The following is a 57,671-nucleotide window of genomic DNA, read 5'->3' on the forward strand; positions in this document are numbered from 1 at the left end:
CACCTACCAACAGCAGCCAGTACCAGCCGCCTCGGGAACCTGTCGGGGGTGGGGCGGTGTTGGTTGGCAGGACCCTTTGGGCCCAAGATAGGGCCCAACCCACCCCCACCCAAGGGTTTAAGCCGGGGACGCCCCCCCCCCCCCGCCCCACTCACAGAAAACCAGAGCCGCTTTTGATCTTGCTTCTGCTTCGGCAGGTGCAGGGCGCAGCCCTGCAAAAACCCTACTTGACCCGCCGACCCTTGCGATCGATGCGGAACCAGTCGCCGCCTTCCATCGGCGTATGCCCATCGCCATCGGGCGTGCCACGACGGCAGCCATTGCAGACCTCGGCCTCCCCGTCCTGGAACGGCCAGCCGAAGTCGAAAGTGGCCGGGATGACCTGGCGGAACTGCAGGTCGAAGTAGCCGATCCGGTTGCCTACGCGGCCGCGCAGCAGGCCTTCCTGCGCGGTTTCAGGGCCGTTGTCCCAGGTGATCACCGGCAGGCTGCGGCCCTTGCGGTTGACGTAGTGGAAGCCGTCGCCGGCATACACCACGGCCAGGCCGCGATCGTCATAGGGAAGATCGGCCAGGGTCTCCCGGCTGATCTGCGGCCGGCCATTGGCAACCTCGCAGCCGGGCAGCAGCCACAGACCGTGTTCTTCGGTCAGCACCTTGCAGGCCGGGCCCTGTGCCAGTGCACCGGCACTGGCCAGCACGCCCAGCAACGGCAACCACCCCAGGCGATGGCCGATGCCGCGCGGACGTGCCGGCCACGCCATCACTTGCCCTCGGCCTTGCGCTCGAAGGTGGCCGGTGCCGGCAGTTCAACCGGTACGCCCTTGTCGTCGCAGGTGCCGGCCGCGCACAGGCGATCACGCAGGGCCGGGGTGGCCTGCACGATCATGTGGTAGATCGCGTTCTGTTCCAGCGTGCCGCGGATCGCCTTGCTGCCGGGACCGCGGGCCCAGATGCCGACGTCTTCGCCGCCGTGCGATTCGGACTTCATCGGTACCAGCGCTTCCTGCATGTAGTCCGGATGCTCGGTGTCGACCGCGTGCAGGTCGGGGCGGCCGTTGGCCGGCTCGAAGCTGCTGGGGTTGTGCGGATAACGCTTGGGCCCCGCCGGCTGCTGGTTGCTGCTGCCGGTATGGCCGGGACCATTGGCGTAGCTCAGGGTGGTGTAGGGCTGGCCGTTGCCGTCCAGCGCGTAATCGAGCTTGCCGGCGCCGTCTTCACCGCCCTTGTCCTTCACCTTGCCCAGGATCGGGTTGCCGCGCGCCGGATAGCCGACGAAGTTCAGGGTGTGCGAGTGATCGGCGGTGACGATGATCAGGGTGTCATCGGCCGAGGTCAGTTCATTGGCCACGCGCACCGCGTCGGACAGCGCCACGGTCTCGGTCAGCGCGCGGTAGGCGTTGCCGCTGTGGTTGGCATGGTCGATGCGCGCGCCTTCGATCATCAGCACATAGCCTTCCTGGTGCTTGGCCAGGTTCCTGATCGCCGCAGCGGTCAGCTCGGCCAGGCTCGGCTCGCCGGCCGGATCCTGCGGGCGCTCGTACTCGTAACGCATGTGGTCCGGCTCGAACAGGCCGAGGATGGCCGGCGCGTTGGCGGCGGCCTGCAGCTGCTTGCTGTTCCACACATAGGCGCCCTGCGGGTGCGCCTGCTGCCATTCCTGTACCAGGCTGCGGCCGTCCAGGCGCTGGCCGACCTTGTCGTCGTACTCGGGGTCGCGCTCTTCCACCGTGGTGAATTCACCGCGGCCGCCGCCGAGGGCGACCAGCGGGCCGCGGCCGTAGCGCGAGGTCGACAGCAGCTGCTGGGCGATGTCCTTGCAACCGGCGGCCTTGGCCGCCTCGGTCAGGTCGGTGTCGTTTTCCCAGTTGCGCTCGGGCGAGTGCGCGTAGGTGGCGGCCGGGGTGGCATGGGTCAGGCGCGCGGTGGACACCACGCCGGTGGCCAGGCCGGCACTGTCGGCCAGCTGCAGCCAGGTCAGCAGGCCCTTGGACAGGCTGTCGGCACAGTCGGTGCGGCTGCCGGCGCTGACGCCGATCGCGCCCATGTGGGTCTTCACGCCGGTGGTGATGGCGGTCATGGTGCCGGCCGAATCCGGGGTCTGCGAATCGGTGTTGTAGGTCTTGCTGAACGCGGTGGCCGGGAAACGCTCCCACGACAACAGGTTTTCTTCGCCGGAGCCGCCCTTCTGCTGGCCTTCGTAGATGCGCGAGGCCGCCACGGTGGTCAGGCTCATGCCGTCACCGAGGAACAGGATGACGTTTTTGGCCTTGCCGGACATCGCGCCATTGGCCGCCGCCTGGGCGGCGCCGCTGCGGTACCACCACTGCGGGGTTTCACCGGCCGGATGGGCGACGGGGGCAACGGCAACCTTCAGGCCGGCCGGAGCGGAAGCAGGGGCGGTGCTGGCGCAGGCGCCGAGCAGCAAGGTGGTGGCGCAGGCGGCCAACAGGGAGACGGAACGGCGCATGGACGCAGGAATCTCACAAAGTGAAACGGGGTGTTCATTATGCCCGGCCTCGCAAGGCACGCCGATGACACACTGATTTGCCCGCCCGGCGGTCGTTCTGCGCCGCGCCTTGGGCTATCGTGCCAGCATCCCTTCCTTCCCCCCTGGATTGCCTATGAAGCTGGTCTCTGCCTGGCTGCGGATTCCATTCTGGCAGCGCGTGGTCGGTGGCTTCGTGCTTGGCGCGTTGGCCGGCTGGGCGCTCGGCCCGGCTGCTGAAACCTGGTTCGGCCCGCTCGGTGAGCTGTACGTCACCCTGATCAAGATGATTGCCGTGCCGCTGGTGTTCTTCGCGGTCATCAATGCGATCTCCTCGCTGCACGGCCAGAAGTCGGTTGCTGCGCTCAGCGGCCGCACCTTCCTGTGGTTCGTGATCACCGCCGCGCTGGCCGTGTGCGTTGGCCTCGGCGTGGGCACCGTGCTGCAACCCGGTGCCGGCGGCCTGCAGTTGTCGATGGCCAGCAACTACGTGCCGCGCGAAGTGCCCAGCGTGGTGCAGGTGCTGCTGGACGTGGTGCCGTCCAACGTGTTCTACGCACTGTCGGGCATCGGCACCAAGGTCAATGCGGCCGGTGAGACCGTGCTTGCCGCCGGACGTGGTTCGATCCTGCCGGTGATCTTCTTCGCCGGCCTGGTGGGCTTTGCCATCGTCAAGCTGGGCGAGAAGGTCACCGAAGCGCGCAAGCTGGTCGGGCAGATGAGCGACATCATGATCCAGGTGACCCGCTTCGTGCTGGAAGTCACCCCGATCGGCACCTTCGGCCTGATCGCCGGCCTGGTCGGCAGCTATGGCTTCGAAAAGCTGCTGCCGCTGGGTCACTTCGTGCTGGCGCTGTATGTCGCCTGCGCGCTGCATATCGTTGTGGTGTACAGCGCGCTGCTGCTGGCCCATGGGCTGAACCCGCTGAAGTTCTTCCGTGGTGCGGCGCCGGGCATGCAGGTCGCCTTCGTCAGTTCGTCCAGCTTCGCGGCGATGCCGGTGGCGCTGCGTTCGATCACCCACAATCTGGGGGTCAACAAGGACTACGGTTCGTTCGCCGTGCCGCTGGGCGCGAGCATCAAGATGGACGGCTGCGGCGCGATCTATCCAGCGCTGTGCGCCGTTTTCATCGCGCAGTACAGCGGCGTGCCGCTGACGCCGGAACAGTATGTGGTGGTGCTGATTGCCTCGGTGCTGGGCAGCTTCGGCACCGCCGGTGTGCCGGGCACGGCAGTGATCATGGCCACGGTGGTGCTGAGTGCGGCCAACCTGCCGCTGGAGACCATCGGCTATCTGTATGCCATCGATCGCATCCTGGACATGATGCGCACCATGACCAATGTGACCGGGCAGATGCTGGTGCCGGTGCTGGTGGCCAAGGAAACCGGGCTGCTGGACCAGGCGGTGTATGACAACCCGTCCACCAATGTCGGCATCGACGATCCCGATCCGAGCCCACCGCGCGCCTGAAGCGGCACTGCAACGGGCTGTATCAGCACCTGTAACACCGCTGATACAGCCCTTGGGCGGCCTTGCGCAGTGATGTTTCCTGCGCGTTAAGGCAAACGAAATCCGCACGCGGTTGTAACACCGGGGCGCCAGCCAGCGCCTTCGCCCGGCACAAGAAGCCCGCTGTGGGCGCCTTTCGAAGTTGGCACGGAAACTGCTTTGTCCCTGCGCATACGCAACGGGAGAGCGGCATGGACAGCAGCACCACCCAACCTGGTTTGTCCGCACGGGCGCTGCTGTTGTTGCTGCTTGCCTGCCCGTTGCTTGCCAGCGCCTCAGGCGCCCGCCAGGGCGTGAAGCCGCAGCCCGGCGAGATCGTGCTGCTGCGTGATGTGGCCACGCGTCCGGCCTATCGCATGGCGCCGCCCGGCATGGCGCTCATCGCCGATCCGAAGCCGCAACGCGAGATCGCCGCTGCACTCGGCAGCAGCGGTGCATCCGGCGGCATGGATGAACTCAGCGATGACGACTATGCCGGGCTCGGGGCGGGGCGGTCGGGCAGCGTCGCTGCACCGGGCGGCACCACGGTGGAGCGGGTGACCCAGCAGGCACTGGGAGGCACGCTGGGCCGTTCCGGCGAAGGCATGATGAGCGGCAGCAGCCTCAGCGGTGCGATGAGCGGCCCGCTGGGAGCGGTGGGAAACACCACGCGCGGCATCGGCGATACCGTACGCGGCGCGCTGTCGCAGTTCCCGATGGGCGCGCCGGCGCAGGCGGGTGGCAAATGAAACGCGCCCTGCTGCTGGTTGCCTTGCTGGCATCGCCCAGCGTGGCTCTGGCCGACGACTACAGCGGCATGCTCGCCTATCTGGATGTCGCGCGCATCGAAGGCCGCGCGTTGGCAGGCGCCAGTGGCGCGATAGCGATCAACCAGGCCGCCGGTGATCTCAACATCCAGGCCAACCTGCGTGGCCTGTCCAGCGCTGAACAGGCCGAGGTCGCCATCGCGGCGCGGCAGCAGCGCAGTGGCGATGTGGTGCTGTCGGCACCGCTGGATGCCAGCGCACATATCAGCGGTGAGGCCCTGGCCGGCGCCAGTGGCATCGCATCGATCAACCAGGCCAGCGGCATCGCCAACACGACGCTCAACGTCGTCAGCGCGACGCTGGCCCGGCGAGGAATACGCGAGTCCGATGACACGGCGCTGGCCGCCTCGGACATCGCGTCAGCAGGGGGGCAGGGCGACACCGGTGACGGTGTTGCGGCGGGTATCCGCAGCGTCGGTGTTGCATCGACGGCGTTGCGGGGCTTCGACGGTGTCCTGCAACTCAATCAGATCGCGGGAGCGCGCAACGACACGGCCAATGTGCTGGGCCTGGTCGTGCAAGGCAACCCGTGAGCATCAACCACCCGAACGTATCACCTGATGAGAGAGAGGGCACCATGAAAGCGACCGTCAAGCAGACCGTACTCGCCATGGCAATTGCCACTGCCTCGACCGCAGCTGCGGCCAATGGCTGGGACAACCAGAATGCCAATGCGAACATCAACCACAACCATGTCGTGACCGAAACCCGCAACGACACCCACAACCACACCGACAACGAAGTCCGCAACTGGACCCGCACCAACACCACGGTACGCAACAACACCGACACCTCGAACGTCAGCCGCACCCGTACGGTGAACGTCAACGAGCAGGTGCAGAAGAACAGCAACATCCAGGCCGACGAGCGCAAGGAAAAGAACAATCACGGCGTCGACGTGAACCTGGAGAAGGATCTGCGCCTGAGCTCGGACATCAACTTCTCGGGTGATCCGACCATCACCGGCAGCATCGACCTGGATTCGGCCGCGATCGCCGTGATCGACAACCGCCAGTCGATCAGCAACAACATGACCGGCAACAGCCTTGTCACCAACAGTGCTTCGATCGCCGATGATGTCGGCGCCGGTGCCTCCGGCAACCTCGGCTTCAACGTGGTCGCCGGTGACAACAACGCACAGGACAACGCTGCATCGCTGTCCGCCGCTGACGCCTCCTTCAGCTTCGGCATGGCCGATGCCGAGGTGTTCGTCAACCAGGCCGGCTTCGGCAACACCACCATGAACTCCGGCGTCACCAACGCGGCCGGCCTCGGTGGCAATGCCTTTGGCGGCGCGTCGGGCAACATCGGCGTGAACATCGCGTCGGGCAACAACAACGAGCAGAAGAATGCGCTTGCCGCCTCGGTGGCGACCAGTGCGATGGCGCAGTCCAGCATCAGTTCCAACCAGGTGTCCAGCGGCAACACCGTGTCCAATGCCGGCTTCGTGCAGTCCTACACCGATACGGTGCAGGTCGGCCTGAGTGGCCGCGTCGCTGGCGGTACCCTGGCCGTGGGTGCCGGTACCTACCGCGGCACCGGCAATGCCTACCAGATGGCCAACTACTACCTCGATACGTGGAGTGGCGACCTGCCGCATCCGGGTGGCAACGCAACCGGGCACATCGATCTGGACAACGAGATCCAGAACGCAACGATGAACCCGAACCGGCCGGGAGTGGGTGGCCTGGGCTTCGATACGCGTGAAAGCGGCACCAGCCAGTTCGTCGAACTGGGCGTGGCCGACCTGTATGCCAGCTTGAGTGGCACGGTCAGCACCACCCGCTGGGTGAACGTCGATGCGACCAACACCTCGGCATTGTCCGGCAGCGCGTTCTCGGGTGCGTCCGGCAACATCGGCGTGAACGTGGCATCGGGTACCGGCAACCTGCAGGCCAACAGCCTGGCCCTGGCCGTGGCGCAGCCGAGCACCGGCGGTGGGACCGGCGGCGGCGAGTGATCCACGGTGTGACCGCTTTCGCAGCGAACCTGCGTTGAGCGCAACAAGCCCGGCCATCCGCCAATGGCCGGGTTCCCCCGGGGGCCCCTGTCCCTCCTCCCCCTTGGGGCAGGGGCTCCTTCCTTGCACTGGAGAACACCATGGCCGGTCGTCGCTGGTACCTGCGTCTGTTGCCCTGCCTGCTGCTGATTGCCAGCACCCACGGCTGGGCGGGCGAGGTGGTGTTCAGCGGCGTGCTGCCCAACGGCGCACTGCTGCAGCAGAAGGTGGAAAGCATGCAGGAGCGGCGTTACCGCAACCTGGTGCGGCAACACACCGACTACAGCTGCGGGGCGGCCGCACTGGCCACCATCCTGCGTTATGCCTACCACCTGGACACGACCGAGGCGACGGTGATCGAGGGAATGATGGGGGTTTCAGATCCACAACTGGTAAAGGAACGCGGCTTTTCGCTGCTGGATATCAAGCGCTATGTCGAATCACTGGGCATGCGTGGGCGTGGCTATCGCATCGACGAATCGCGCCTGCGCACCCTGCGGGTACCGGGCCTGGTGCTGATGGATGTGCGCGGCTTCCGCCATTTTGTCGTGCTGAAACAGGTGCGCGATGGCGTAGTGGAAGTGGCCGATCCGATTCTCGGCAACCGCAGCCTGTCACTGGCCGAGTTCAGCGCGGCATGGCCGTCGCGTGCGGTGTTCGTGGTGATCGGCAGCGACTTCGACCGCAATACCGCGTTGCTGCAACCCAGCGAACGGCCCAGTGCCCGCGCGTTGTATGCGCGGCAGGGACCGATCACCGATGCCGAACTGGTCGACTTCGGTTTCAGCCACGCCGACCTGTTCTGAAGGAGGCACGATCATGCAATGCCAACGTGTAGTGATGGCCCTGCTGCTGATGCTGCCGATGTCGCCGCTGCTGGCGGCGGACGGCGCACCGGGCCGTGGCCTGAAGGAGATACCCGATCCCGAACTGAACCTGATGCGTGGCCGCTACACCGTGGGCGGCAACAACGTGGCCTGGTTCGGAGTGACGATGATTTCGCAGTGGCAGGGCCCCAACGGCGCGAGCGTGCGTGGTGCGCTCACCCTGGGCATGGATTTCCGCAGTGGCGGTGCGCCCAAGCTGAGCTTCCAGCCCAGCGTGCACGTTACCGCGGCCGATGCGCCACTGCCGGCCAACGCCGGGCGCAGCATCGACAGTGCCGGCCTGGCCAATGCCAGTGGGCTGGTGCAGAGCGTGCAGGTGGCAGGTGACGGCAATACCGCACGCAACATGACCACGCTGACCGTGCGTGATGGCGCGGTACCCACGGCAGTGGGTGAAGAGGGCAGCCGCATCGTCCAGGTGCAGCAGGGTGGGGCCAGTGCCAGCGCCGTGCTGGATGGCAACCAGGCCCGGCTGATGCTGCAGGTCGATGGCCAGAGCCTGGTACAGCAGTGGATCCGCAATGGCAGCGTGGGGCAGGGCATCGCCCTGGCCGGCGACGGCCAGATCGCCAGCAACCGGCTGCAGCTGGAGCTGGTTCGCAACACCGTGGGCAACAACCTGCCGCTGAGCCAGAACGTGGCGCAGGCGATCGGGTTGAACCGCGGCATGGGCCCGGGCCAGTAACACGGCCCGGTCAGGGGGAATCGAAGCACAACGCAGGTCACCGACATGCACACTTTCTTCCGGCTTACCCCGTTGGCGCTGGCGGCGCTGACGGCCACCGCCTTCGCCCAGCAGCCTGCGGCCACTGATGGCGCCGACATGCAGGCCCTGATCGCGCAACTGGAACAACTGAAGGCCAACTACGCGCAGGAGGTGCGTCGCCTGCGTGAACTGGACATGCAGGTGCAGGCGATGCAGTCACGGCTGAGCGGGCGTGCCGGTGCAGGCGCAACGCCTGCCGCACCGCTGGCGTCGGCGGCCGCCTCGGCCGTTCCACCCAGCAGCGAGGGCTATGCCAGCAGCGCCGCCGAGGCGCAGCAGGCCAAGCAGGAAGCGCGGCGCAGCGTGGACGACGTCAAGCAGCAGCAGGCGGCATTGTTCTCGCGCCGGTTCACCATCGAGAACGGGCTTACCTACGCCCGCTACGACCGCAAGCAGCTGACCCTCAATGGCTTCCTCGCACTGGATGCGATCTTCCTTGGCAACATCGCGGTGGAGAACGTCGAGTCCGATTCGTTGACCTACAACCTGGCCGCGCGCTGGGGTGTCAGCCCGAACCTGACCCTGAACATGGACGTGCCCTATCTGGCCCGGCGCACCGTCTACCAGAAGGGCGGTGCCGGTGGTGCCGCCGCAGCGATCGCGCAGGAAGAAACCAACGGCAGCGGCATCGGTGACATCGGCGTGAGCGCCAACTACCGCGTGTTCGGTGAACGCGGCTGGCGCCCGGAAACGGTCCTCACCGCCGGTGTGACCGCACCGACGGGTCGCGCACCGTATGGCCTGGACTGGAAGGTGATCGAGCGCGACGACGATGATTACATCCGCTTTGCCGTGCCGCGCGAGCAGCCGACCGGCAACGGCGTGTGGCAGGCCAACCTGGGCGTGTCGATGGTGAAGACCGCCGATCCGGCCATCCTGTTTGCCAACGCCGGTTACGTGCATTCCTTCCCGCGCGGTTTCGATGACATCGACAGCAACCCCGACACGGTCAACCCGGGTGAGGTGAAACTGGGGGGCTCGGTGTACTTCGGTGCCGGCGTGGCATTCGCGTTCAACGAGCGCACCAGCCTCAGCATTTCCTTCAGCGACAAGATCAGCACACGGGCCTCGACCCGTTACCAGGGCGGGCAATGGGTGAAGGTGATCGGCAGTGATGCCAACGCCGCCTCGCTCAACCTGGGCGTGACCTACGCCCTGAACCAGCACACCACGTTGGTGACCTTGCTGGGCATTGGCCTGACCCCGGATGCGCCGGACTTCACACTGGCCTTCAAAGTGCCGTACATGTTGTAGCGGCGGGCCATGCCCGGCGGCTCGTCGGTGGCTGCCGGGCATCCACGCATGGCGTGGTTCTACCGTTGCGCCGGCAGCTCCAGCTGATGCTTGCGGCACAGCCGGTACACTGTCACCCGCGAGACCTGCATGTGCCGCGCGCACGCCGAGACGTTGTAACCATGTTGGCGCAGTGCCTGCAGCAGCACATCGCGTTCCACCTGGCCACGTGCATCCTGCAGCAGCGCGCGCCCTGCCGGCGCGTCGGCTGCGGCCAGGTCGAGGTCGGCCGCGCCGATCAGCTCGCCTTCTGCCACGATCGCTGCGCGTTGCACCCGGTTCAACAGTTCGCGCACGTTACCCGGCCAGTCGAACCCGCGCATCGCCTGGCGTGCGCCGGGGTCGAACCCGCGTGCCCGGCCCGGGTGGCGTTGGCGGAAGCTGCGCAGGAAGTGCTCGGCCAGCAGCAGGATGTCGCTGCCGCGCTCGCGCAGCGGAGGCATCGGCAGCCGCAGGACATTCAACCGGTAATAGAGGTCGCGCCGGAACCGGCCCTGTGCCACTGCCTGTTCCAGCTCGACGTGGGTGGCGGCCAGTACGCGCACATCCACCCGCAGCGGTTGATTGCTGCCCACCCGCTCCAGCGTGCCCTCCTGCAGCACCCGCAGCAGGCTGGTCTGTGCGTCTGCGGGCAAATCGCCCACTTCATCCAGGAACACGGTGCCGCCATGGGCGGCTTCGAACAGGCCTATGCGACGCTGTGCGGCGCCGGTGAATGCGCCGCGTTCGTGGCCGAACAGTTCGGATTGCACCAGGTTGGCCGGAATCGCACCGCAGTTGACCGCGAGGAAGGGCTGCCCGCCGCGCCCGGACAGGGCATGCAGGGCTTGAGCGGCCAGCTCCTTGCCGGTGCCGGTTTCGCCGGTTATCAGCACGGGCAGCTCGACCGGTGCGAACTTGTGCAGGGCGGTACGCACTGCCAGCAGGGCGCTGCTGTCGCCGATCAGGTCAGGCAGGCCGCCGCCATTTCTAACAGGGGCAGGCGCTGTGTCGTCGTCCGCACAGTGCCGCAGCATTGCCGTCAGCAGGCCCGGCAGGTCCAGCGGCAGTGAGAACTGCTGCTGGCAGGCTCGCAGGAGCGCGACCCATGCGGGGGGCGGGCTGCCCAGCCCCGGCGGCAGTACCGCAATCCAGGGCAGATGGTGGTGCTGTTCGATCCAGGGCAGCAGCAGCGCGATGGCCTGCGCATCAAGATGCCGCAGGTCCACCACCGCCACCAGATGGTCGCGACCGCGCAGGCCGACTGCCATGCTGGCGCAGGGGATGACGCTGCGCAGCTGCCAGCCAGCGGCGGCCAGCGCGGTGCGCTCGTTCGCCTGCGGCTGGCCGAACCAGATCACGCAGCGTGATGGAATCTCCAGGCTTGCCGCCATGCCTTCCCCCAGCATCCGGGCATCACGGGCGGCCGAGCCGTACAACCCGATGCGCCGCCCCGCGCCGGGATGCTGTGGCCGAACGCGGTCGGCCGGTCGCGGCCAGGACGACCGTGACAACAAGCACCAACGCAGCGGGCGGCGGCCAGCGGCCATTCTTGAATCGCCCAACAAGGCAATGCCCAACAAAAAAGCCGCTGCAGGGCAGCGGCTTGTCAGGCAATGCGAGGGCGGCCCCGGATCAGAGGTCGACCCGGCGCGCCTGCATGAACTTGTTGCCCCAGTAACCGGTGAGCAGGGTGTCCACGCGGACGTCCTTGCCGGTGCTCGGGGCGTGCAGGAAGCGGCCATCGCCGACATAGATGCCGACGTGGTCGACCCGGCCCTTGCGGCCGAAGAACACCAGGTCGCCGGCAGCCAGGGCGGCGCGATCATTGATCAGTTCTGCATTGGCGTCGTGCGCCATTTCGCGCGAGACGCGCGGCAGTTCGATGCCCAAGGCGGAGCGGAACACGTAGCCGACCAGACCGCTGCAGTCGAAGCCGCTGTCCGGGTTGCTGCCACCCCAGCGATACGGGGTGCCCAGCAGGGTCATGGCCCGGCGCAGCAGTGACTGCACCTTGCCGTTGTCGGCGGTGCTGGCCACCACGACGCCGCCGTTGGCGACGCTGCTGGTGTCGTAATTGGCAAGAAGGCGGCTGAGGTCGCCGGCCACCATGGCCGAACGGTCCATCAGGGGAATGGTGTCATTGGCAGCCAGATGCGGCAGCAGGGCGGCCAGGGTGGCGCTGGCGGCGGCGTCGGCGCGGCTGCGCTGCGGGGCAGCGGCGTCGGCCTTGGCGGCGACGCGGGAGGCGGTCTCGGCCGCGGGGGCCGGGCTCGCATCGGTACGGGTGGGAGCAGACTGCGACCAGGCGGGAAGGCTGGTCAGACACAATGCCAGGCCCAGCAGAAGCGGGCGGGCACTACGCGAAGAAGCGGCTGTGTGGCCTTGGCACGTCGGGTCGTTTGTCGTCACGCGTCGGTCACAGGAAAAAAACGATGGGGCATCATGCCCTGTAAAAGCGGCAATAAGTTAAAAATTCCGTTAATAAACCGTTAGTTGGCAGGTGATGTCCGTCACAGTTTTAAACATATCGCCTGTTCATTTTAGCGAAGAACACGTTTCGCCCCTGTGTAATGGTCTTTCCAATAGGGGCCGCTGAGCGAATCCAGGCGGACCGTGCCGCCGGTGCTCGGGGCATGCACGAAGCGCCCTTCACCGACATAGATGCCGACGTGGCTGACATTGCCGCGGCTGCCGAAAAACACCAGATCGCCGGTCGCAAGGCGCTTGGGATCGATCTTCGGGCCCTGCACGGCCGCAAGGTCGCGTGAGGTGCGCGGCAGCTTCAGGTCCAGCATCTCGCGGTAGACATACGCGACCAGGCCGCTGCAGTCGAAACCGGATTCAGGGGTGTTGCCGCCATAGCGATAGGGCGTGCCGACCAGGCTGATGGCGCGCATCAGCACCGAATTGGCCGCTTCCGGGTTGTCCGGTACGGTGCTGGGCCAGCTTGCGGCGGGCGGTGGCGCGGCGGGGCGGACGGCCTTGCCGCCGCCACAGGCGCTCAACAACAAGGGCAGGGCCAGCAGCAGGGCGGGGGCGAGGAGCCGGCGCGGGCCGGACGAAACTGGCGTGATGAGCATGATCTCCGGATAATGCGCCACCTTGGATAGGCCGTCATGATGGCGGCGTCCCCGCCGGGCGACAACCCGCCCCAACCCGCCTGCCTCCGGCAGATCCAGACAGAGTTGCGCATGAAGATCGAAAAAGACCGCGTTGTCCGCTTCCACTACACCGTCGCCGAGGCCGGCCAGGCGCCGATCGAATCGTCCAAGGACCGCGGCGAGCCGCTGGCGATCCTGATCGGTCACGGCAACATCATCCCCGGCCTGGAAAACGCCATGATGGACAAGGAAGCCGGCGCGACCTTCAACGTCGACGTCAAGGCGGCCGACGCTTACGGCGAACGCCGTGACGGCCTGTCCCAGCGCGTGCCGAAGAAGCACTTCGGTACCGCCAAGCTGGTCCCGGGCCAGCAGGTCGTGCTGCAGACCAACTTCGGTCCGCGCGCTGTGACCGTCCAGAAGGTCGGCATGAGCGTGGTCGACGTCGACCTGAACCATCCGATGGCCGGCAAGGACCTGCACTTCGACGTTGAAATCGTTGAAGTGCGCGAAGCAGGCAAGGAAGAGATCGAACACGGCCACGTCCACGGTGACGGCGGTCACCAGCACTGATCGCGCTGCGATCGTGATGGCAGCAACGGCCCGCTTCGGCGGGCCGTTGCGTATCTGGAACAAGGCAGCGCCATCCATGGCCTGCGGCCCGACGGCATAATGGCGGACCTGCCCGCCGGATGCCCCGTGAACGCCGCTTCCCACTCCCTGCAGCCGGTGGCTTCCGGCGAACGCATCGCGCTGCTGGATGTACTGCGTGGCTTTGCCCTGCTGGGCATCCTGCTGATGAACATCGAGGCGCTCAGCGGACCGCTGGACCTGGCCTTCACCGGCATCGATGCGCACTGGCAGGGGCTGGACTACTGGGCCGATGCGTTCGTCTATGTGTTCGTGCAGGGGAAATTCTTCACCCTGTTCTCGTTGCTGTTCGGTGCCGGTTTTGCGGTGATGGCGCAGCGCGCCGAAGCGGCCGGTCGTGACTTCTCCCCCTTCTACCTGCGACGCAGCGCCGGCCTGCTGCTGATCGGCCTGTGCCACGCGCTGCTGGTGTGGTCCGGCGACATCCTGGTGCTGTATGCCCTGGCGTCGCTGCCCTTGCTGGCGTGCCGCGAAGCGCCGCGCAGCTGGCTGCCATGGATGGGCCTGCTGGTGTATGCGCTGGGCGTTGCGCTGATGCTGCTGGTGGGCACGATGGTGTCGATGGCCACGCCGCAGGATCTGCAGAAGATGCTGGTGGACGCGCAGCAGGGCATCGACCAGCAGCGCCTGGTATATGGCCAGGGCGACTGGATGCAGGCCAACGCGCAGCGCCTGCATGAATTCGGTGCAGCACTGGGCGGGATGTTCATTTCCGGGCCGGAGGTGCTGGGCATGTTCCTGCTGGGCGCCTGGTTCGCCGGCAGCGGCGCGTTGACCACGCCCGAGCGCTTCGGGCGGCTGTATGCGGGCCTGCGTTGGGTCGCACTGCCGCTGGGGCTGCTGGTGACGCTGCTGGGCGTGGTGTGGAAGCCGTATCTGGCGCCGGGCGTGTATGACCTGCCGACCACCACGGCGATGGCACTGGTGGCCGTTGGCGGTGTACCGATGTGCCTGGGCTACCTGGCCTGGATCGTGCACTGGCGTGCGCGGCTGGGCTGGCTGGCGCCGGTGGGGCGCATGGCACTGACCCATTACCTTGCCCAGTCGCTGCTGTGCACGCTGTTGTTCAATCACTACGGCCTGGGCTGGTTCGATGTGATGCCGCGCGCGTGGCAACTGCTGTTCGCGCTGCTGCTGTTCAGCGCCCAGGTGGTCATCAGCCACCTGTGGCTGCGCCGTTTCCGCTTCGGCCCGATGGAATGGCTGTGGCGGGCGATGACCTACCGGCAGTGGCCGTCGATGCGGCGCGACACCGTGCGGGGCTGATCGATGCGAGCCACGTAATGGCCACCCTCACGTCTGTCCTGCAGCAGTGCATGGCATGCTCGGCAGCAACGTGCGTTGCGGCAGCGTCCAGCAGTCCGCGGAATTCCCGGCGCATGCGCGCCTGCCACTGATCCTGTTCCCTCGACTTGAGCGATCCCGATGAACACGCCTACCTATGATTACGACCTGATTGTCCTTGGCGGTGGTTCCGCCGGCCTTGCAGGCGCCATCCGCGCAGCGCAGTACGGCAAGCGCGTGGCCCTGCTGGAACCGGGTGAGCTGGGCGGAACCTGCGTGAACGTGGGGTGCGTGCCGAAGAAGGCGATGTGGCTGGCGGCCGATCTGCATGAGCGCATCGGCCTGGCCAGCGCGATGGGTTTCGACGTGCCTGCGCGCCCGGCGCTGTCGTGGAAGGAACTGGTGATCCACCGCCAGGCGTACATCAGCAACATCCACACCAGCTACAACAAGCGCCTGGATGAAACCGGGGTGGTGCGTATTCCGGCGCGTGGTCATCTGATCGATGCGCACACCGTGGCCTGCAGCGATGGCGTGCATTACAGCGCTGCGCAGATCCTCATCGCCACGGGCGCGCATCCGCAGCGGCCCGACATTCCCGGCGCGGAACTGGGTCTGGTATCCGACGATTTCTTCGACCTGCGTGCGGCGCCCGCCGAGGTTGCCATCATCGGTGGTGGCTACATCGCAGTGGAACTTGCAGGCCTGCTGCAGGCACTGGGCAGCCGGGTCAGCCTGCTGGTGCGCGGCGAGCGCCTGCTGGAACGCTTCGACCACGAACTGACCGCACAGCTGGCCGAGAACCTGCGCCAGCAGGGTGTCCGCATCCATTTCAATTACCGGCTGCGTGAACTGCAGCGTGATGGCGAACAAGTGCGTGCCATCGGCCATGACGGCCCGGGCGAGAGCGTGTTCGACGCCGTGTTCTTCGCCACCGGCCGCCGTGGCAACAGCCGTAATCTCGGGTTGGAAGCACTCGGTATCACCATTGGCGAGCATCAGCAGGTCGAGGTCGATGAGTGGCAGACGACCGCCGTGCCGAGCGTGCATGCGGTGGGTGACATCGCCGGCAAGGTCGGGCTGACGCCGGTGGCGGTGGCAGCGTCGCGGCGCCTGATGGATCGCCTGTTCGGCAGCCGACCCGAAGCGAAGATGGACTATGAAAACGTACCCAGCGTGGTGTTCTCGCATCCGCCGCTGGGGGCGGTGGGCATGAGCGAGGAAGACGCGCGCGCCCGCTACGGGCAGGTGACCGTCTACCACAGCCGGTTCCGGCCGATGCTGCAGGCGTTGGCCAACGGAACCCAGCGCAGCCTGTTCAAGATGGTCTGTGCCGGCCCGGAGGAACGTGTTGTCGGCATCCATCTGCTGGGCGAGGGCGCCGACGAGATCCTGCAGGGCTTCGCCGTGGCATTGAAGATGGGTGCGACCAAGGCGCAGTTCGATGACACCGTGGCGATCCACCCGACCTCGGCCGAGGAAGTGGTGCTCATGCGCTGAGCCGGGCTGCGGGCGCAATCTGCGTTCCCCCTGCTAGGGTAGATCCACGCCATGCGTGGATGGCGGATGGCTCCGTCATTGGCGCCATGCGACAATTGACGGCGCCCCGCCTTGCTTGCGCCGCCCCAAGCGGCCCGCCGTCGTCCTGATGTCCCTGCTTTCCTCCCGCATCGCCACCGCTTCCCCGCGCATCGCACTGGGCGGCATCGGCCTGGCCGCGATTGGCGCCATCGCGGCGTCCGGCAAGGCGATCATCGTCAAGCTGGGCCTGCGCCACGGCGTGGATGCCACCACCCTGCTTGCGCTGCGCATGGTGATGGCGCTGCCCCTGTTCGCACTGATGGCGGTGTGGTCGGCCCGCCGCGCCGAGCCATTGTCGTGGGCCGACCGCGCCCGCGTGCTGTGGCTGGGCTTTACCGGGTACTACCTGTCCAGCCTGCTCGATTTCCAGGGCCTGCAGTACATCAGCGTGACCCTGGAACGGTTGATCCTGTACTTGAACCCGACCCTGGTGCTGCTGATCAACGTGTTGCTGGCGCGGCAGCGCCCCGGTCGCTGGCAGGTCGCCGCGCTGCTGCTGAGTTATCTGGGCGTGCTGATCGCGTTCGGCCACGACCTGCAGCGCGAAGGCGGCCAGATCATCCTTGGCAGCATTCTGGTGCTGGGCAGTGCGCTCAGCTACGCGCTGTACCTGTTCGGCAGCGGCCAGGTGGTCGCGCGCATCGGCGCGGTGCGGTTGACCGCCTATGCCAGCTGCGTTGCCAGCGTGCTGGTGCTGCTGCACTTCGCCATCACCCATCCACTGCCGCTGCTGTGGCAGGCGCCGGCTGCGGTGCAGTGGCTGTCGCTGGTCAACGCCACCGTGTGCACCGTGTTGCCGGTGCTGGCGATCATGCTGGCAGTGCAGCGTGTCGGCTCGTCGCTGGCGGCGCAGGTCGGTATGCTGGGCCCGGTTTCCACCATCGTGATGAGCCTATGGCTGCTCGACGAACCGATGGGGCCGGCGCAGATCGCCGGCACCGTGCTGGTCCTGCTCGGCGTACTGCTGGTGACCCGCCTGCGGCGCTGACGCCGGAGCAGGCGCGTGCGCGCATCCTGGCGGTGATCCATGCGATTCCTGCCGGGCAGGTGATGGGCTACGGCCAGGTGGCGATGCGTGCTGGCCTGCCTGGCCGCGCACGCTTGACCGCGCGCATCCTCGGCCAGAACGACGACCCGGCCTTGCCCTGGCACCGCGTGCTGCGCTCGGACGGCCGCATCGCAATGGCGGAAGGTTCGGCCGGCTGGCGTGAGCAGTCCCAGCGGCTGCGTGCCGAAGGGGTGCAGGTGGAGAACGGCCGGGTGCGCATGCCTGCGGCCGATCCGCAGGCGGCGCTGGATGCCGCGGTGTGGGGACCGGGCTGAGCAGCGGCGGCGACTGAACGCGCCCGGCCGCCCGGCCGCCAACAAGTCACGGTGCTGCGGCTATGATGGAGGCCGTTCCATGCCGGTGTCCCCATGTTCCCGCGACTGCCAACTGTCACCAAGGCCCTGCTGATCGCCAACGCGATCCTGTTCCTGCTGCAGCAACCGTTCCTGCTCGGCATGCAGACCTTCGAACCGTTCATGCTGCAGCCGTTGCAGCAGGGCTTCGACGCGTTTTCGCCTGGCGGCAACTTCCAGCCGTGGCAGCTGCTGACCTATGGCTTCCTGCACGGCAGCTTCGGCCACCTGTTCTTCAACATGCTGGCAGTCTTCATGTTCGGCGCACCGCTGGAGCAGACCTGGGGCGAGAAGCGCTTCCTGCTGTACTACCTGGTCTGCGTGGTGGGTGCCGGTCTGTGCCAGCTGCTGGTGGGATCGATGCTGGAAAACCCGGCCACGGTGCTGGGTGCGTCCGGTGGTGTGTTCGGCCTGCTGCTGGCGTACGGCATGCTGTTCCCTAACCAGCGGGTGATGCTGCTGTTCCCGCCGATTCCGATGAAGGCGCGCACGTTCGTGATCCTGTTCGGTGTGGGCGAACTGGTGCTGGGCATGACCGGTTGGCAGCCGGGCGTGGCGCACTTCGCGCACCTGGGCGGCATGCTGTTCGGCTGGCTGCTGATCCGCTACTGGCGCGGGCAATCGCCGTTCAACAAGCGGCGCCCGCCGGGCCCGCCGAAGCGCCCGAACCATCTGCGCAGCGTCAAATGATCCGAAGGAACATCTGACGCTGTGGGTGCCAACCGTTGGTCGGTACACTTCCTCCCACGCGGGTAGGTGCCAACCTTGGTTGGCACGCCTTCGACAGGATCATTTGATCTGGTAGCTGCCAACCTTGGTTGGCGCTCGTCCTGCAACGCTATGCCAACCAAGGTTGGCATCTACCAACGGCAGGTCATGAAAGCGGTTGGGTATACGCGCATCCACGCAGCGCGTGGATCTACAGATCCTGCAGCACCACCTGCGCCGCATTGTGCCCCGGCGCGCCGGTGACCCCACCGCCCGGATGCGTACCTGCACCGCACAGGTAGAGGCCGGGCAGGGCGCCACGATAGCCGGCCTGGCCGATCATCGGCCGTGCCGAGAACAACTGGTTGGCGCTGAGCGCGCCATGGAAGATGTCGCCGCCGATCAGTCCGAAGGTGCGTTCCAGATCCAGTGGTGACAGCACCTGCCGGCCCAGCACGCTGGCGGTGAAGCCTGGGGCATGGCGCTCGACGGTGTCGATCATCAGGTCGGCAACCGTGTCGCGGTGATCATCCCAGTGACGGCCGTCGGGCAACACCGGCGCCACGTGCTGGCAGAACAGGCTGGCCACATGCTGCCCGCGCGGCGCCAGCGAATCGTCCAGCGTGCTGGGGATCAGCATCTCCACGATCGGCTCACGCGACCAGCCGTCGCGGCGTGCGTCCAGCCACGCGCGGTCCATGTAATCCAGGCTCGGCGCCATGATGATGCCTGCCGTCAGGTGGTCGCCGGGGCCGGGCAGGGCGCGGAAGTCCGGCAGCCGCGACAGTGCGACATTCATGCGGAAGGTGCCCGAGCCGCAGCGCCAGTTCGCCATTCGTTCGCGCGTCGCCTCAGGTACCTGTGCCGGCTCCAGCAGCTGTTCGTACAGCAGCTTTGGATTGACGTTGGCGACCACCGCTCGCGCGTGCAGGTTTTCACCGTTGGTCAGCTGCACGCCCACCGCGCGCCCTTGTTCAAGCAGCACGCGCCGCACCCCGGCATCTACCCGCAGCTCCGCACCGGCCTCGCGCGCTGCAGCAGCGATGGCCGCGCTGATGGCGCCCATGCCACCGATGGCGTGGCCCCATGCGCCCTTGATCCCGTTGCACTGGCCGAATACGTGGTGCAGCAGCACATAGGCGCTGCCTGGCGTGTACGGGCTGGCGTAGTTGCCGACGATGCCATCGAAACCAAACAGGGCCTTGATCGGTTCGCTTTCGAACCAGCGGTCCAGATATTCGGCCGCCGACAAGGTGAACAGGTCCAGCAGTTCCTGCCGCAAGGCAGGGTCAAGCACGGCCAGTTCGCGCCCCAGCCGGCCCATCTGCCACAACGCGGGCAGGGCGCGCCAACCCTGCGCGACGCCCAGATCCGGAGGCACCCGCAGCGCCCAGTCCCGCAGCACGTCGGCGAAGATCTCCAGACGCGCTTCATAGGCGGGCAGCATCTGCGCATCGCGCGCGGAAAACTTCGCCACCTCGGCCTGGGTACGGCCCGGTGCCGCCAGCAGGTAGCAGTGGTCGGGCAAGGGCAGGAAGTTGTTGACCGGCCGCGCAACGATGCGCAGCCCGTGCGCATGCAGCCGCAGATCTTCGATCACCTTCGGCTGCAGCAGTGACACCGTGTACGAGGCCACCGAGTTGCGGAATCCGGGATGGAATTCTTCGGTCACGGCGGCGCCGCCGAGCACGCCACGGCGCTCCAGCACCAGCACCTTCTTTCCGGCACGGGCCAGGTAGGCGGCACAGACCAGCCCGTTGTGGCCACCCCCGACAATGATCGCGTCCCAGCGGGTCATCCGTTGCGGATTGCCGCTTGGATGGTGGCGATGTCGATCTTCTTCATGGGCATCATCGCGTTGAAGGCGCGCTTGGCGGCAGCCTTGTCGGCGCCGGTCACCGCGTCCAGCAGCATGCGTGGGGTTATCTGCCAGGACACGCCCCAGCGATCCCTGCACCAGCCGCACTGGCTTTCCTGGCCACCATTGTCGACGATCGCATTCCACAGGCGGTCGGTCTCGGCCTGGTCTTCGGTGGAAATCTGGAACGAGAACGCTTCGCTGTGCTTGAACGTTGGGCCGCCGTTGAGGCCGACGCAGGGAACACCGCAGACGGTGAATTCGACAGTCAGTACGTCGCCCTGCCTGCCATCCGGGTAGTCACCGGGAGCGTGATGCACTGCAGTCACTTCACTGTCGGGGAAGGTCTTGGCATAGAACCTGGCGGCCTCCAGCGCACCGGTGTCGTACCAGACGCAGATGGTGTTCTTGTGAGCCATGGCGGGGCTCCGTAGTGGACGAAGGCGCAGCGATAGCATGGGCCGTGTTAAAGCCGGATCGTGCTGCACTGCGGAAGCCCCGGGCGCCGCGCTACCATGCCCGGACGACACGACAAGGACGCTGCGTGAAGATCCTGATTCTCGGTGGCTATGGGGTATTCGGCGGGCGGCTGGTGCGGTTGCTGTCCGACCTGCCGATGTTGGAAGTGCTGGTCGCCGGGCGCACGCTCGCCGCCGCGCAGGCCTTCTGCGCCGCGTATGCCGGGCAGCCTGTGCTGCGGCCGCTGCAGGTCGACCGGCAGCAGCTGGCCGCCGCGCTGCAGGCCGAACGGCCGGACCTGGTGGTGGATGCCTCCGGCCCGTTCCAGGACTATGGCGCGCAGCGTTACGCCGCCATCGAGGCCTGCATTGGCGCCGGCATCGACTACCTGGATTTCGCTGATGCCGCCGACTTCGTGTTCGGGGTTTCGCAGTACGACGCGCAGGCCAAAGCGGCCGGCGTCTACGTGCTGTCCGGTGTCAGCAGTTTCCCGGTGCTGACCGCTGCGGTGTTGCGTGACATGGCAACGCGCATGGATATCGTCCGTGTGGAAGGCGGCATTGCACCGTCGCCGTATGCAGGCATCGGCTTGAACGTCATGCGTGCGGTGGTGGGTTATGCCGGTTCGCCGGTGAAGCTGCGCCGGGGTGGTCGCGACGGGCACGGCATCGGCCTGGCCGAAAGCCGCCGCTTCACCGTGGCGGTGCCAGGGCGGCTGCCCCTTCGCAACCTGCACTTCTCGCTGGTGGACGTGCCCGACCTGCAGGTGCTGCCCCCGGAGCATCCGACCATGACCGATATCTGGATGGGTGCCGGCCCGGTGCCGGAAGTGCTGCATCGCGTGCTGAACCTGCTGGCCAAGGCGCGCCTGCATCTGAAGCTGCCGTCACTCGAGCCGTGTTCGCGCCTGTTCTACACGGTGCTGAACCTGATGAAATTCGGCGAGCACCGCGGCGGCATGATCGTGCGCGCAACCGGCATGCGCGATGGCGTGCCCATGGAGCAGAGCTGGCATCTGCTGGCCGAGGCCGATGATGGCCCGTACATTCCGTCGATGGCGATCGAAGCGATCATCCGCAAGCAGCTGGCCGGTGAGCGCCCTGCGGCGGGCGCGCGGCCGGCCACGCACGCGCTGGAGGTAAGCGACTACGACCGCCTGTTTGAAGGCCGCACCATCTTCACCGGGTTCCGCCACGACATGCCCGGCGCCAGCCTGTACCAGCGCGTGCTCGGCAGCGCTTACGCACAGCTGCCGAGCAGCGTGCAGTCGCTGCATGCGCCAGGTGCACCGCGTCGATGGAGTGGTAGTGCACGCGTGGAGCGTGGACGCGGCCTGCTGTCGCGCCTGCTCGGCGCTGCATTCGGCTTTCCGGCGGCAGGCGAGGGCGTGCCGGTCAGCGTGGCATTCAGTGCAGAGGCCGGTGGGGAGCGATGGACGCGCACGTTCGCGGGTCGTCGGTTCTCTTCGTTGCAGACCGAAGGAGCAGGGCGCAACGAGGCGTTGCTGGTAGAGCGCTTTGGTCCGGTTTCGGTGGCGCTGGCGCTGCTGGTCGATGCCGGGCGCCTGCAGCTGGTGCCGCGACGCTGGTCACTGCTGGGCATACCCCTGCCGCGCAGCCTGCTGCCGGGGGACAACAGCTTCGAATGCGACGTGGACGGGGAGTTCGTGTTCGACGTGGAGATCGGCGCGCCGCTGGTGGGGCGGATCGTGCATTACCGGGGGATGTTGAGGCCCGAACCCGTGTCATAAAGGAAATGGTCGTTTGTCGCTTATTGAACACGCCTTGAAAATTCAACGGCATTCCGACTGACGCATTTCGCCTGGCGAGACGCAGGATCGTATTGCGGCTGCATAGGCGCGATGGGGAATATTCTTCATCAGTTTCAAGACATTGCGTCAGTTGTGCAGGTTGGCCGCTGCGGATTCTGCAGACGATCCATCCAGAGTTCAGTGGCGTGTGGAGGGGGAAAGGGCGTAACGCCGTGTCTATAACAAAGGCGTGTAACCCAATCCAAAGGACGCTCCATGACATGTCGCCCGGCCATTGCGCCGTTGAAGCGCACTGCACTCGCTGTTCTCCTGACTTCCTTCGTTGGCGCCGCAGCCGCGCAGAGCACGACGGGTTCCTTGTATGGCAATGCCGCGGTTGCCGAAGGTACGACTGTGATCGTGCAGAGCGATTCGGGGCTGAGACGGACGGTTCCTGTCGACGCTTCCGGCCGCTACATGTTGGGATCGTTGCCGGTGGGAAAATACAGCATCAGTCTGCAACGCGATGGACAGATTCTGGATCGCCGCGACAACATCCAGCTCAAGGTCGGCGCGGGCACCGAAGTGTCGTTCGTCGGTGACGCGGGAACTACCACGCTGGGTGCTGTGAAGGTGACGGCGGCCAATCTGCCAAAAATCGATGTCACCAATACGGTATCGAAATCAGTCATCACCTCCGAGCAACTGGAGACCCTTCCACTAGGGCGTAGTGCGGAAGCCATCGCGTTGCTGGCTCCGGGCGTTGTTTCCGGCAGTGGAGCGTTCTCCAACGGTTCGCGCTCGGTGCTGTCCTTTGGCGGTTCGAGCGTTACCGAGAATGCCTACTATCTCAATGGCTTCAATGCATCCAACCCACTGAGCAACCTCGGCGGTGTCAGTCTGCCCTATGGGGCAATCGACCAGCAGGAGACCTATACCGGCGGCTACAGTGCCGGCTACGGACGTTCGACGGGGGGTGTCATCAATCAGCTCGGCAAGCGCGGCACCAATGCGTGGCGCTTCGGCTTCCAGACCACCTGGTCGCCGGATGCTCTGGCAGCATCTCCAGCCAATGTGCGATACCCCGATCGTGGGCTGCCTGAGGGCTACGAGTACACCGATGACACCCTTCAGGGAACTCTGTACCGCTATCGCAAGGGCGACACGGCCACGCGTACAACCTACAGCGGATACGCCGGGGGGCCATTGATCGAAGATCGACTGTTCATCCATGTCGCAGCAGAAAGTGACCGCACCGAGGGTGTCTCTACAGCGAGCAGCGCGAGCGCGCAGCAAGTGCGCAATCACTACGCCATTGATGCGCCGAAGTTCTACGGAAAGCTCGACTGGAACATCAATGACAGCCACGCGCTGGAATACACCCGCCTGCAGAATACCGACCGCCAGGCGGGCTACCACAATGCATTCGACTACGACACGTTGTCGGAGGGCGGGCGCGCTGGAACATTTGCCAACACAACGAAGATCAAGGACTCCTTCGATATCTTCAAGTACACAGGCTATCTCACCGATGACCTGACTCTCAGTGCCGTATGGGGGCGAAGCCGGCAGATCAATCTCGAATCCAATCCGCTGGACTCCGACAACCCTTACATCAGCTCACCGGGCAACCAGGATCCATCCATCACCGGTGGTACCCCGATCCGCAACGATCAGGCAGGGCTGTACACCAAGGCCGATGATGCCGGCAGTACAACACGCGGCCTGCGGATGGACCTGCAGTACCGCATCGGTGATCACGAACTGACGGCCGGCATCGACAACATGACCTATCAGGCCAACAATGAGGGTCAGGCGATGACTGGACCCGGTCATGCATGGATCTATTCGCGCGTCGGCCCCGGTGTGTCTCCCAATCCCGGCTTTGGCATTTCGCCGCCGGGAGGCAATGGCTATTTCGTTCAGAAGTACATTTTCTCCACGACAACGAGCATGTCGGTCGAGCAGAAGGCGTACTACCTGGAAGACCGTTGGCAGGTCTCGCCCAACTGGCTGTTGACGCTGGGTCTGCGCAACGACCGGTTCACCAACTACAACAGCGATGGTCTCGCCTATGTCGAGAGCGGCGACCAGTGGGCGCCGCGTCTTGGCGCCAGCTGGGATGTGTTTGGTGATTCGTCGCTGAAGGTATTTGCCAACCTGGGCCGCTACTACCTTGCGTTGCCAAACAGTGTGGCCATCCGCAGCGCTTCTGCTTCGACTTACACCCGCGAATATTTCACGTACACCGGGATCGACGCGAATGGAAATCCCATCGGTTTGACGCCACTGGGTGATGGGCCGGTTTCGACCAACAATGAGTATGGGCAAGCACCCGATCCCCGTTCGGTGGCCCCCACGGATCTGAAATCGCAGTATCAGGACGAGCTGATCCTGGGTTTCGAGAAGACGCTGGGCAGTTCACTGAATTCAGGGGCGAAGTTCACCTACCGTCGCCTTCAGTCAGCCATCGACGATACCTGTGATTCCAGCCGCATCGAGGCCAAGCTGGCTGCGATGGGTGTCGATGCCGGCGGCATGGAGCTGCCGGGCTGTGTGATTTTCAATCCGGGAGGCACCAACACTTTCCAGATTCGGCACCGCGATGGCTCCGGCTATACGCCGATCAGCATGAACTCCAGTGATTGGGGCTATGACGGAAAGAAGGCCAAGCGCAATTATGTCTCGGTTGATCTGTTCATCGAGCACCCGATGAATGACAAGTGGTATGGCCGAGTCGATTACACGTGGTCGCGCAGTTTTGGCAACACCGAAGGCCAGGTGAAGTCAGACATCGGGCAGGACGATGTGTCCAAGACCCAGGACTGGGATTCGTCCTACCTGATGGAGTACGCCGGCGGCTATCTCGCCAACGACCGGCGTCACCAGCTGAAGGGCTTCGGGGCTTATCAGTTCAACGACCAATGGGCGGCCTCGGCGACGCTCCGACTCATGTCGGGCATGCCCAAGAGCTGCCTTGGCTACTACGGCAATGACGAATCCGATCCTGCAGCGGGCTACGGCTCGGCTTACCACTACTGCAATGGCGAGCCATCGCGGCCCGGAGACGCGGGGCGCCAACCCTGGACTGCGCGGCTCGATCTTGGGGTGATGTACCGCCCCGCCTTGGCGGGCCACAAACTCGCCTTTGGCCTGGACATCTTCAATGTGTTGAACCAGCGCCGTCAGCTCCAGTCTGACGCCAAGTACCAGGGTGGGCCCTACACGGTGTCCAACACCTATGGCATGGGGACGTACTACACCGCGCCGCGCGCGGTTCGCCTGAGCGCATCGTATGACTTCTGACCGGTTCGCGTAGGGCTCTCTCTCTTCGCCACGGTTTGTTGACCCCGGTCCATGGCCGGGGTCCTTTTCTTGCCCACCTGCGCATGACTCACCCGCGCATGGCGTGGATGGACGCTCCGTCGCAGGTCCACGCACTCCATGGATGAAAAACCCAAACAGAAAAGGGCGCCATGAAGGCGCCCTTTCCATTACCGCTCCGGCGTGAACCTCAGCGCCAGACCTTGATCTGCTCGGCATCGGTGCGCTGCATCGGCTGGCCCGGCTTGCAGCTGAAGCTGGCGCCGAAGGACGGCAGGTTCGACAGCGGGCCGTTGGTGCGCCAGCGACCCGGTGCACGGATGTCGGCGGTCAGCCGGCGTGCGGCTTCGTTCGGCGAGAGCTGCTGCGGCCACAGTGCGGCCCAGGCGCGGAAGAAGCCCTGCTGCTGTGCCGGCTTGGCCTTCGGCTCCTGCGCGGTGTAGGCCGCCCAGGCCAGCTCCAGGCCGGCGATGTCGGCCAGGTTCTCTTCTTGGGTGAGCGTGCCGTTGACCTTGGCACCCTTCACGCCGGGGAACTCGTAGCTGCCGTACTGCGCAGCCACGCGGGTACCCAGCAGGGTCCAGGCGGTCTTGTCGGCCGGGGTCCACCAGCTGCGCAGTTCGCCCTTGGCATCGACCAGCGCACCCTTGGCATCGATGGCGCGGGTCAGTTCGTGGCCCACCAGGCCACCGAAGCTGCCGAACTTGTCGGCGGCATCGGCCTTGGCGTTGAACACCGGGCCCTGCAGGATCGCCGCGGTGACGATCAGGCGGTTCTGCGCCAGGTCATAGGCCAGCGACGGCTGCTGCGGCAGCACATCCCAGCGGCGGTCGGCGTTGCCCTTGCCGATGCGCTTCATTTCCTCGCGGTGGCGCCAGGTCGAGGCGATCAGCATGTTGCCGCCGAACGAGCCACGGCCCATCGGCTGCACGCTGTAGTCGAGGTCGCGCAGCGGCGTACCGATCTCGATCTTCAGCGCGGCCAGCTTGGCCTGCGCTTCGGTCTTGGCTTCGGCGCTCATCCAGGTGTTGTTCTTGACCGCCTCGATCTGCACCTCGCGCACCTTGTCGACGATCCAGGCCGCCTGGCGACGGTCCTCGGCCGACAGGTAACGCGCGGCGTACTCACGGCCGACCATCGGGCCGGCGGCCACGTTGATGGCGTCCAGCACGCTTTCCCAGCGCTGCGGCGGCAGGGTTTCACCGCGCAGCACACGGCCGCGGAACTCGAATTCGGCGTCGCGGTAGGCCTTGGACAGGTACGGCGCCATCGCGTCGCCCACGCGCCAGCGCAGGTACGCCTTCCACTGGTCCGGCTTGAGCTTGGTGACCATGCCGTCGAGCTGCTTGAACAGCGCCGGATCGGCCAGCGAGACCAGGTCGTCGTTGACGCCCTGTGCCTTCAGGAACGCATCCAGCTGCAGGTTGCGATAGCGGCTGTTGAGATCCTTGGTGGAAATCGGCGCGTAGTTGTTGAACGGGTTGTTGATGCCCGCCAGCGACTGCGCGTTGCGCGCAAGTTCGGTTTCCAGCGCGATCACGGCCTGCGATTCGGCATCCAGCTTGGCCGCCGGGGTGCCGGTCAGCGCCAGGATCTGCTTGACGTAGTTGCGGTAGCGGCCCATCAACGCGACGGTGTCGGCGTCGGTGCGGGTGTAGAACGCCGGATCCGGCAGGCCCATGCCGCCCTGCATGAAGTAGCCGATGTGGCGGTCCAGCGCCTTCAGGTCCACGTCCGGACCGAAGTTGAACGCCACCGGGATGCCGACCTGGTGCAGGGCGGCAATCGAGGCCGGGATGTCCTTGGCCTTCTTGATTGCGTTGATGCGGGTCAGCAGCGGTGCGATCGGATTGGAACCATCGGCTTCGACGGCAGTTTCGTCCAGGCCGCTGGCCCAGAAATCGCCCAGCAGCTTCTGCACGTTGCCCTGCGGTGCCTTCATCGAGGCGTCCAGCAGCTCGCGCTGCTGCTGCCGGCTGCGGTCGACCAGCTGGCCCAGCGCGGTGGCCGCACCGGTCTGCGGGATGGGGTTGGCCTTCAGCCAGGCCGCATTGTTGGCATCGTAGAAGTCGCTGCACTGGGCGCTGACAGCCGGCGCACGCGCGGCCTTCTTCTTGGCGGCAAACGCATCATGGGTCGGGGCCAGGGTCGCCAGGCTGATGCCGAGGGCGATTGCAAGCGGACGGAAGTTGGGCATGTAGAGCGAATCCGTGATGGATTGAGGTCGGGCCGAACTATAGCAAGCCGCGCATGGGCGCGGCATGCACGCATCACGGTGGCTCCGCCGTGCCGTGCGCCGGCCAAGGTCGGCATCTACCAATGGCGTGGGCCTGCGAAGGCGCAGTAGATCCACGCCATGCGTGGATGACGGGCGCCGCAAAAAACAAAGGCCCGGGAAATCCCGGGCCTCTGCAGGCAAACCGTGGCCTCAGCCCTGGCTTACCAGATCACGACCTGCTGGTCGCCGGTACGCGACATCGGCGTGCCCGGCTTGCACTGGAACGCTGCGGTGAAGGTCGGCAGGTTCGACGGCGCGCCGATGGCACGGAACTGCGCCGGTGCGTGCGGATCGGTGGCCAGGCGGACCTTGGCGTTTTCCGGGGTGTACTTGGTACGCCAGACGGTGGCCCAGTTGAAGAAGAAGCGCTGGTCGCGGGTGAAACCGTCGACCTTCGCGTCTTCCTTGCCGGCCGACGCCTTCTGCAGCGCGTCGTAGGCGGTGGCCAGGCCGCCCAGGTCGGCGATGTTCTCGCCCAGGGTCAGGTGACCATTGACCGCCTGGCCGTCGACCTTGTACTGGTCGAACTGCTTGACCAGCTTGCCGGTCAGGCCCGCGAAGTTCTTCGAATCGCCTTCGGTCCACCAGTTCTCGAAGTTGCCGGTCGGGCCGAAGCGGCTGCCCTGGTCATCGTAGCCGTGGGTCATTTCGTGGCCGATGACCGCGCCGATGCCGCCGTAATTGAGGGCGTCGTCAGCCTTGGCATCGAAGAACGGCGGCTGCAGGATGGCGGCCGGGAACACGATCTCGTTCTGCAGCGGGTTGTAGTAGGCGTTGACGGTCTGCGGGGTCATGCCCCACTCGGTCTTGTCCACCGGCTTGCCGATCTTGGCCAGGTTGTACTGGTAGTTGAACGCGGTGGCCGCGCGCACGTTGCCCAGGTAGCTGTCGCGGTTGGTCTGCAGGCCCGACCAGTCACGCCACTTGTCCGGGTAACCGATCTTGGGGGTGAAGGTTTCCCACTTGGCGATGGCCTTGGCCTTGGTTTCCTCGCTCATCCAGCTCAGGCCCTGGATGCGTTCCTTCAGCGAAGCGGCCAGGTTCTTCACCAGTTCTTCCATCTTCGCCTTGGCTTCCGGCGAGAAGGCGACCTTCACGTACAGCTGGCCAAAGGCTTCGCCGGCGTCGCTTTCGATGGTGCCCAGCACGCGCTTCCAGCGCGGCTTCTGCTCTTTCTGGCCGTTCAGTTCCTTGCCGTAGAACGCGTAGTTTTCCTGCACGAAGGCATCAGCCAGGTACGGCGATGCACCGTCCACGGTATGGAAGCGCAGGTAGGCGCGCCACACCGACGGATCGGTGTCGCCCAGCGCCTTGCTCACTTCCTGGTGGAAGGCCGGGATGGCCAGCGAGAACTTCTCCGGCGCAGCAACATTCTGCGACTTGAAGAACTCGGTCCAGCTGAAGTTCGGGGTCAGTGCGTCGGCCTCGGCCAGGCTGACCGGGTGGTAGTACAGCGAGACATCGCGGGACAGCTCGACGCTGGACTTGGAGGCCTTGGCCAGGCGGGTTTCGAACTTGACCACGTCCTCGGCCTGCTTGGCGGCATCGGCAGCGGCAACGCCGGACAGCTCCAGCACCTTGGCCACGTGGGCCTGGTAGGCCTTCAGCTTGTCGGCCTTCGAAGCGTCGGTATAGAAGGTCTTGTCCGGCAGGCCCAGGCCGCCCTGGCTGGCGTAGGCCATGTTCATGGCCGAGTTCTTGAAATCAGCTTCGGCACCGAAGCCGAACAGCACGTTCTCGCCCTTGGCCGCGCTGCTGCGCAGGTAGTTGGCGATGGCGGCCTTGTCCTGCAGGCCATCGATGGCAGCCAGGTCGGCCTTCAGCGGCTCGATGCCCTGGGCGTTGACCTTGGCTTCGTCCATGCCGGTGGCCCACAGGTCGCCGACGATCTTTTCAATGCCGGCCGGGTTCTTCACCTGCGCGACCTGCTCGGCCAGCTGGTGCTGCACGGCGACCGAACGCTCGTCGAGGATGGTGAAGGCGCCCCAGCTGGTGCGGTCGCCCGGAATCTCGTTGGCGGCCAGCCACTTGCCGTTGACGTAGTCGCCGAACGCGGTGCAGGCGTCCAGCTTGCTGTCCAGATCACTGGCCTGGAAGGCGTTGTAGGCCGGCAGCTTGCTCTCGTCGAGCTTGTAGGTGGTGGCGGCGTCGGCCGCGGCCGGCGTGGAGGCGGTGGCATCCTTTGCCGGGGTTTCGTTCTTGCCGCAGCCGACCAGCGCGGCCGAAACGGCCAGGGTCAGCAGCACGATCTTGGGAGTACGGGTCACTTGAATGGCCTCCAGGCCGAGTGAGTCAGGGAAGGGCCGTGCGGACGGCCGTGGGCCGAACGATACGCCGCCGGCCCGTGCTGCAAGGGTGTCGAAGGTCATGGCCGGGCGCAAGGGGGCGGGGCGGTGCCATAAAAAGACAGACCCGGCAAAAGCCGGGTCTGTCGGGGTACTGCGGTTGCTAGCGGATCAGAACTTGTACTTCAGACGCACGAACGGGGTGCGGCCGTACAGGTCGTACTGGGTGGCGAAGGCTGCGGTGTTGCCGTAGCGGTTGCCAGCGCCGGTGGAGATCTGTGCCGGCTTGGTGTTGAACACATTGGAGATACCGACCAGCACTTCCCAGTCAGCCTGCTTGTAGCTCACCGAAGCGGTGTGATACACGCGGGAATCGGCCACCAGGTCGCGGTAGGAGTCCGGGCGGCCCTGGTAGGTGAAGCGGGAGTTGAGGGTCGTGTTCTCGGTCTTGCCGATGTACTGGCTCAGCCAGTTGTATTCCCAGTCACCGCGGGTAAGGGTCAGGCCCAGGTTGGCAACCAGGTCCGGACGACCGATCAGGCCGAGCTGATCCGACGAGGCCAGGCCGCTGGCCTCGGCGCTGTCGAACAGCTGTGCCACGTCTTCCACGGTGTAGGTGACCTGCGAGTCCAGAGCGAACTTGCCGAAACCGAACTCATGTTCCCAGTTCAGGGTCATGTCCCAGCCGCGGGTGCGCTGCTGGTTGATGTTCAGATACTGGGCGTAGATGCTGCGGATCGAGTTCGCATCCGGACCGGAGGTCGGGTTGCGCTCCAGCAGATCGCAGTAGCGGTTCGGGTAGGTGCTCGAGCCGTAGCAGCCGGTGGTGATGTCCAGAGCGTTCAGCGAGGTGATCTGGCCGCGGATGTCGTAGTCGAAGTAGTCGATCGCCACGCTGAGGTCAGCGAACGACGGGGTGAACACGATACCGGCGCTCTTGGCGCGGGAGGTTTCCGGAATCAGGTTGCCGGCGCCACCGCTGGTGTACACGGTTGCACTGGAGCCTGCGCCCACGTAATCGCCCGGGATACCGGCGGCGCCGCAGTTGGCACGGATGTTGGTGTTGTCGCTCTCATCCCAGCGGATGCAGGGATCGATCGCGGTCTGGTTCTGGAAGCCGGTCTGGTTGCCCAGATACAGCTCGTACAGGCCAGGTGCGCGGTAGGAGGTGCCGACGGTGCCGCGGATACGCAGCGACGGGATGATCTGCCAGTTCAGGCCGGCCTTCCACACCTTGTCACTGCCGCTGACCGAGTCGTACTTGAAGACGCGGGCCGACGCATTGGCGGTGAGCGATTCGATACCGGTCACGCCCTTGACCAGCGGGATGTCGAATTCGACAAAGGCTTCCTTCACCTTGTCGTTGCCCTTGGTCACGTCAGCCGTCGAGGCGCCCCAGAGGTCCTGGTAGTTTGCATCCGGGGTGTCTTCGATGGAGTAGTAGCGGTACTCCAGGCCGAACGCGGCGGCGAGCGGGCCGGCCGGCAGGTCGAACAACTCACCAGAGAAGATGGCGTTGACCGTCACCGTGTCGTAGGTGGTCTTGCCAGTGGCGGTGATGCCAAGGATGTCGACCAGCTCGTCAACCTTGGCGCCGCTGAGGTAGCCCGGGTCGAAGTAGTTCGCCGCCGGCGTTTCGCCAGCATCCGGGTTGGTCAGATCGCCGGTGATGGAGTTGCGGATGCCCAGCGAGCTGTACTTGCCGCTGGAGCGGCTGGCATTGGCATTGACTTCCCAACCCCAGCTACCGGTGAACAGGCCGTCGAACTTGTTGGCCAGATAGTAGTAGTTGACCTCGGTTTCCGAGGACGACTTGAACGGCAGCACCGGCTGGGCGTAACCGTTGGTGGTGCCCGGCGCCTCAACGGTCGGGAAGAACTGGCGCCACTGGAAATTGTTGGTCTTGCGATTGTTATAGAGGAACTGGGTCTTCCAGTTGAACGCTTCAAAGCCGAAGTCCGAAGCGAAGTACGCCGACTTGCGCTCCTGGCGGTTGATGATGTGGCTGCGGCCCCAGGCGTCGAAGTTCAGCGGTTCTTCGTAGTAGGCAACCGGGCTGCCGTTGGCGTAAGTACGGTTGGCACGCGGGCGGTAGCCCGGGAACGGACCAACGGTGCTGCCATCGGGCGACGGGATGTAACGGATCGGCGAGTCGTACTCGTCGATGACGTTGATGAGCAGGTTGTTGCAGTTGGCAAGATTGGTCCCGGCGGTGATCGAATGATCCTGCCGGTCGATGCGGTTGCCGTTGGCATCCTTGATCAGATCGTTGCCGCAGTTGAGGAAGTCGCGGTCGCCACGGGTCAGCTCGTTGTGGCGGTACCACTCGACGGCGGCGACGATGCTGCCCTTCTCGAAGTTCCAGCCGTTGGCAAGTGAGCCCTGGAAGACTTCACCACCACCTTCGGTCGGGATACGGCCGGTGACCGTCAACTCCGGGCGCTCGAAATTCTTCTTGGTGATCAGGTTGACCACGCCGGCCACAGCATCGGAACCGTAGATGGACGAGGAGCCGTCCTTCACGATTTCAGCGCGCTGCAGGATGGCGGTGGGAATGACGTTCAAGTCAAACGCGCCGACCGCACCGCGGGTACCGGCTGGGCCCGGACGCTGGCCGTCCAGCAGCACGAGGGTGCGGTTGGCACCCAGGCCGCGCAGCGAGAACGTCTGTACGCCGGTACCACCGTCAACGACAAAGCCGCCGAACTGGTGGGTGATCTGGGTTTCAGCAGCGCCGATTGCCGACTTCTGCAGGAATTCGCCCACCGACACCTGGCCCTGGGCAGCGTTGTGCTCGGTGTCGATGGTGAACACCGGCGACGAGGTCTCGTAGTCCGCGCGGCGGATCAACGAGCCCGTGACGGTGATCTTGTCAAGATCGGTTGCGCGCTGCTTGGAGGAAGAAGTGCTTGACGCCGCGGCTTCCTGCTGGGTGGTCTCCTGGGCCATGGCCGGTGCGACCTGCAGGCAGGCCAGCACAGCGAGAGTGAGCGGGACGCGGCTTGGCTTGATGTGTCGGTTGGCGTTGCGCATTTCGGTGTGATCCCCACTTGTTATGCTTCGGTTAATGGAGTGTATGTTCCGCGTAAAGTAAATGCAACATGAATGGATCGCTGTCGTAACTTGTTGTTGCTAAGGGGAAATTCAGGTTTTTGGGCATGAAAAAACCCCGCCGGTTAAGCCGACGGGGTTGGATGAGCGGATCTGTTTTTGCCGCTTACAGTCCGCCCGGCCCGCAGTCCTTGGCGAGGAAATCGGCCATCAGCGGCAAGGTCGCGCGATAGTGGCTCGGGTACCACGGCATGCTGTGCGGCATGTCGGGAATCAACTCGAACCGGGCCGGCACCTTGTCCTTGACGCCGTTGTAGAAATTCCTCGCATGTGACGCCGGGGTACGCACGTCGCGATCACCGACAAAGGTCAGCAGCGGGATGGCCGCCTTGGCGGTGTTCTGCATCGGATCCATGCCCTTCACGGTCTGCCCCTGCAGGATGCGCTGCAGGCGGTTCTCGCTCCACGACACGCCCAGACGTGCCAGGTCGGTCACTGGTGCACCTGCAATGGCGCACTGGAAGGGCGAGGGGCTGCGAACCACGGCGGCAGCCGAGGCGAAGCCGCCATAGGAGTAACCGAAGATCGCGATGCGGTCCTTGGCAGCGATGCCCTGCTGCACCAGCCAGGCCGCAGCATCATCGTTGTCGTCCTGCATTGTCAGGCCCCATTGCTTGTCGCCGGCGATCCAGTGCTCACGACCGAACCCGGTCGATCCGCGGTACTGGGGACGAATCACAGCGTAGCCGCGCGAGGTGAAGAACGGCACCCAGCCGGAGGCATCCCAGCCGGTGTAGTCACGCGCCCACGGCCCACCATGGGGATGCACCAGCGCCGGAAGCGCTGCGTCGCCGTTCTTCCAGCCAACGGGCAGGTCGACGATGGCGGGGATCTTGCGGCCGTCCCGCGCGGTGTAGGTCACCCAGCGCTGTTCGCCGATCTGCTTGCCATCGACCCACGGACGCTCGCTGCCCAAGGTGGTCACCTGCTTGCGGTCAACCAGGATCTGGTAGCTGGTGGGCGAGTTGGCCGCATTGGTAGTGAACAGCACACGCGACAGATCATCGTTGTAGCCGGTGATGGCGATGTACTTGCCCGGATACGCCTGCTTCAGACCGTCGTACAGCGCCTTCATCTGCGGATCGATATAGACCGCTTCACGGCGCGGGCCGTCGACATAGAAGCCCAGCACCTGGTTGAAGTTGCTTGGTTTGGTGCCCAGGATCAGGCCGCCGATCGGGAACTCCGGATGGGCTGCCAGTGGCTCGGTGTCGAAGCTCTTCGCAACCGGATCGTACAGGCGTGCCTGCACCTGGTCCGAGAACTTGTCGGTGAGGACGTACAGCTTTCCGGTCTGGTCGTCGATACCCACCACTTCCATGGTGTAGCGATCAGACAAGCGCGTGGTCAGGGTGTCGTGCTTTTCGAACTGGCCGCTGGACTTGTTCTTGACCAGGATCTGCTGCTCATAGTCGTTGGATCCTGCAGGCTCGATCTGGGTGCGGGTCAGCAGTTCGCCATTGCGGGGGTGGAACAGCCCTGGCGTGGAACGCGCATCGCCGCGGAACAGCAGCTCGGTCTGCCCGGTCCTGAGATTGAACAGGTAGTAGCTGGCCGAGAAATTGGTCTGGTTGATCTGCGAGATGATGACCTTGTCCGGGTCCAGCGGAAGCGAATGGACCAGGGATGCGGTGCCGGCCAGTTCCAGGCAGCGCTGGGTCTGTTCGCTGATGCCGAGCTTGCGGGTGTTGTCGGCGAAGGCCTCGTCGAACTTCGCCTGACTGCTGTCGGTGAGGAACGCTTTGGACAGGAAGGTCTTGGTGGAGCCGACCGAGTTTCCTTCGCCGCAGCCAGACAGCTGTGCTGTCAGCTCCTGGCGGCCGATGACCAGGCTGCGGCCGGCTTTGAGTGCGCTGGCGGCGATGAATTTCATCCGATCGCCAGACGGCGTGATTGCCACCGGCGCCGCGCCGGGGCTGTCCAGATTCCAGTTGGCCAGTGCGGTATCGCCATTGTTGCTGCCAGGCGCGGTGATGATCGCAACCAGCTGCTTGCCGTCGGGACTCATGCTGACGGACTGGATGGACGGGATCTTGGCGAAATCCTCAACCGGCAGCGGCGTGGCAGAGGCGTTGGCGAGCTGAAGGCCCACCAACAGGGCGGTGGCGGTGCCCAGGTGGGCAGGCGTAATGCGGCGTTCCATGGTCAGGGGTTCCTTGTGGCAGGGCACGTCAATATGACCCGAAGATGAACGAAGGCCCGGTTGCCGTCAACTCGGCGTGAAGCCGCGCCTGTGGCAGGTCCTCGCCCGCAAACGAAAAGGCCCCGCCGAAGCGGGGCCTTTGGGAGGTGCCGGAGCGGCGCTTACTTCTTGCCGAACTCGTACTTGGCCTGCACGTACACCGCGCGGCCGTAGGGGTTGTAGATGCTGCTGTTGTACGGCGCGTCGATGTTGCCGGCGTAGCTGTGGGCCTGGCCGTCAGGCATCTTGTTGAACACGTTGTTGACCATCATCGACAGCGTCAGGTTGTCCATCGCCTGGTAGTTCACGCTCAGGTTGTAGGTGGTGTACGAACCCCACTTGCCAGCCTGGTACCCGGACGGATGCACATAGTCGTAGCCCTTGCCCAGGTATGCCATGCGGTTGGGGGTCTTGCCGATGTAGTTGAAGTACAGGGTGGTGGTCCACTTGTCCTTCGCCCAGCCCACCGCACCGTCTGCCCGCACCTTGGCGTACTGGTCGTAGTTCCACATCGCGTACGGGTCGCGCAGCAGGTCCAGGTAGTCGTCGCCCGGCTGCGGCTGCAGCTCGCGCTTGATCATGTTGGTGTAGTTGCTGGAGAACTGCAGTGCACCGAAGCGGCCGATGTCCTGCACGTACTTGAAGCTGGCCGTCACCGCCTGCAGGTTCTGGCTGGCGATGTTCATCTTCGGTGTGTAGATCTGATCCAGCTTGCCGGTACCGTCGCGGCTGATCCAGTCATCCACGTTCTGGCAGCTGGCCGAAGTGTTGTTGGTCTGGCCGTTGCGGCAGTAGTACTCGGCCAGCAGCAACTGGTCGGAGCTGAGGGTGTTGACCTCGTTCTTGATCTTCCAGTTGTAGTAGTCGACCGACACCGACAGGTTGTTGATGGGGGCCCACACGATGCCGGCGTTCCAGACGTCGGCGGTGATCGCTTCCAGCTCGGGATTGCCGGACTGTTCGCCGAACACCGATTCGTTCGCAAACGGGCAACCGACCGTGTCACTGGGGTTGAAGCCGAGCTGGCCGCAGCGGTAGTAGTCGACCGAACTGTTTGCGTAGTAGCCGCTGCGACCCTGGAAGGCATCGGAAAGGCTGGGCGCACGGAACGCAGTGCCGTACTTGCCGCGGAACAGCAGGCTCTCGATCGGACGGAACTCCACGCCGATGCTGTAGGTGGATTTGTCGACGGTCTTGTCGGCAATCTTGAAAGCATCGTAGCGGCCCGACGCGGTCACGGTCAGCGATTCCAGCAACGGCATGCGCAGTTCGCTGGTCAGGGCGTAGTTGCTGCGATGGCCGGCACCGGCCACCGAGGTCGTACCCCACACGCTGCCATCAAGAAGACGCTGGTCGGGTGTATACGACCAGCCTTCACTGCCGGCTTCGGCCACCACGGCCAGCCCCGCATCACCACCGGGCAGCTTGAACAGCGAACCGTTGGTGATCTGCGCGCGACCCAGGTTCTGCCAGGTACGGCTCTTGTTGTAAGTGAAGCCGGTGAAGGTCTGGAAATCACCTGTCGGGAGCGGCGAGTAGAACGCACCCCAGTTCGGGTTGTAGATGTTGTAGCCGTCGTCGGTGACGCCGAGCACCGGGCCCAGCACGCGGTCCTCGAAGTAGCTGTCGATCTCGTTGGCCCAGCGCGCGAAGCTGCGTTCTGTCAGCTTGTACTCACCGCGGCTGAAGCTGGCGCTGTAGTCCCAGTTGCCGACATTGCCACGACCGCCGAGGGTGACCTGGTAGGCCTTGTTGCGGTCGGTGCTCATGATGTCGCGGTAACCGGCGGCGCTGATGTCCTCCGGCGCGAACGCGCGCTGCAGGTTCATGTACTCGCCGCTGGCCTGGTCGACGAAGGCACCGAAGCCGACGTTGCTGCCCCAGAAGGCGTAGCCCGAGCCAGCGGTGTACTGCACCTCTTCCAGGCTGTACAGCGCATCGGCGAAGAGCTGGAAGTTGTCGTTGACGTCGAAGGACATCGACGAATAGATCTGGCTGCTTTCCTTTCCGTTCTTCAGCGTCTTGTAGCCGGCACTGAAGGGCGAGCCACAGGATTCACCGACCGCGCGCGTGCCCAGCACGGTGGTGCCACCGAACTGCCCGGCCACGTTGGCGCAGCGGCTCGGGTCCATCATCACGTAGGCGTTCTGCTGGTCCGGCAGGTAGACCAGGAAGTCGTTGGTTGGAACCTGCGGGGTGTAGCCCTTCGTGTTGTTCTGCTTGGTCAGGTCGCGCTGGTAACCCCAGATCGGGCTGCTCTTCTCGTACTGCACGTTGACCAGTGCGTGGAAGCGGTCATCGAAGGCATTGAAGCCGTGCGCGCCACTGACGCGGAAATCGTTGCCGCCACCCTCGGTGTAACCGCCGCCGCGCACGTTGAGTACGCCGCCGTCCATGCGGTCCTTCAGGATGATGTTGACCACACCTGCGATCGCGTCCGAGCCGTACAGCGACGACTGGCCGCCGGGCAGAATCTCGATGCGCTCGACGATGTCGATCGGGATGCCGCTGAGATTGTTGAAGGTGTCGCTGCCGTTGTAGAGGGCAGGGTAGGACAGCATCGGCCGTCCGTTGATCAGGTATTTGGTGTAGCTCGGGCTGAGGCCGAACATGCCCGAGGCTTCAGCGCCTTGGGTGAACGAGGCCGAGGTCTGGCCACCCTGCAGTCCGCCGGTGGTCAGCGAGTTCTGCTGCAGCACCTCGGCCACGCTGGTGAAGCCGCGGGTCTGGATGTCCTCGGCGGTGACGGTCAGTACCGGCGTGTGGTTCTCGATCTGGGTCTGCGGGATCAGTGAGCCGGTGACGGTCACGCGTCCGAGATCGGTGGGGGAGTTGTCCTGGGCGAGCGCGATCGCGCTGCTGCTGGCCAGGATCAGGCCGCTGAGAACGGCGCGGGTAAGCGGGTGGCGCGAGAAGCCAATACGAGACATGCGGTGCTCCGTGTGGTCGTGAGAAACGCGTTTCCCTTTCCTGGGAACTCATGGATGGTTCAGCAGCCCTGCAGGCAGAAACAGGCGGCGTTTTTCGAACGTAACACGCGCTTAACGTGATTTGCGTGGGTTTGTCATGCGCCGGCGTACCGATGGTCGGAGTTGATGATTTTGGTTTTTAAAACAATCAGTTGCAGCGGTCTCCTGGCTTTGCCGAGTTTGGCGGCATGAATTTCATTTAACTATCGGCCGATCATCACTGCGGCGTGGCCGGTGTTTGGCAGCGTGCACGCGGCAAAAAAAAAGGGCCCCACCGAAGTGGGGCCCTGGTCCGGAATCAAACCCGGAAATCGACGGGATTACTTGCCGAAGTCGTACTTGGCCTGCACGTACACGGCGCGGCCGTAGACGTTGTACAGGTAGTTGTTGAACGGCGTGCCGGAAGTGCCCTGGTAGCTGTGAGCCTGCTGCTCGGGCATCTTGTTGAACACGTTGTTGACCATCAGCGACAGGGTCAGGTCATCCTGCACGCGGTAGTTCACGCTCAGGTTGTAGGTGGTGTACGAACCCCACTTGCCAGCCTTGTAGCCCGATGCACCGTGGGTGTAGTCGTAGCCGTTCAGGCCGGCCAGGTAGTTCGGGGTGTGGCCGATGTAGTTCGCGTACAGCGTGGTGGTCCACTTGTCCAGCGACCAGGCCAGCGACGCGTCGGAACGGACCTTGGCGTAGCTGTCGTAGTTCCACATCGACTTCGGGTTGCCCAGCAGGTCCTGGAAGTCCTCGCCCGGCTGCGCCTGCACTTCACGCTTCAGCATGTTGGTGTAGTTGCCCGACAGCTGCAGCGAACCGAAGCGGCCGATGTCCTGCAGGTACTTGAAGCCGACGGTCACGGCCTGCAGGTTCTGGCGGGCCACGTTCATCTTCGGGGTGTACAGCGAGCTCAGGTTGCCGGCCGAATCACGGGTGACCCAGTCAGCCACGTTCTGGCAGGTAGCCGAAGAGCCGTTCGGCAGGCCGTTGCGGCAGTAGTACTCGGCCAGCAGCAGCTGGTCGGTGCTGGCCGTATCGACTTCGTTCTCGATCTTCCAGTTGTAGTAGTCGGCCGAGATCGACAGGTTCGCCATCGGCGCCCAGACGATACCGGCATTCCACACATCGGCGGTGATCGGCTCCAGGTCCGGGTTACCGGCACGCTCGGAGTAGACCGAGACGCTGTCGGCGTAGCGGCAGGCGTCGGTGTTGCCCGGCACGAAGCCCAGCTCGCCGCAACGGTAGTAGTCGGTCGAGTTGGCAGCGTAGTAGCCGCTGCGGCCCTGGAACGCGTCGGGCAGGGTCGGCGCGCGGAAGGCGGTGCCGTACTTGCCGCGGAACAGCAGGCTTTCGATCGGACGGAACTCGACGCCCACGCTGTAGGTGGCCTTGTCGACGGTGTTGTCGCCGATCTTGAATGCGTCATAGCGACCCGAAGCGGTCACCGTCAGCGATTCCAGCAGCGGCATGCGCAGTTCGCTGGTCACCGCGTAGTTGCTGCGATGGCCATTGCCGGCCACGGCCGACGAACCCCACACATCGCCGTCCAGCAGGCGCTGGTCGGGGCTGTAGTCCCAACCTTCGCTGCCGCCTTCGACGACCACGGCCAGGCCTGCGTCACCGCCCGGAAGCGAGAACAGCGAACCATTGGTGACCTGCGCACGAGCCAGGTTCTGCCAGGTGCGTGCGTGGTTGGTGGTGTAGCCGGTGAAGCCTGCGAAATCTTCCGGGGCGATCGGCGAGTAGAACGCGCCCCAGTTGGTGTTGTAGATGCCGAAGCCATCCTTGGTGCCCAGCTGCGGGCCCAGCACCTTGTCGGCGAAGTAGCTGTTGATGGCGCTGCCGAAACGCTGGAACTTGCTTTCATCCAGGCGGTATTCGCCGCGGGTGAAGCTGACGCTGTAGTCCCAGTTGCCGACGGCGCCCTTGCCGCCCAGGGTGACCTGGTAGGCACGGCTCTTGTCGTTGTTCAGGATGCCCTTGTAGCCTTCGCCACCGATGTCTTCCGGTGCGAATGCGCGCTGCAGGTTCACCAGCTTGCCCGAGGCCTGGTCGTAGAACCCGCCCATGGTGCTCTTGGTGCCCCACCACAGGTAGTTGGAACCGGAGGTGTATTCGGTCTTTTCCTTGCTGTACAGCACGTCGGCGAACAGCTGGAAGTTGTCGTTCACGTCGAAGGTCATCGACGAGTAGAACTGGCCGCTGTCCTTGCCGTTCTTCAGGGTCTTGTAGCCGGCGCCGAACACCGAACCGCAGGACTGGCCGGTCGGGCGGTTGGCCAGCACGGTGGTGCCGTCGAACTGGCCGGCAACATTGGCGCAGTTGCTCGGGTCCATCATGTACAGCGCGTTGGTCTTGGCGTCGATGACGGCGAAGTCGTTCGACGGCAGCTGTGCGGTGTAGCCGTGCGGGTTGTTCTGCTTGGTCAGGTCACGCTGGTAGCCCCAGACCGGGTTGCTGCTTTCGATCTGCACGTTGACCAGCGCATTGAAGCGGTCGTCCAGTGCCGAGAAGCCGTGCGCGCCGCTGACGCGGAAGCTGCTGCCGCCACCTTCGGTGTAGGCGCCACCACGCATGGACAGGCTGCCGCCTTCCATGTGGTCCTTCAGGATGATGTTGACCACGCCGGCGATCGCATCCGAACCGTACAGGGAGGACTGGCCACCCGGCAGGACTTCGATGCGCTCGACGATGTCGATCGGAATGCCGCTGATGTTGTTGAACGCGTCGCCACCGTTGTACAGCGCCGGGTAGGACATCATCGGGCGGCCGTTGATCAGGTACTTGGTGTAACCCGGATTCAGACCGAACATGCCAGCGGCTTCAGCGCCCTGGGTGAACGAAGCGGAGGTCTGGCCGCCCTGGATGCCGCCGGTGGTCAGCGAGGACTGCTGCAGCACTTCGGCAACGCTGTTGAAGCCGCGCGACTGGATGGCTTCGGCGCTGATGGTCATGACCGGGGTCTGGGTCTCGACCTGGGTCTGCGGGATCAGCGAGCCGGTGACGGTGACCTTGTCCAGGGTGGTGGCCTTGTCCTGGGCCATTGCCGGCGATGCGGCAACCAGGGCGGAGATCAAGGCGACAGCGAGGGTGTTGCGACGTGCGGAATTGCGAAGGTCTTTCATGTAGTTCCGTTCAGAGAGCAAATACGAGTACGGCACTGCGCATGCGCCATCGTGCGTGCCGTAAAACAGCAACGCAGCCCAAAACCAGTGCTTAACGAACGTAACATGAACTTAACAATCTGTGCACGAATCTGTAGCAATCCTGAATTTCAGTCAGGCTACGTCCAGCTTGTATGATGTTGGGTTCATATTTTCGATTCACCCCGGAGTCCGCAGTGAACAGTTCTTCCCGTCGTCCGCATGCCAGCCAGGTCCAGAAGGGACTTGCGCCGCACGCGCGCATCCGCAACGTGATCGCGGTGGGCTCGGGCAAGGGTGGCGTCGGCAAGTCGACCACGTCGGTGAATCTGGCCGTGGCGCTGCAGAAGCTGGGCGCGCGCGTTGGCGTTCTTGATGCCGATATCTACGGCCCCAGCGTGCCGGCGATGCTGGGCCTGTCCGGCCGGCCGGAAAGCCCGGACAACAAGAGCATTGAACCGATGCGTGCGTTCGGCGTGGACACCATGTCGATCGGCTACCTGGTGGAAGACGAGACGCCGTTGATCATGCGCGCGCCGCGCGCCACGGCGGCGCTGACCCAGCTGTTCGAAGACACGCTGTGGGACGACCTGGATTACCTGTTGATCGACCTGCCGCCGGGCACCGGCGACATCCAGCTGACGCTGGTGCAGAAGATTCCGCTGGCCGGTGCGGTGATCGTCACCACCCCGCAGGACATCGCCACGCTGGATGCGAAGAAGGCGCTGAAGATGTTCGAGAAGGTCGAAGTGCCGGTGCTCGGCATTGTCGAGAACATGGCGGTGCACACCTGCAGCAACTGCGGCCACATCGAACACCTGTTCGGCGAAGGCGGTGGCGAGCGCATGGCCGCGCAGTACGGGGTCCCGTTGCTGGGGTCGCTGCCGTTGCAGATCGGCATCCGTGAACAGGGCGATGCGGGCACCCCGATCACCGCCGCGCAGCCTGATTCGGCGGCGGCGCAGGCCTACCACCGGGCTGCCCAGCGCCTGGTGGAGGAAGTGGCCAAGCGCCCGCGTGCCTCGATCCCGATCCTGTCCTCGCTGCTGTAAGGGCAGGGCGGAGCGGCGGCGGCGACGCCCGGCCCCCTGCTAGAATCTTCGCGCCCCCTCGCACCCAGGACAGAGCATGAGCATCAAGAGTGACCGTTGGATCCGCCAGATGTCCGAGCAGCACGGCATGATCGAGCCGTATGAGGCCGGGCAGGTCAAGCAGGTCAACGGTGAGCGCATCGTCAGCTACGGCACCTCCAGCTACGGCTACGACGTGCGCTGCTCGCGCGAGTTCAAGGTGTTCACCAACATCAACTCGACCATCGTGGACCCCAAGCATTTCGATCCGGGCAGCTTCGTCGACATCGTCGGTGATGAGTGCATCATTCCGCCGAACAGCTTCGCGCTGGCGCGCACGGTCGAATACTTCCGCATCCCGCGCGACACCCTGGTGGTCTGCCTGGGCAAGAGCACCTATGCGCGCTGCGGCATCATCGTCAACGTGACCCCGCTGGAACCGGAGTGGGAAGGCCACGTGACCCTGGAATTCAGCAACACCACGCCGCTGCCCGCACGCATCTATGCCAACGAAGGCGTGGCGCAGATGCTGTTCTTCCAGTCCGATGAAGTGTGCGAGACCTCCTACAAGGACCGCGGCGGCAAGTACCAGGGCCAGACCGGCGTGACCCTGCCGCGTACCTGATCCAAGCCTCATGCAGCATCGGTAGCGCCGGGCCATGCCCGGCGTTTTCGTATGGGGCGGCGTGTTGCGCTCGCCGGGCTTGGCCCGGCGCTACCTTACTTGCCGCGACCGAACAGGATCGCGATGCCCACCGCCACCAGGCCCAGCGGCCACCAGGTCAGCAGCAGGCGTGACAGGTTCAGATTGGTCCAGCCCAGGTTGCTGGCCAGCATGAACAGGCCGATCAGGATCAGCAGGATGGCGGCGACAATATTGAATCGCATCGGGTCGGCACTGACTCAGGAATGGGCCGGATATCCTAGCCGTTCCTTCCAGTACGCGACATGCTGGTCCAGCGCGGCCGGCTCGTAGCGGTGCGCCGGGCCGCTGCCCCAGACCGGGCCAGGCCAGGCCGGATCGCCGTCGTGGCGGCCGATCACGTGGAAGTGCAGCTGGCGCACGATGTTGCCCAGCGCGCCGATGTTGATCTTCTCCACCCCGTCCGAACCGTGCAGGGCCTTGCAGGCGCGGTTGAGCTCGGTGCGCAGCTTGTCCTGCTGCTCGCCATCCAGCTCGATCCACTCGGTTACCCCGGCCAGGCGCGGTACCAGCACCAGCCAGGGGAATCGCTCATCGTTCATCAGTCGCACTTGCGACAACGGGCCTTCGGCGACCAGCACGCTATCGGTGGCCAGGCGTGAATCGAGTTCGAAATCGCTCATCCAAGATGCTCCGAGAAGAAGTCCAGGGTGCGTTGCAGCGCCAGGGTGGCGCTGTCTGGATCATACGCATGTCCGACCTCGCGGTTGAAGGCGTGATCGGCCGGGTAGACATAGGTGGCCATCTGCGGCAGCTTCTCGCGGTGGGCCTGGATGGCTTCCGGCGGGATGCTCTTGTCCTGCGCGCCGAAGTGGAACATCACCGGAGCCTTCGGGGCTTCATCCAGGAACTGCACGTTGCGCGCGCCGTAATAGCTCACCGACGGCAGGCCCAGGCGCAGGGCCGCCAGCAGGGCGACGCTGCCACCCCAGCAGTAGCCCACGGTGCCGACCTTGCCGTAGGGGGCAAGCCGGGTCGCTGCCGCGCGGACCACTTCCAGCGCCTTCTCCATGCCCAGTGCATTGACCCGTTCCAGCCCGTCCTTCACGCCTTCGGGGGTGTAGGGCAGGGCGTCGGGATCGGAATCGGGGCCATCGACCAGGTCGAAGAACGACGGCGCCAGCACCGCATAGCCTTCGGCGGCGAAGCGCTCGGCCACGCTGCGGATGTGCGGGTTGGCGCCGAAGATCTCCTGCACCACCACCAGCGCGCCACGCGGGTTGCCTTCGGGCAACGCCTGCCAGGCGCGGATCGGGCCGTGATGCGTATCCAGAGTGATCCATTCGGACATCGGGTGAGCCTCGTTGCAGGGGACAGGCCTGCATTGTCGACGTTGCAGGGGTTAGTACGGCGTCAGCGGCTGTGCCGGATCGGGCGGCTGCGCGGTTCCGGGCGGGGTTTCCCAAGGCGGTGCAGATGCCGGTTTTCGCATTGACCGGTGCACACCCGAAGCCTAAGCTTTCAGCCACGATGACATACAAGCCTCCGGCGCAAGCCGGGGGCTTTTTTGTTGTCCGCGCGTTGCCGATCGCGACGCGCAAACAGGCGGCTGTGACGGGCCAGCCGCTACGACCCGCTCCAGGCAGCCCCGAGCCTGACCACCCTGAACCCCAGCCGCCGCGAGGCGGCTTTTTCATTTCCAGGAGATTCAACACCATGTCCATCAATCAAGCCATTTCCGCCCAGGACTCCGCGCTGTATGTGAAGACCGGCGCCGCCCCGACCAACCCGAACAGCCCGGCCGGCTACACCGAGATCGACGGCCTGACCGCCTTCCCGTTCGGCCGCGGCCAGGCCAACACCCTGGACGCCACCAACCTGCGCTCCAAGCAGATGGAAAACATCGCAGGCCTGTCCGGCGGCCAGGCCGTGCAGGTGTCCGGTCACCGCTGGCCGGTCGGCAGCTCGGCCGGCCAGGAGATCCTGCGCGATGCCGATCCGGATGCCGACCTGCACTTCCTGATGGTGCTGCCCACCGGCGATGCCGCCACCTTCGTGGCCAAGGTTGCCGCCTTCAACGTGGCACCGGGTACCAACCAGGTGCTGACGTTCACTGCGGACCTGCTGCCGCGTGAGTTCGCGCTGGTCACCGTGGCAGCCGGCGGTACCCCGTGATGCTGCTGGGCAAGCAGCAGATCCTGGACGCGCAGGATCGTCGCCATCAGGATGTGGCCGTACCCGAATGGGGCGGCAGCGTGCGCGTGGCGATGATGTCGGCCCGCGAGCGTGATCGCTGGGAACAGGACACCTATGGCGGTGACACGCCGAAGGTGGACGACTTCCGTGCGCGATTCGTCGGCCTGTGCCTGGTCGATGAAATGGGCGAGCGCCTGTTCTCCGACCACGAGCTGGCCCAGCTGGGCGCGAAATCGGCCGCGGCGCTGGATCGCGTGTTCCGTGTCGCGCAGTCGCTCAATGCACTCGGCGATGCGGCCGTGGGAGAGCTGGAAAAAAACTGATCCGCCGGCCTGAGCGCCGGCTTCAGTTCCGGATTGCGTGGAGGCTGGGCCTCCCGCATCCGGACCACCTGCTGGCGGGGGTGACCTCCCGCCAGCTCTCGGAGATGTATGCGTTCGCACGTCTGGAGCCGTTGGACCAGCCCCTGCAGGGGATGCTCGCCCAGCTGACCAGCGTGCTGGCGCAGGTGCACGGCAATGCGACCACCGCTGAGGATTTCCTGCTGGTACGGCCGCGTACCTTGCCGGAGATGGCTGCAAAGGAGCGGTCGCAGCAGCTGCTTGAACTGTTCGGCAGCGCATCGCGACGCAACGCTGCGGCGTGATTCCGGGCGGGGCAGGGCATTGCTTCTCCGATGTGTGGCATGCAATCGAACCTGGGGCCCTGCGGGGCCCCTCATCATTCTTGGAGGAACGCGTATGGCGTCCACTAACCAGAATCTAGACGTAGTACTGCGGGTCAACACGACGGGCTTCCGTACCGCAATGGCGGAGGCCAGTCGCCTGGCGACGCAGAATCTCAAGACACTGCGCGCGGAGGCGGAGCGGACCGCGACTGCACTGGCGCGTGTGCATTCTGCGCCGGAGGGCGCAACGGGCAAGGCCGGCACAAAGGCAAAGGCCAACGCCGGCGGCGATGTGCTCGGCAGCGGCTTGAAGGAGCTGGGCGGCGGCCTGCTGACTGCCGCCGGTGGCCCATGGGGCATCGCCATCGCGTCGGTGCAGAAGCTGGGCGAAGCGTACGTGGACATGGTCAAGGCGTCCGAACGTGCGCGCAGCGAGTACAAGGAGCAGATGCAGTCGCTGCAGCAGATGTCGTTCTCGATGGACCAGGCCGGCCTGGGCATGGGAGCGGGCACGCTGCCCCTGGAACAGGCGGTCGCGACGCTGCATGAGCAGGCCAAGGCGCTGCGCGAGCTGGAGGCACGCGAGAAGGCGTTGCAGGGCTCGGTCGTCCATTGGGAAGGTCGAGTGAGTAATGGCCAGCGATCGGGACGGGAAGGTGCGGGCCTGAGTGCGGCCTCGGACTACGCCGAGCTGGAGAAGGCCAGGGCGAACCTGGAAGCGTTCCAGGCGGAAGTCGCGCCGGTCCAGGAGAAGTTCCGGGGCCTGAAGGAAACGATCAGGGGCTCCCTTGACGAGACGTTGTTCAATGCGATTGCCGCGGCCATCCAGAACGTGGACAACCAGACGCTTGACCAGCTCATCGCGGCTTTGGGCGTGACGGAATGGAACGCATTGAAGGCAACCGATGCCTTCAACGGCATGCTGGGCACCATGCGCGGAGAAGCGTGGCGGGACGAGGTCGAGTGGATCCGGCTGACACGTGGCGAGTATGCGGCATGGATGGCTGAGCGCGGTGCGGAGATCAACGCCAGAGGTGGCCCGGACAAGATGGACCCGGCCCAGCGCGCCGAGTTCAACAGGGACGCCGCGCGCAAGAAGGCCGACATCGAACGCAAGGCCCAGTTCCGCGAACAGCAGCAGGCCGCCCAGCAGTCGGTCAGGGGCGTGCATGAGCAGGCTGATGCGTACGCCGGGCTGATGGATCGCATCGAGAAGCAGATCGCCCAGGACCGGGTGCGCCAGAAGCTGAAGGAGGGGATGACAGAGGCGGAAAAGCTGCAGATCACTCTCCTTGACGAGATGGAGCATGCCGAGAAGAAGCTCAGCGAGCAGAAGCAACTGCGGGTGAAAGCCTCGCTGGACGCCGCGGTGGCCCTGGCCAAGGAGTCGGCGGCCGCTGAAGCCTCGAAGAAGGCGCAGCAGGATCTGCTGAAGCTGCAACGGGAGCTCCAGCAGGCGGCGGATGCACAGCAGCGCGGCAATGACCAGGCACTGTTCGGCATCGGCCATGGCGCGGCGAGCGTGGATCGCATGCAACGCCGTTCCGCACTGGATGAGGACAGGGACAACCGGAAGCGTGCGCTGGACGACAAGACGCGCGGCGCTGACGGGAGTGTCATCGAGTCGGCCGGTTACAAGAGAGAGCTCGCCGAACTTGATGCCTTCCACGAGAAGGCATTGCAGCGCGAGGCGGACTTCCAAGCGGAAAAGCAGGCCTACCAGGCCGATTGGACCAACGGGGCTGCGCGTGCGTTCGACGACTATGCGTCGGCTGCAGCGAACATGGCGGACCTGAGTGGTGGTGTGTTCACGAACATGTTCTCCGGAATGGAGGAGAGCCTTGTGCGATTCGCACAGACCGGGAAGCTGTCCTTCTCGGCGATGGCAAACTCCATCATCGCTGATCTGGCAAGGATCGCGGCCAAGCAGGCCGTGGTGGGTCTGTTCAATGCCATCTTCAACAGCGGCGTCGGACCGGTTCAGAGAGAGGAGATTCCTGTCCAGAGAATTCCACTGCAGTTCTCTCTCGGTGGCTACACCGGCCCCGGTGGCAAGCACGAGCCCGCCGGTATCGTCCACAAGGGCGAGGGGGTGCTCAGCCAGGAAGACATGGCAGCACTCGGGGGGCCGTCGGCCTTCTTTGCACTGCGCACGTCGCTGCGAACGGGTAACGGTCTGTCCGGTGGTGACAGCGGTGGTTACCTGCAGGTACCGATCGCCGGTGCGGGCGAGGGTGGCATGAACGTTGAAATCAACAATTACGGCGACAGCCGGGTCAAGACCCGCGAAGAGCGCCAACGCATGCCCGATGGCAGCGAAGTGCGGCGGCTGGTGATCGACATCGTGGGCGACAGCCTGAACGGTGGCGAGCTGGGCGCCATTGGACGAGCCCGATATGGATGGACGGAGGCAGTGGGATGAGCAATTGGCCGGAATTTGCAGAGATTCGTTTCGCCGACTACGGCGAGGAGATCGTCGCGTCCGAAGAGCGGACTGACATGGAGCGTGGGCCGAGCAAGATGCGGGCGCTCAACAGCCGGGTGATGAAGAACGTATACGCGTCGGTGCAGTTCCGCAGCGCCGCCGATGCCGAGGCATTCGAGGAGTGGTACCTGCACGAGGTCGGCCGCGTGGGCTGGTTCACGATGCAGCATCCGCGCACCGGGCAGCCGATCAGCGCCCGTTTTCCGCAGGGCATCGGCCGCCTGGTGCCGCTGAACACCCAGTTCCGCTTCTCCAAGCGTGACCTGGTGCTGGAGTACATGCGATGAGCTCGTTCCATGAACGTCGCCAGCGCCTGGCCGATCCCCAGGGCCCACTGATGTTGCTGGAGGTATCGGCACCGTCGATGCCGGAGGTGCTGCGGATCGTCAACGACAACGTGAACTGGACCAGCAATGGCAGCGAGTTCATCGCCGCGCCGTTCGGCTTCCAGCTTCCCGATGACGTCAGTGGCCAAGCACCGCGCGCGCAACTGGTGATCGACAACATTGGTCGCGCACTCACCGAAGACCTGGAGGCACTGGCCCCGGGTGAGATGGTGACCGCCCGGCTGATGCTGACCGACCGCGCAGATCCGGATGCCATCGAGGCCGAGTACGACCTGCCGATGACCCAGGTGTCGGTCAATACACGCACGGTGAGCGCGCAGTGCGGCGTCGATTTCCTGATGCGCCAGCAGGCGGTCCTGCTGCATGCCAATCCGTTCACGCTGCCGGGGATCTTCTGATGCACCTGGTCGACGTCGAACGATGGGTGGGCATTCCCTACGACGAAGCCACATGTGACTGTGCCGATCTGGTGGTGCAGGTACAGCGTGACCTGTTCGTACGTGAGGTGGAGATGCCGGGGCGCAGGCCACGCGGACGCCGTGGATCGGTGGAGCTTGGTGCGCTGTCACGCGCGCATGGCGTGCCCCGCGAGGGACCGCCCCAGGACGGCGACCTGGTGCTGATGATCGAACGCGGACAACACAACCCCGGCCATGCCGGGGTTTTCTTTTTCCTGGCCCACGAGGGCTGGGTCCTGCACAGCAATGAAACGAACGGCTGCAGCGTGCTGCACCGGGTTCGTGACCTGCCCGGATATGGGCTGAGGATCGAGGGATACTACGCATGGAACTGACACCCCAACCGGCGGCCGACGGCCGCCTCATCATCACTCCGCATCCGGTGCTGCTGGATGGCCAGCGCAACGTGCCGGTCGACCTGCGTCCGGGCGAAAGCCTGTATGCCTTCCTCATGCGGCATGTCGACGGCCTGGATGGCCAGGCATGGCAGGTCTACGTGGACGGGCATGAGGTACCGCGCGAGCAGTGGATGGACGTCAGACCGCGCCACGGCCAGCTGATCGAAGTGCGCAGCGTGGTGGGCAAGGCCGTGATTCCGCTGGTGGCGATGATCGCGCTGACCTATTTCACCTTCGGCATCGGCACGCTGGTAGCCGGTTCCGCCTGGGGCGCTGGCGCCGTTGCGGGGCTCAGCGCCACCTACGGTACTGCGCTGGCGTCGGCGGTGTATGTTGCCGGCAGCGTGCTGATCAACAAGGTGCTGGGCCCGAAGCCTCCCCGTGCAGGTGGTGGTGGCGGTGTCGCCGACACTGCTTACTCCCTGGCAGCGCCGCGCAACCGTGTGCGCGCCTATGAACCACTGGGCCTGCTGTTCGGTTCCACTCGCCTCGCTCCGGACCTGATCAGCCGCCCCTATACCTGGTTCGAGGGCGATGAGCAGTACGTCGGCCTGACCCTCAGCCCGGGCATCAACGTTGGCCGGGTAGAGGCCCTGCAGAACGGTGACTCAGCGCTGACCAGCTACGAGGGCGTGCGTACCTGGTTCCGCGGCTTCCCGCAGATGCCCGACGAAGCGATTCCGCTGTACAGCAACGCTGATGTGATTGAAGGTGCGCAGCTGCTCGATACCGGTAGCGACGCCAAGCACGTGGCCAGCCCGTGGGTGGAACGCACCAGCTCCGCTGAATCTCTGCGCCTGCAGGTCAACATCGAATTCCGGCTGTGGGACACCACGTCCAAGGGCAAGGACAAGGACAACCGCGAGCAGCTCCAGATCCAGTACCGACCGGTCGGATCGAGCGAATGGCAGCTGTTCGGCAACTACAACGTGGTGGGCCGCACGCAGAAGGCGCGCCGCGTGAGCTACGGCCGCGACGTGGAGCTGGGCCAGTACGACGTGCGTGTACGCGTGGCCGGGCAGAACACCGATGGCAGCGGAGCGCAGGCGAACTTCACCTGGACCACGCTGGTCAGTGTGCAGCGCGACGATGCCAGCCATGCCGGCATTCCTGCCATCGGGCTGCAGATGAAGGCGTCCGGCCAGCTCAACGGCACCCCGGATGAAATCCGCTGCGTGGCCCATTCACGCCCGATCCCGGTGTGGAAGGGCGATGCCGTGGGCTGGGTGACCGAGGAAACCAGCAACCCGGGCGCGCAGATCCTGGCCTACGCACGCGGTATCCACGACGAGAACGGCAAGCGCATCGCCGGGCTGGGCATGGCCGACCGGCGCATCGATATCGAAAGCCTGAAAGCCTTCATGCTGCATTGCGCGGACAATGCGCTGGGCTACGACTACTGGCTCACCGAGGTGCGCAGCCACCAGGCGGTGCTCGACGCCATTGCGCTGGCCGGCTTCGGCCAGGTGACCTGGGCCAAGGGCCGTCTGGGTGTGGCTTGGGCGGCCGACGAACAGCCCCTGTCCGGCGTGGTCAACATGGCCACGATCAAGAAGGGCCAGTTCCAGGTTGACTACACCCTGGCCAATGCTGCCGATGGCATCGAGTACAGCTATCTGGACCGTCGCACCTGGAAGGCGGCGACGCTGCGCGTGCCGGCGCCGGGCGTGGAGGTGATGCTCAATCCGGCCAAGGTCACCGGCGAAGGCATCAGCAGTGAGGCCCATGCGGCGATGCTGGCGCGTTGGCATCTGGCACAGAGCGTCTATCAATACAAGTCGATCAGCTACAGCACCGACATCGAACACCTGGCCTACTCGCGGTTGTCAGTGCTGGCGTTGCAGCACGACCTGACCCAGTGGGGTTTCGGTGGGCGCCTGATCGGTGCGACCGTCGATGCAGCAGGCGTAGCGACGCTGCAGCTGGACGAGCCGGTGCCGCCGCCCACCCTGGGCAGCGCCTTCATCGGTCTGCGCATTCCGGGCGAGCGGGTCTACCGCGTGCTGCGCGTGGTACCGGGCGATGAGGCGAGCGATACGCTGGTTCTGGCCGATGCCTGGCCGACCGATGCGCCGCTGCCGGGTGCCAGCGACGGCAATCCTGCACACGACACGATCTGGATCTACGATTTCAAGCAGACCCCGGGCACGCGCGTGCGTGTGACCGGCATCCGCCCGGAGGGCGACCTGAAGGGCGCGGCGGTGGAAGTGGTGCAGGAGGGACCGGCCTTCTGGCACTACGTGCGCACCGGCCAGTACGTGCCGCCGTCCAATGAATCCTCGCTGCAGACCCGGCCGGTGGCCAGCAACCTGAAGGTGATCGAGCGCCAGGTCAGCCAGGGTGGCAGCGTGCACACCGAACTGCAGGCCAGCTTCGATATCAGCGGCCCGATCGGCGAAACCCGGGTGCTGTCCGATCCAGACGGCAATGCCGCCCTGGAGGAGGTGGCACGCACCCTCACGCGATCGGCAAGCTGGTCGATTCCGGGTGCCGGGACCTATCCGGTGGTCGTCCGTCCGTACAGTCCCGATGGGCGTGCCGGTGTGGCGGTGTCCACCCAGTACACCACGCTGGGCGCCGATGCCCCACCGGTACTGGTCGATCTGTTCGACATCGAGGAGCTCAGTGGCGGCGTGCGCCGCTATGTCTGGGGATTCTTCAGCGACACCGTGCAGTCACCGGACTTTGCCGGCGTGGAGATCCGCTACACCGCCGGCAGCATCGACAACCCGCTGTGGGAGCAGATGACGCCGCTGGGCGATGGCAGCGGCTTTTTCACCGCAGCAATCGAAGCGGTGCTGCCGGAGGCCGGCAACTGGACCTTTGCCTGCCGCAGCCGCAATACCTCTGGTGTATTGTCCAGTGCTGCCCGCTACCTGCGACGGTCGCTGGGGCGCAATACCGGGCAGACGCTGGAAGGGATCGGCGGCGTGGTCGAGTCGGTGAAGCAGGACCTTGCCAAGGAAATCGACGCCCGCATCGACAGCAACCTGGCCACCGTTACCCAGGCGGCCGAGGCACTGCGCAGTGAGTCACTGCGCCTGCAGGGGCAGATCACCGTCAGCGCCGAGCGGCTTGCCGGGCAGGCCGGGCAGCTTGAACAGCAGGCACTGGCCATCAAGGCCAGCACCGATGGCCTGGCACGCGAAGTGCTGGACCGTGCTGCGGGCGATCTGAACACCCGCACCGAGCTGACCACGGCGGTGACCCGGGAAACCACTGAGCGACGATCCGACGTCGAGAATCTCACGCGGATGGTGAGTCAGCTGTCGGCCGGCAGCGGCGTGCAGTTCGACAGCAAGCGCATCTGGTACTTCGACGGCAGCGTGGAAGGGTGGGGCGCGAACGGCGGCAGCCCGACACTGGTGGACGGCTGGCTGCGGCCGGCCAACCATGCCAGCGATGCCTTCGTGACCAGTCCGCGCGGCCAGGATGTGCAGGGCGCGGCGCATCGCTTCGTCAAGCTGCGCATCCGCAAGGTCGGCAGTCCCGCGTGGGACGGACGGCTGCTGTGGAATGGCCCGGGCCAATCCTGGGACAACGCGCGCATGGTGCAGTTCGTGGAGCCAGGCTATGACGGCAATGGCATTGCGACGCTCGATGTGGACAACATTCCGTGGAACGGCACCGTGGTCGACCAGATGCGCCTGGACCTTTCCAAGGCGCAGACCGATGCCCACTACTTCCTGCTGGACTGGGTGGCCATCGGCCGGCCCACGCCGGGGGCATCGGTGGCCATGCTGCAGGAGGAAGCCAGTGCGCGCATCAGCGCAGACAGCAGCGAGGCCGGCCGCCGCGAGTCATTGGCCGTGCAGCTGCGCGGCAACTACGACGGCAGTGATCTGGCTGGAGTCAGCCAGGGCCTTATTGCGGCGGAAAAGACCGCACGGCTGAGCGGTGACCAGGTCAACACGCAGTCGATCCAGGCACTGCAGGCACGCATGCCTGCAGGCACCGGCACGCTGGCCACCAGCGCCAGCGTCAGCAGCCTGCAGCAGGCGATGGTGACCGCTGACACTGCGCTGGGCCGGCGCGTGGACAGCCTCGATGCCACGATGGGCGACAAGATCGGATCCAGCGCCTTCAATGCGTTGAAGACCGAAGTCAGCCAGCTGGATGGCAAGGTCAGCAGCAGCAGCGAGGATCTGGTGCAGCTGAAGAGCCGCATGGGAGCGGTGATGGGCGCCGGCAGCAACCTGGCCCTGAATGGTGATTTCAATCTTGGCGCTGCCACCGGCTGGACGTTCTTCAACACCACCGCCGCCTCGGTGGTACGCGAGGGGCGTGGCAACAGTCTGTGCTGGAAAGCCGAGGCCTATGCCGGCGGCACGAACGCGGTGGTCAGTGCGGCGGTCAACGAGGGCCGGCTCATCACCCTCACCACCGGGCGCCGCTACCGTGTGTCGTGCTGGACGCGTACCAGCGAGGACTTCGATGGCACCGCCGCCAACACCAAGCTGCGCATCGCCGACCACAACGGCAATCTGATGGGGTCGGAAACGCGGTCATTCCCGAACTCGGTCGACTGGGTGAAGACCGAAACCTTGGTGACCCTGCCGGCCACGGGCACGGTTCAGGGCATCAAGATCACGCTCAATCGCAACGGCGTGGCCGGCACGTTGTGGGTGGACGATCTGTGGGTGGAAGAGGTGACCGATGCCGACGCGAATGCTGCGGCGATCACCGGCCTGTTCACCAAGGTGGAACAGATCGACGGCACGTTGACCAGCGCCGCGGCGGATGTCACGCGGCTGGCCTCGGGCATCGGCAACATGGTGGCCTACAACATCATCGCCAACGCCCACATCAATGCCTCACCCACGGGCGGGCCTCGTGCATCGGGTGTGTACCGGGCCGATGGCAGCATCGTGCCCGGCATGGGCGCCAACCGTGGCCTGCGCGTGGGCACCATCAACGCCGACAACAGCATCGCCAATACCGCGGTGTTTGATACCCACGGCAATCTGCAGGCCGAGTCGGCGCGGTTCAACACCTGGTACGACCAGACACTGAAGGACAACCAGTACTTCATTGCCTACACGTCCGATGCGGTAGGGGCGATCAGCAATGGCAGCAATGCCGACACCATCGGCCTGCGCACCCGCCTGCTGGATGCGGGCTTGTCGCAGGAGAACCTGGCGGCCCTCTCGGGGGCGCGGATGCTGGTGATGATCGGCAGGCGCAGGAGCGGTGCCGGTGGCGGCATGCAGGCCTTGTCTCCGCCAGCGCCGGATGCGGGCCGCACCGGCATGTGGGTGGAAATGACCACCACCCTGATCAATGGCGTGCCGACCGGCGCGCAGGATGCCTCGATGCTGGACCGTGCGGCGCGGACCACTGCCGAGGCGTTGACCGGACTGCGTACCGACGTCAGCAAGCTGGGTACCGACCTGGTGTCTGCAGCCGACAGCCTGACCAGCCTGGCCGCGCGTGTCGATACGTCGGTAACCAGTACTGACAACGTGCTGCGCAACAGTACCTTCGCCGGCAGTGCCGCGTGGTGGACGTTGACCCGTACCGTGGCGGCCAACACCGTGGAGTGGGTGAAGGCCGCCGGCCAGAGCGGGGATGCGCTGTTGATGACGCATGGCCCGCAGGCGGCGCAGAACCCGTTCATCACCGCCAATGATGCGCGATGGCTGCCGGTGGTTGCCGGCAGGTCGCGCCGTTACCGGCTGGTGATGGTTGCGCGCGCCTTCGATGGCGCAACGGCAACCCTGGTCTGCCGGTTGCGCGTGCGTACGGCCGGTGTGGGCGAAAGCCATGCAGACGTCACGCTGAACCTGGCCGACGCGGCCTGGAAGACCTATACGGCCGAGTGGTCCGCCGCCCAGGATCGCAATGAGATCATGCCGCAGGTGCACCTCACCAATGCGGGGGGCAAGGTGCTGTTCGAACGGGTCGAGCTCTACGACATCACCGATGCGCAGGAGATTGCAGGCAACGCCACAGCGATCTCCAATCTGCGCACCGACGTGGTGCAGCTCGGTGACCGCGTTACCAGCAGTGCGGCCAACGTGGTCAAGCTGCAGTCGGATGTGCAGTCACTGCTCAATGGTAGCGACAGCCTGTTCCCGATGGGCGCGTTCGAGACCTTCCAGGACGGGCAGCTGTTGGGCAATGCGGCGGGAACGGTCTACAGCGCCCGCGCCGATGCACGCCGGACGGGTGAACGCGGCCTGGATGTGCATGTCGCGGCCAATACCAGCCAGAACACCAACGCCGACATGTACTTCGGCCAATGGACCCCCATCAGCGGCAACCGCCGGATCTATGTGGAGTATTACGCGCGCCTGCATCCGGACAGCATCCAGCCAACCGGTGGCTCCATCCGGGTCGGCTGGCAGACCACCAATGAAGCCAACGCGGACAATGCGTGGCCGTTGCAGGCCTACGCATTGGCCTCCCTGCGCAAGGATGGCTGGACCAAGGTCAGCGGCTACATGAACACCGCCGCTTCCGCCGCGAAGTGGCGGATGCTGGTCAGCATCCCGGGGGGAAGTGGCGCACGCGAAGTGGGGGTGCGCGTGCAGGTGGATGACATCCGCATGATCGATGTCACCGATGCCTACGCCGCACAGCAGAGCGCTGCTGCCACGGCAACCGCAGTGACCGCGCTGACCACGAAGGTGGACCAGCAGGGTACGAAGATCGATGCGCAGGCACAGCAGGTCACCGACCTGTCCAGTGGCCTGAAGGGTGTGCTCAACACCGGCAGCGGCCTGCTGCCCAATCCCGACTTCGCCGAGGGGCTGGGTGGCTGGACGGCATCGGCGGCGGCCAACGGCGCGGTCTGGAGCTCGGTCAATGGCGATGGGCGTCCAGGCGTCCTGCTCAACCGCTACACGAGCGTGAATCCGACCCTGCAGGCCAACGGCGGCAAATGGGTGCCGATCAACGGCGCCCGTCGGCTGCGGGTGATCGTTCGCGCCTGTGGTGCCGGCGGCGCCAACAACCTGCTGGTGCGGATGTATCGCAAGAACGCGGCCGGCCAGCAGTCGTATCAGGATCTGCGTGCCGTATTCGCAGTGGAAGCGTTCGAAACCCGATCGTTCGACTTCGATGCCTTCAACAGCGGCATCGATGCCTGGCGGTTGAACCTCTATGTTCACCCCGACAACGGCCAGGTGCGGGTGGACAGTGTGCAGGTCTACGACATCACCGACCAGCTGGCCAATGATGCCAATGCCTCGGCGATCAGCGGACTGAGCACCTCGGTGAGCCAGCAGGGCAGCAAGCTGGACACCACGGCACGGGACCTGACCCAGCTCAAGACCCAGGTGGGCGACGTCTCGGCCAGCGGCTTCTCGCAGCTGAAGAGCCAGGTCAGCCAGCAGGGTACGCAGCTGACCGCACTGTCCGGGCGGGTGGACGGGGTGCAGGCCTCACTGGGTGGCAAGGCGGACGCCGCTGTGGTGACCAGCATGCAGGCGCAGGTCAAGAACCTCGGTACCGGCGGCAACCTGTTGATGAATACCACCTTCCCCTTCTGGCAGCGCTCGGGGTGGGGCTGGGGAAGCAATCCGAACGCACGGTGGTCCGAGCTGGGCAATCCCACCGGTGATGACAGCTGGCATCCGAAGGGGATCTTCGGGCTGGGC

Annotated in this window: 41 protein-coding genes (1 of these 41 running past the window's edge); 25 read left to right on the forward strand and 16 right to left on the reverse strand. The window is 65.2% G+C overall.

Translation table 11 applies throughout. The features are described from left to right. Positions 1-223: 223 nt before the first annotated feature. Both ACVOLJ_RS11825 and ACVOLJ_RS11830 read right to left on the reverse strand, forming a co-directional pair. Positions 224-766 carry a WG repeat-containing protein gene (locus tag ACVOLJ_RS11825; protein ID WP_475280413.1) on the reverse strand — a complete coding sequence of 181 codons (543 nt, stop codon included), beginning with the start codon at positions 764-766 and terminating at the stop codon, positions 224-226. After that, positions 763-2,469, reverse strand: a complete 1,707-nt coding sequence (locus ACVOLJ_RS11830) for an alkaline phosphatase (RefSeq protein WP_475280412.1) — start codon at positions 2,467-2,469, stop codon at positions 763-765. Before ACVOLJ_RS11830 ends, ACVOLJ_RS11825 begins: the two co-directional genes overlap by 4 nt. 154 nt (positions 2,470-2,623) lie before the next feature. Here ACVOLJ_RS11830 and ACVOLJ_RS11835 point away from each other — a divergent pair, with 154 nt between their 5' ends. From ACVOLJ_RS11835 to ACVOLJ_RS11865, 7 genes are all read left to right on the forward strand, one after another. Further along, positions 2,624-3,958: a dicarboxylate/amino acid:cation symporter gene (locus ACVOLJ_RS11835; protein ID WP_093820690.1), complete on the forward strand. Its 1,335-nt coding sequence runs from the start codon at positions 2,624-2,626 to the stop codon at positions 3,956-3,958. Between the two features lie 230 nt (positions 3,959-4,188). After that, on the forward strand, positions 4,189-4,725 hold the full coding sequence (locus ACVOLJ_RS11840) for a hypothetical protein (protein WP_475280411.1): 537 nt from the start codon (positions 4,189-4,191) through the stop codon (positions 4,723-4,725). Beyond that, positions 4,722-5,336, forward strand: a complete 615-nt coding sequence (locus ACVOLJ_RS11845) for a hypothetical protein (protein WP_475280410.1) — start codon at positions 4,722-4,724, stop codon at positions 5,334-5,336. The genes ACVOLJ_RS11840 and ACVOLJ_RS11845 overlap by 4 nt, the downstream gene beginning before the upstream one ends. Before the next feature lie 44 nt (positions 5,337-5,380). Beyond that, positions 5,381-6,763 carry an adhesin gene (locus ACVOLJ_RS11850; RefSeq protein WP_481564201.1) on the forward strand — a complete coding sequence of 461 codons (1,383 nt, stop codon included), beginning with the start codon at positions 5,381-5,383 and terminating at the stop codon, positions 6,761-6,763. A gap of 140 nt (positions 6,764-6,903) precedes the next feature. Next, a complete protein-coding gene (locus tag ACVOLJ_RS11855; protein ID WP_475280408.1) occupies positions 6,904-7,608 on the forward strand; it encodes a C39 family peptidase in 705 nt (234 codons plus the stop codon). A 13-nt stretch (positions 7,609-7,621) separates the two neighbouring features. Further along, positions 7,622-8,374 carry a hypothetical protein gene (locus tag ACVOLJ_RS11860; RefSeq protein ID WP_475280407.1) on the forward strand — a complete coding sequence of 251 codons (753 nt, stop codon included), beginning with the start codon at positions 7,622-7,624 and terminating at the stop codon, positions 8,372-8,374. 45 nt (positions 8,375-8,419) lie between these two features. After that, positions 8,420-9,709, forward strand: coding sequence for a transporter (locus ACVOLJ_RS11865; protein WP_475280406.1), 1,290 nt, complete (start codon positions 8,420-8,422; stop codon positions 9,707-9,709). A gap of 59 nt (positions 9,710-9,768) precedes the next feature. Here ACVOLJ_RS11865 and ACVOLJ_RS11870 read toward each other — a convergent pair whose 3' ends face one another. The 3 genes from ACVOLJ_RS11870 to ACVOLJ_RS11880 form a co-directional block, all read right to left on the reverse strand. Beyond that, positions 9,769-11,121, reverse strand: a complete 1,353-nt coding sequence (locus ACVOLJ_RS11870; RefSeq protein ID WP_481564202.1) for a sigma-54 interaction domain-containing protein — start codon at positions 11,119-11,121, stop codon at positions 9,769-9,771. Between the two features lie 241 nt (positions 11,122-11,362). Next, positions 11,363-12,139, reverse strand: coding sequence for a C40 family peptidase (locus tag ACVOLJ_RS11875; RefSeq protein ID WP_481564203.1), 777 nt, complete (start codon positions 12,137-12,139; stop codon positions 11,363-11,365). A gap of 131 nt (positions 12,140-12,270) precedes the next feature. Next, positions 12,271-12,810: a C40 family peptidase gene (locus ACVOLJ_RS11880; RefSeq protein WP_475280477.1), complete on the reverse strand. Its 540-nt coding sequence runs from the start codon at positions 12,808-12,810 to the stop codon at positions 12,271-12,273. A 111-nt stretch (positions 12,811-12,921) separates the two neighbouring features. Between ACVOLJ_RS11880 and ACVOLJ_RS11885 the strand changes: the two genes are divergently transcribed. From ACVOLJ_RS11885 to ACVOLJ_RS11910, 6 genes are all read left to right on the forward strand, one after another. After that, on the forward strand, positions 12,922-13,404 hold the full coding sequence (locus ACVOLJ_RS11885) for an FKBP-type peptidyl-prolyl cis-trans isomerase (RefSeq protein ID WP_475280403.1): 483 nt from the start codon (positions 12,922-12,924) through the stop codon (positions 13,402-13,404). Between the two features lie 99 nt (positions 13,405-13,503). Next, positions 13,504-14,748, forward strand: coding sequence for a DUF418 domain-containing protein (locus ACVOLJ_RS11890; RefSeq protein ID WP_481564204.1), 1,245 nt, complete (start codon positions 13,504-13,506; stop codon positions 14,746-14,748). A 159-nt stretch (positions 14,749-14,907) separates the two neighbouring features. Next, complete coding sequence (gorA, locus tag ACVOLJ_RS11895; protein WP_481564205.1) at positions 14,908-16,266, forward strand: glutathione-disulfide reductase; 1,359 nt, start codon at positions 14,908-14,910, stop codon at positions 16,264-16,266. Between the two features lie 148 nt (positions 16,267-16,414). Then, positions 16,415-17,335: a DMT family transporter gene (locus ACVOLJ_RS11900; RefSeq protein ID WP_481564206.1), complete on the forward strand. Its 921-nt coding sequence runs from the start codon at positions 16,415-16,417 to the stop codon at positions 17,333-17,335. Next, positions 17,242-17,670, forward strand: a complete 429-nt coding sequence (locus ACVOLJ_RS11905) for an MGMT family protein (protein ID WP_481564207.1) — start codon at positions 17,242-17,244, stop codon at positions 17,668-17,670. The genes ACVOLJ_RS11900 and ACVOLJ_RS11905 overlap by 94 nt, the downstream gene beginning before the upstream one ends. Before the next feature lie 93 nt (positions 17,671-17,763). After that, positions 17,764-18,438: a rhomboid family intramembrane serine protease gene (locus ACVOLJ_RS11910; protein WP_475280398.1), complete on the forward strand. Its 675-nt coding sequence runs from the start codon at positions 17,764-17,766 to the stop codon at positions 18,436-18,438. 229 nt (positions 18,439-18,667) lie between these two features. Here ACVOLJ_RS11910 and ACVOLJ_RS11915 read toward each other — a convergent pair whose 3' ends face one another. Together ACVOLJ_RS11915 and ACVOLJ_RS11920 are read right to left on the reverse strand one after the other, a co-directional pair. Beyond that, a complete protein-coding gene (locus ACVOLJ_RS11915; RefSeq protein ID WP_481564208.1) occupies positions 18,668-20,254 on the reverse strand; it encodes a phytoene desaturase family protein in 1,587 nt (528 codons plus the stop codon). Continuing rightward, the gene (locus tag ACVOLJ_RS11920; RefSeq protein WP_475280396.1) at positions 20,251-20,733 is read right to left on the reverse strand and encodes a VOC family protein; all 483 of its coding nucleotides are present in this window, start codon (positions 20,731-20,733) and stop codon (positions 20,251-20,253) included. The genes ACVOLJ_RS11915 and ACVOLJ_RS11920 overlap by 4 nt, the downstream gene beginning before the upstream one ends. A 125-nt stretch (positions 20,734-20,858) precedes the next feature. Between ACVOLJ_RS11920 and ACVOLJ_RS11925 the strand changes: the two genes are divergently transcribed. Both ACVOLJ_RS11925 and ACVOLJ_RS11930 read left to right on the forward strand, forming a co-directional pair. Continuing rightward, complete coding sequence (locus ACVOLJ_RS11925; RefSeq protein WP_481564209.1) at positions 20,859-22,523, forward strand: saccharopine dehydrogenase family protein; 1,665 nt, start codon at positions 20,859-20,861, stop codon at positions 22,521-22,523. Between the two features lie 276 nt (positions 22,524-22,799). Then, positions 22,800-25,829 (forward strand): TonB-dependent receptor, encoded by a 3,030-nt coding sequence (locus ACVOLJ_RS11930; protein WP_481564210.1) that lies wholly within the window; start codon positions 22,800-22,802, stop codon positions 25,827-25,829. Positions 25,830-26,037: 208 nt separating this feature from the next. Here ACVOLJ_RS11930 and ACVOLJ_RS11935 read toward each other — a convergent pair whose 3' ends face one another. The 6 genes from ACVOLJ_RS11935 to ACVOLJ_RS11960 all read right to left on the reverse strand — a co-directional run bounded on the left by ACVOLJ_RS11935 (position 26,038) and on the right by ACVOLJ_RS11960 (position 41,788). After that, the gene (locus tag ACVOLJ_RS11935) at positions 26,038-28,044 is read right to left on the reverse strand and encodes a M13 family metallopeptidase (RefSeq protein WP_481564211.1); all 2,007 of its coding nucleotides are present in this window, start codon (positions 28,042-28,044) and stop codon (positions 26,038-26,040) included. A gap of 242 nt (positions 28,045-28,286) precedes the next feature. Next, positions 28,287-30,392, reverse strand: coding sequence for a M13 family metallopeptidase (locus ACVOLJ_RS11940; RefSeq protein ID WP_481564212.1), 2,106 nt, complete (start codon positions 30,390-30,392; stop codon positions 28,287-28,289). Between the two features lie 189 nt (positions 30,393-30,581). After that, positions 30,582-33,443: a TonB-dependent receptor plug domain-containing protein gene (locus tag ACVOLJ_RS11945; protein ID WP_475280392.1), complete on the reverse strand. Its 2,862-nt coding sequence runs from the start codon at positions 33,441-33,443 to the stop codon at positions 30,582-30,584. A gap of 184 nt (positions 33,444-33,627) precedes the next feature. After that, positions 33,628-35,664 (reverse strand): alpha/beta hydrolase family protein, encoded by a 2,037-nt coding sequence (locus ACVOLJ_RS11950; RefSeq protein ID WP_481564213.1) that lies wholly within the window; start codon positions 35,662-35,664, stop codon positions 33,628-33,630. Positions 35,665-35,825: 161 nt separating this feature from the next. Continuing rightward, positions 35,826-38,633, reverse strand: a complete 2,808-nt coding sequence (locus ACVOLJ_RS11955) for a TonB-dependent receptor domain-containing protein (RefSeq protein ID WP_475280390.1) — start codon at positions 38,631-38,633, stop codon at positions 35,826-35,828. A gap of 359 nt (positions 38,634-38,992) precedes the next feature. Then, a complete protein-coding gene (locus tag ACVOLJ_RS11960) occupies positions 38,993-41,788 on the reverse strand; it encodes a TonB-dependent receptor plug domain-containing protein (protein ID WP_475280389.1) in 2,796 nt (931 codons plus the stop codon). Positions 41,789-41,964: 176 nt separating this feature from the next. On the opposite strand from ACVOLJ_RS11960, the gene apbC reads away from it, so the two are divergent. Together apbC and dcd are read left to right on the forward strand one after the other, a co-directional pair. Further along, entirely contained in the window at positions 41,965-42,858 is an 894-nt protein-coding gene (gene apbC / locus ACVOLJ_RS11965; RefSeq protein WP_481564214.1) for an iron-sulfur cluster carrier protein ApbC, read from the forward strand. Positions 42,859-42,934: 76 nt separating this feature from the next. Then, positions 42,935-43,501, forward strand: coding sequence for a dCTP deaminase (gene dcd, locus ACVOLJ_RS11970; protein ID WP_089236335.1), 567 nt, complete (start codon positions 42,935-42,937; stop codon positions 43,499-43,501). A gap of 95 nt (positions 43,502-43,596) precedes the next feature. Here the strand turns inward: dcd and ACVOLJ_RS11975 are convergent, their stop codons facing one another. Genes ACVOLJ_RS11975 through ACVOLJ_RS11985 form a run of 3 tightly spaced genes read right to left on the reverse strand, consistent with a single transcriptional unit; the run spans position 43,597 to position 44,870 of the window. Then, positions 43,597-43,764 carry a LiaI-LiaF-like domain-containing protein gene (locus ACVOLJ_RS11975; protein WP_025876120.1) on the reverse strand — a complete coding sequence of 56 codons (168 nt, stop codon included), beginning with the start codon at positions 43,762-43,764 and terminating at the stop codon, positions 43,597-43,599. Positions 43,765-43,779: 15 nt separating this feature from the next. Further along, the gene (locus ACVOLJ_RS11980) at positions 43,780-44,202 is read right to left on the reverse strand and encodes an HIT domain-containing protein (RefSeq protein ID WP_032975033.1); all 423 of its coding nucleotides are present in this window, start codon (positions 44,200-44,202) and stop codon (positions 43,780-43,782) included. Continuing rightward, positions 44,199-44,870: a dienelactone hydrolase family protein gene (locus ACVOLJ_RS11985; protein ID WP_475280387.1), complete on the reverse strand. Its 672-nt coding sequence runs from the start codon at positions 44,868-44,870 to the stop codon at positions 44,199-44,201. Before ACVOLJ_RS11985 ends, ACVOLJ_RS11980 begins: the two co-directional genes overlap by 4 nt. A gap of 365 nt (positions 44,871-45,235) precedes the next feature. Here ACVOLJ_RS11985 and ACVOLJ_RS11990 point away from each other — a divergent pair, with 365 nt between their 5' ends. The 8 genes from ACVOLJ_RS11990 to ACVOLJ_RS12025 form a co-directional block, all read left to right on the forward strand. Beyond that, entirely contained in the window at positions 45,236-45,694 is a 459-nt protein-coding gene (locus ACVOLJ_RS11990) for a phage tail protein (RefSeq protein ID WP_475280386.1), read from the forward strand. Beyond that, complete coding sequence (locus tag ACVOLJ_RS11995; RefSeq protein ID WP_475280385.1) at positions 45,694-46,038, forward strand: hypothetical protein; 345 nt, start codon at positions 45,694-45,696, stop codon at positions 46,036-46,038. The genes ACVOLJ_RS11990 and ACVOLJ_RS11995 overlap by 1 nt, the downstream gene beginning before the upstream one ends. Before the next feature lie 80 nt (positions 46,039-46,118). Further along, positions 46,119-46,361, forward strand: a complete 243-nt coding sequence (locus ACVOLJ_RS12000) for a phage tail assembly protein T (RefSeq protein ID WP_475280384.1) — start codon at positions 46,119-46,121, stop codon at positions 46,359-46,361. 94 nt (positions 46,362-46,455) lie between these two features. Then, a complete protein-coding gene (locus ACVOLJ_RS12005; protein ID WP_481564215.1) occupies positions 46,456-48,804 on the forward strand; it encodes a phage tail tape measure C-terminal domain-containing protein in 2,349 nt (782 codons plus the stop codon). Further along, positions 48,801-49,154: a hypothetical protein gene (locus ACVOLJ_RS12010; RefSeq protein WP_475280382.1), complete on the forward strand. Its 354-nt coding sequence runs from the start codon at positions 48,801-48,803 to the stop codon at positions 49,152-49,154. Before ACVOLJ_RS12005 ends, ACVOLJ_RS12010 begins: the two co-directional genes overlap by 4 nt. Continuing rightward, complete coding sequence (locus ACVOLJ_RS12015) at positions 49,151-49,612, forward strand: DUF1833 family protein (RefSeq protein ID WP_475280381.1); 462 nt, start codon at positions 49,151-49,153, stop codon at positions 49,610-49,612. Before ACVOLJ_RS12010 ends, ACVOLJ_RS12015 begins: the two co-directional genes overlap by 4 nt. Then, entirely contained in the window at positions 49,612-50,007 is a 396-nt protein-coding gene (locus ACVOLJ_RS12020) for a peptidoglycan endopeptidase (protein ID WP_475280380.1), read from the forward strand. Before ACVOLJ_RS12015 ends, ACVOLJ_RS12020 begins: the two co-directional genes overlap by 1 nt. Further along, positions 49,998-57,671: the 5' portion of a host specificity factor TipJ family phage tail protein gene (locus ACVOLJ_RS12025; protein WP_481564216.1), read on the forward strand. It continues 618 nt past the right edge of the window; the window shows 7,674 of its 8,292 coding nt (coding positions 1-7,674); its start codon is at positions 49,998-50,000; its stop codon lies beyond the right edge, outside the window. The genes ACVOLJ_RS12020 and ACVOLJ_RS12025 overlap by 10 nt, the downstream gene beginning before the upstream one ends.

The organism is Stenotrophomonas sp. STEN046, from assembly GCF_056759755.1.

Bases quoted from the DNA above. Each gene is read 5' to 3' on its own strand.
- ACVOLJ_RS11845 (WP_475280410.1), top strand. From the start codon at position 4,722: ATGAAACGCGCCCTGCTGCTGGTTGCCTTGCTGGCATCGCCCAGCGTG.
- ACVOLJ_RS11870 (WP_481564202.1), bottom strand. From the start codon at position 11,121: ATGGCGGCAAGCCTGGAGATTCCATCACGCTGCGTGATCTGGTTCGGC.
- ACVOLJ_RS11945 (WP_475280392.1), bottom strand. From the start codon at position 33,443: ATGCGCAACGCCAACCGACACATCAAGCCAAGCCGCGTCCCGCTCACT.
- ACVOLJ_RS11920 (WP_475280396.1), bottom strand. From the start codon at position 20,733: ATGGCTCACAAGAACACCATCTGCGTCTGGTACGACACCGGTGCGCTG.
- ACVOLJ_RS11955 (WP_475280390.1), bottom strand. From the start codon at position 38,633: ATGTCTCGTATTGGCTTCTCGCGCCACCCGCTTACCCGCGCCGTTCTC.
- gorA (WP_481564205.1), top strand. From the start codon at position 14,908: ATGAACACGCCTACCTATGATTACGACCTGATTGTCCTTGGCGGTGGT.
- dcd (WP_089236335.1), top strand. From the start codon at position 42,935: ATGAGCATCAAGAGTGACCGTTGGATCCGCCAGATGTCCGAGCAGCAC.
- ACVOLJ_RS11980 (WP_032975033.1), bottom strand. From the start codon at position 44,202: ATGAGCGATTTCGAACTCGATTCACGCCTGGCCACCGATAGCGTGCTG.
- ACVOLJ_RS11865 (WP_475280406.1), top strand. From the start codon at position 8,420: ATGCACACTTTCTTCCGGCTTACCCCGTTGGCGCTGGCGGCGCTGACG.
- ACVOLJ_RS11960 (WP_475280389.1), bottom strand. From the start codon at position 41,788: ATGAAAGACCTTCGCAATTCCGCACGTCGCAACACCCTCGCTGTCGCC.
- ACVOLJ_RS12010 (WP_475280382.1), top strand. From the start codon at position 48,801: ATGAGCAATTGGCCGGAATTTGCAGAGATTCGTTTCGCCGACTACGGC.
- ACVOLJ_RS11900 (WP_481564206.1), top strand. From the start codon at position 16,415: ATGTCCCTGCTTTCCTCCCGCATCGCCACCGCTTCCCCGCGCATCGCA.
- ACVOLJ_RS11985 (WP_475280387.1), bottom strand. From the start codon at position 44,870: ATGTCCGAATGGATCACTCTGGATACGCATCACGGCCCGATCCGCGCC.
- ACVOLJ_RS11850 (WP_481564201.1), top strand. From the start codon at position 5,381: ATGAAAGCGACCGTCAAGCAGACCGTACTCGCCATGGCAATTGCCACT.
- ACVOLJ_RS11995 (WP_475280385.1), top strand. From the start codon at position 45,694: ATGCTGCTGGGCAAGCAGCAGATCCTGGACGCGCAGGATCGTCGCCAT.
- ACVOLJ_RS11990 (WP_475280386.1), top strand. From the start codon at position 45,236: ATGTCCATCAATCAAGCCATTTCCGCCCAGGACTCCGCGCTGTATGTG.
- ACVOLJ_RS11890 (WP_481564204.1), top strand. From the start codon at position 13,504: ATGGCGGACCTGCCCGCCGGATGCCCCGTGAACGCCGCTTCCCACTCC.
- ACVOLJ_RS11835 (WP_093820690.1), top strand. From the start codon at position 2,624: ATGAAGCTGGTCTCTGCCTGGCTGCGGATTCCATTCTGGCAGCGCGTG.
- ACVOLJ_RS11860 (WP_475280407.1), top strand. From the start codon at position 7,622: ATGCAATGCCAACGTGTAGTGATGGCCCTGCTGCTGATGCTGCCGATG.
- ACVOLJ_RS11915 (WP_481564208.1), bottom strand. From the start codon at position 20,254: ATGACCCGCTGGGACGCGATCATTGTCGGGGGTGGCCACAACGGGCTG.
- ACVOLJ_RS12020 (WP_475280380.1), top strand. From the start codon at position 49,612: ATGCACCTGGTCGACGTCGAACGATGGGTGGGCATTCCCTACGACGAA.
- ACVOLJ_RS11905 (WP_481564207.1), top strand. From the start codon at position 17,242: ATGGCTGCTCGACGAACCGATGGGGCCGGCGCAGATCGCCGGCACCGT.
- ACVOLJ_RS11840 (WP_475280411.1), top strand. From the start codon at position 4,189: ATGGACAGCAGCACCACCCAACCTGGTTTGTCCGCACGGGCGCTGCTG.
- ACVOLJ_RS11855 (WP_475280408.1), top strand. From the start codon at position 6,904: ATGGCCGGTCGTCGCTGGTACCTGCGTCTGTTGCCCTGCCTGCTGCTG.
- ACVOLJ_RS11950 (WP_481564213.1), bottom strand. From the start codon at position 35,664: ATGGAACGCCGCATTACGCCTGCCCACCTGGGCACCGCCACCGCCCTG.
- ACVOLJ_RS12015 (WP_475280381.1), top strand. From the start codon at position 49,151: ATGAGCTCGTTCCATGAACGTCGCCAGCGCCTGGCCGATCCCCAGGGC.
- ACVOLJ_RS11885 (WP_475280403.1), top strand. From the start codon at position 12,922: ATGAAGATCGAAAAAGACCGCGTTGTCCGCTTCCACTACACCGTCGCC.
- ACVOLJ_RS11830 (WP_475280412.1), bottom strand. From the start codon at position 2,469: ATGCGCCGTTCCGTCTCCCTGTTGGCCGCCTGCGCCACCACCTTGCTG.
- ACVOLJ_RS11910 (WP_475280398.1), top strand. From the start codon at position 17,764: ATGTTCCCGCGACTGCCAACTGTCACCAAGGCCCTGCTGATCGCCAAC.
- ACVOLJ_RS11975 (WP_025876120.1), bottom strand. From the start codon at position 43,764: ATGCGATTCAATATTGTCGCCGCCATCCTGCTGATCCTGATCGGCCTG.
- ACVOLJ_RS12005 (WP_481564215.1), top strand. From the start codon at position 46,456: ATGGCGTCCACTAACCAGAATCTAGACGTAGTACTGCGGGTCAACACG.
- ACVOLJ_RS11880 (WP_475280477.1), bottom strand. From the start codon at position 12,810: ATGCTCATCACGCCAGTTTCGTCCGGCCCGCGCCGGCTCCTCGCCCCC.
- apbC (WP_481564214.1), top strand. From the start codon at position 41,965: ATGTTGGGTTCATATTTTCGATTCACCCCGGAGTCCGCAGTGAACAGT.
- ACVOLJ_RS11935 (WP_481564211.1), bottom strand. From the start codon at position 28,044: ATGCCCAACTTCCGTCCGCTTGCAATCGCCCTCGGCATCAGCCTGGCG.
- ACVOLJ_RS11930 (WP_481564210.1), top strand. From the start codon at position 22,800: ATGACATGTCGCCCGGCCATTGCGCCGTTGAAGCGCACTGCACTCGCT.